Source organism: Bacillus sp. RAR_M1_44, from assembly GCF_020165935.1.
Classification (GTDB): domain Bacteria; phylum Bacillota; class Bacilli; order Bacillales; family Bacillaceae; genus Bacillus; species Bacillus altitudinis.
Map to the genome: position 1 here is coordinate 1,199,959 of NZ_JAIUKX010000001.1, position 57,671 is coordinate 1,257,629.

General features: G+C 41.9%; 53 protein-coding genes and 1 riboswitch (1 of these 54 running past the window's edge). Of the genes, 13 read left to right on the forward strand and 40 right to left on the reverse strand.

Going from position 1 to position 57,671, the window contains the following annotated elements; genetic code table 11:
* Positions 1-296: 296 nt before the first annotated feature.
* Entirely contained in the window at positions 297-971 is a 675-nt protein-coding gene (locus tag LCD34_RS06615) for a response regulator transcription factor (RefSeq protein WP_017359278.1), read from the forward strand.
* A complete protein-coding gene (locus tag LCD34_RS06620) occupies positions 968-2,299 on the forward strand; it encodes a sensor histidine kinase (RefSeq protein ID WP_007500323.1) in 1,332 nt (443 codons plus the stop codon). Before LCD34_RS06615 ends, LCD34_RS06620 begins: the two co-directional genes overlap by 4 nt.
* Positions 2,300-2,320: 21 nt before the next feature.
* Here LCD34_RS06620 and spxO read toward each other — a convergent pair whose 3' ends face one another.
* Positions 2,321-2,485: an anti-adapter protein SpxO gene (gene spxO, locus LCD34_RS06625; RefSeq protein WP_008347070.1), complete on the reverse strand. Its 165-nt coding sequence runs from the start codon at positions 2,483-2,485 to the stop codon at positions 2,321-2,323.
* A 192-nt stretch (positions 2,486-2,677) separates the two neighbouring features.
* Between spxO and LCD34_RS06630 the strand changes: the two genes are divergently transcribed.
* Entirely contained in the window at positions 2,678-3,556 is an 879-nt protein-coding gene (locus LCD34_RS06630) for a TetR/AcrR family transcriptional regulator (RefSeq protein WP_224558691.1), read from the forward strand.
* 111 nt (positions 3,557-3,667) lie between these two features.
* On the opposite strand, the gene fumC is transcribed toward LCD34_RS06630, so the two are convergent.
* The gene (fumC, locus tag LCD34_RS06635; protein WP_008347076.1) at positions 3,668-5,062 is read right to left on the reverse strand and encodes a class II fumarate hydratase; all 1,395 of its coding nucleotides are present in this window, start codon (positions 5,060-5,062) and stop codon (positions 3,668-3,670) included.
* Between the two features lie 87 nt (positions 5,063-5,149).
* Positions 5,150-5,317, reverse strand: coding sequence for a YvzF family protein (locus LCD34_RS06640; protein WP_017359274.1), 168 nt, complete (start codon positions 5,315-5,317; stop codon positions 5,150-5,152).
* Positions 5,318-5,430: 113 nt separating this feature from the next.
* Between LCD34_RS06640 and LCD34_RS06645 the strand changes: the two genes are divergently transcribed.
* Genes LCD34_RS06645 through LCD34_RS06660 form a run of 4 tightly spaced genes read left to right on the forward strand, consistent with a single transcriptional unit; the run spans position 5,431 to position 9,460 of the window.
* The gene (locus LCD34_RS06645; protein WP_224558692.1) at positions 5,431-6,855 is read left to right on the forward strand and encodes a spore germination protein; all 1,425 of its coding nucleotides are present in this window, start codon (positions 5,431-5,433) and stop codon (positions 6,853-6,855) included.
* Entirely contained in the window at positions 6,842-7,936 is a 1,095-nt protein-coding gene (locus tag LCD34_RS06650) for an endospore germination permease (RefSeq protein ID WP_008347081.1), read from the forward strand. Before LCD34_RS06645 ends, LCD34_RS06650 begins: the two co-directional genes overlap by 14 nt.
* Positions 7,933-9,054 (forward strand): Ger(x)C family spore germination protein, encoded by a 1,122-nt coding sequence (locus tag LCD34_RS06655; RefSeq protein WP_146270499.1) that lies wholly within the window; start codon positions 7,933-7,935, stop codon positions 9,052-9,054. The genes LCD34_RS06650 and LCD34_RS06655 overlap by 4 nt, the downstream gene beginning before the upstream one ends.
* Positions 9,055-9,091: 37 nt before the next feature.
* Positions 9,092-9,460, forward strand: a complete 369-nt coding sequence (locus LCD34_RS06660; protein WP_007500307.1) for a hypothetical protein — start codon at positions 9,092-9,094, stop codon at positions 9,458-9,460.
* A gap of 42 nt (positions 9,461-9,502) precedes the next feature.
* Here LCD34_RS06660 and LCD34_RS06665 read toward each other — a convergent pair whose 3' ends face one another.
* The 7 genes from LCD34_RS06665 to LCD34_RS06695 all read right to left on the reverse strand — a co-directional run bounded on the left by LCD34_RS06665 (position 9,503) and on the right by LCD34_RS06695 (position 14,983).
* Positions 9,503-10,138, reverse strand: coding sequence for a response regulator (locus tag LCD34_RS06665; protein WP_041115722.1), 636 nt, complete (start codon positions 10,136-10,138; stop codon positions 9,503-9,505).
* Positions 10,135-11,199 carry a two-component system sensor histidine kinase LiaS gene (liaS, locus tag LCD34_RS06670; protein WP_007500303.1) on the reverse strand — a complete coding sequence of 355 codons (1,065 nt, stop codon included), beginning with the start codon at positions 11,197-11,199 and terminating at the stop codon, positions 10,135-10,137. Before liaS ends, LCD34_RS06665 begins: the two co-directional genes overlap by 4 nt.
* Positions 11,196-11,960, reverse strand: coding sequence for a cell wall-active antibiotics response protein LiaF (gene liaF, locus LCD34_RS06675; RefSeq protein ID WP_224559410.1), 765 nt, complete (start codon positions 11,958-11,960; stop codon positions 11,196-11,198). The genes liaS and liaF overlap by 4 nt, the downstream gene beginning before the upstream one ends.
* Before the next feature lie 30 nt (positions 11,961-11,990).
* Positions 11,991-12,860, reverse strand: a complete 870-nt coding sequence (locus LCD34_RS06680; RefSeq protein ID WP_039168176.1) for a DUF4097 domain-containing protein — start codon at positions 12,858-12,860, stop codon at positions 11,991-11,993.
* Between the two features lie 111 nt (positions 12,861-12,971).
* A complete protein-coding gene (liaH, locus tag LCD34_RS06685; RefSeq protein ID WP_039168185.1) occupies positions 12,972-13,637 on the reverse strand; it encodes a stress responsive protein LiaH in 666 nt (221 codons plus the stop codon).
* A 15-nt stretch (positions 13,638-13,652) separates the two neighbouring features.
* The gene (locus LCD34_RS06690; RefSeq protein WP_024719792.1) at positions 13,653-14,048 is read right to left on the reverse strand and encodes a hypothetical protein; all 396 of its coding nucleotides are present in this window, start codon (positions 14,046-14,048) and stop codon (positions 13,653-13,655) included.
* A gap of 365 nt (positions 14,049-14,413) precedes the next feature.
* Positions 14,414-14,983: a cob(I)yrinic acid a,c-diamide adenosyltransferase gene (locus tag LCD34_RS06695; RefSeq protein WP_224558693.1), complete on the reverse strand. Its 570-nt coding sequence runs from the start codon at positions 14,981-14,983 to the stop codon at positions 14,414-14,416.
* A 189-nt stretch (positions 14,984-15,172) separates the two neighbouring features.
* On the opposite strand from LCD34_RS06695, the gene LCD34_RS06700 reads away from it, so the two are divergent.
* Positions 15,173-15,919, forward strand: coding sequence for an SDR family NAD(P)-dependent oxidoreductase (locus LCD34_RS06700; RefSeq protein WP_048002142.1), 747 nt, complete (start codon positions 15,173-15,175; stop codon positions 15,917-15,919).
* A gap of 36 nt (positions 15,920-15,955) precedes the next feature.
* Here the strand turns inward: LCD34_RS06700 and pdxA are convergent, their stop codons facing one another.
* The 20 genes from pdxA to LCD34_RS06800 all read right to left on the reverse strand — a co-directional run bounded on the left by pdxA (position 15,956) and on the right by LCD34_RS06800 (position 41,212).
* Positions 15,956-16,960 carry a 4-hydroxythreonine-4-phosphate dehydrogenase PdxA gene (gene pdxA / locus LCD34_RS06705; protein WP_060832639.1) on the reverse strand — a complete coding sequence of 335 codons (1,005 nt, stop codon included), beginning with the start codon at positions 16,958-16,960 and terminating at the stop codon, positions 15,956-15,958.
* Positions 16,936-18,282: a four-carbon acid sugar kinase family protein gene (locus LCD34_RS06710; RefSeq protein WP_008347097.1), complete on the reverse strand. Its 1,347-nt coding sequence runs from the start codon at positions 18,280-18,282 to the stop codon at positions 16,936-16,938. Before LCD34_RS06710 ends, pdxA begins: the two co-directional genes overlap by 25 nt.
* 25 nt (positions 18,283-18,307) lie before the next feature.
* Positions 18,308-20,092: a sigma-54-dependent Fis family transcriptional regulator gene (locus LCD34_RS06715; RefSeq protein ID WP_224558694.1), complete on the reverse strand. Its 1,785-nt coding sequence runs from the start codon at positions 20,090-20,092 to the stop codon at positions 18,308-18,310.
* A gap of 146 nt (positions 20,093-20,238) precedes the next feature.
* Positions 20,239-21,414: a sialidase family protein gene (locus LCD34_RS06720; protein ID WP_224558695.1), complete on the reverse strand. Its 1,176-nt coding sequence runs from the start codon at positions 21,412-21,414 to the stop codon at positions 20,239-20,241.
* Positions 21,414-22,817, reverse strand: coding sequence for a sodium:solute symporter family protein (locus tag LCD34_RS06725; protein ID WP_025207958.1), 1,404 nt, complete (start codon positions 22,815-22,817; stop codon positions 21,414-21,416). The genes LCD34_RS06720 and LCD34_RS06725 overlap by 1 nt, the downstream gene beginning before the upstream one ends.
* A 71-nt stretch (positions 22,818-22,888) precedes the next feature.
* Positions 22,889-24,061, reverse strand: coding sequence for an iron-containing alcohol dehydrogenase (locus LCD34_RS06730; RefSeq protein WP_224558696.1), 1,173 nt, complete (start codon positions 24,059-24,061; stop codon positions 22,889-22,891).
* A 4-nt stretch (positions 24,062-24,065) separates the two neighbouring features.
* Positions 24,066-24,968, reverse strand: coding sequence for a 4-hydroxy-tetrahydrodipicolinate synthase (gene dapA, locus LCD34_RS06735; RefSeq protein WP_035701352.1), 903 nt, complete (start codon positions 24,966-24,968; stop codon positions 24,066-24,068).
* A gap of 179 nt (positions 24,969-25,147) precedes the next feature.
* Positions 25,148-26,434 carry a heme ABC transporter ATP-binding protein gene (locus tag LCD34_RS06740; protein ID WP_224558697.1) on the reverse strand — a complete coding sequence of 429 codons (1,287 nt, stop codon included), beginning with the start codon at positions 26,432-26,434 and terminating at the stop codon, positions 25,148-25,150.
* Positions 26,431-27,489 carry a FecCD family ABC transporter permease gene (locus LCD34_RS06745; protein WP_224558698.1) on the reverse strand — a complete coding sequence of 353 codons (1,059 nt, stop codon included), beginning with the start codon at positions 27,487-27,489 and terminating at the stop codon, positions 26,431-26,433. The genes LCD34_RS06740 and LCD34_RS06745 overlap by 4 nt, the downstream gene beginning before the upstream one ends.
* Complete coding sequence (locus LCD34_RS06750; protein ID WP_108610969.1) at positions 27,455-28,405, reverse strand: ABC transporter substrate-binding protein; 951 nt, start codon at positions 28,403-28,405, stop codon at positions 27,455-27,457. The genes LCD34_RS06745 and LCD34_RS06750 overlap by 35 nt, the downstream gene beginning before the upstream one ends.
* 171 nt (positions 28,406-28,576) lie before the next feature.
* The gene (locus LCD34_RS06755; RefSeq protein WP_224558699.1) at positions 28,577-29,968 is read right to left on the reverse strand and encodes a glycoside hydrolase family 28 protein; all 1,392 of its coding nucleotides are present in this window, start codon (positions 29,966-29,968) and stop codon (positions 28,577-28,579) included.
* 20 nt (positions 29,969-29,988) lie between these two features.
* Positions 29,989-31,482 carry a UxaA family hydrolase gene (locus tag LCD34_RS06760; RefSeq protein WP_224558700.1) on the reverse strand — a complete coding sequence of 498 codons (1,494 nt, stop codon included), beginning with the start codon at positions 31,480-31,482 and terminating at the stop codon, positions 29,989-29,991.
* Positions 31,479-32,930 (reverse strand): tagaturonate reductase, encoded by a 1,452-nt coding sequence (locus LCD34_RS06765; protein ID WP_224558701.1) that lies wholly within the window; start codon positions 32,928-32,930, stop codon positions 31,479-31,481. The genes LCD34_RS06760 and LCD34_RS06765 overlap by 4 nt, the downstream gene beginning before the upstream one ends.
* Before the next feature lie 59 nt (positions 32,931-32,989).
* A complete protein-coding gene (locus LCD34_RS06770; RefSeq protein ID WP_046344464.1) occupies positions 32,990-34,000 on the reverse strand; it encodes a LacI family DNA-binding transcriptional regulator in 1,011 nt (336 codons plus the stop codon).
* A 67-nt stretch (positions 34,001-34,067) separates the two neighbouring features.
* Positions 34,068-35,504 carry a glucuronate isomerase gene (gene uxaC, locus LCD34_RS06775; protein ID WP_224558702.1) on the reverse strand — a complete coding sequence of 479 codons (1,437 nt, stop codon included), beginning with the start codon at positions 35,502-35,504 and terminating at the stop codon, positions 34,068-34,070.
* A gap of 136 nt (positions 35,505-35,640) precedes the next feature.
* Positions 35,641-37,395, reverse strand: coding sequence for a sensor histidine kinase (locus LCD34_RS06780; RefSeq protein ID WP_017359251.1), 1,755 nt, complete (start codon positions 37,393-37,395; stop codon positions 35,641-35,643).
* Positions 37,396-37,398: 3 nt separating this feature from the next.
* Positions 37,399-38,121: a response regulator transcription factor gene (locus tag LCD34_RS06785; protein ID WP_048002131.1), complete on the reverse strand. Its 723-nt coding sequence runs from the start codon at positions 38,119-38,121 to the stop codon at positions 37,399-37,401.
* A 178-nt stretch (positions 38,122-38,299) separates the two neighbouring features.
* Entirely contained in the window at positions 38,300-39,115 is an 816-nt protein-coding gene (locus LCD34_RS06790) for an ABC transporter ATP-binding protein (protein ID WP_007500265.1), read from the reverse strand.
* Positions 39,116-39,136: 21 nt separating this feature from the next.
* A complete protein-coding gene (locus tag LCD34_RS06795) occupies positions 39,137-40,159 on the reverse strand; it encodes a FecCD family ABC transporter permease (RefSeq protein WP_007500263.1) in 1,023 nt (340 codons plus the stop codon).
* The gene (locus LCD34_RS06800; protein ID WP_224558703.1) at positions 40,160-41,212 is read right to left on the reverse strand and encodes a FecCD family ABC transporter permease; all 1,053 of its coding nucleotides are present in this window, start codon (positions 41,210-41,212) and stop codon (positions 40,160-40,162) included.
* Between the two features lie 259 nt (positions 41,213-41,471).
* On the opposite strand from LCD34_RS06800, the gene LCD34_RS06805 reads away from it, so the two are divergent.
* A complete protein-coding gene (locus LCD34_RS06805; protein WP_025207967.1) occupies positions 41,472-42,410 on the forward strand; it encodes an ABC transporter substrate-binding protein in 939 nt (312 codons plus the stop codon).
* Positions 42,411-42,447: 37 nt separating this feature from the next.
* Here LCD34_RS06805 and LCD34_RS06810 read toward each other — a convergent pair whose 3' ends face one another.
* From LCD34_RS06810 to LCD34_RS06820, 3 genes are all read right to left on the reverse strand, one after another.
* Entirely contained in the window at positions 42,448-43,857 is a 1,410-nt protein-coding gene (locus LCD34_RS06810; RefSeq protein ID WP_224558704.1) for an amino acid permease, read from the reverse strand.
* 192 nt (positions 43,858-44,049) lie between these two features.
* A riboswitch (Lysine riboswitch) is annotated at positions 44,050-44,228 on the reverse strand.
* Between the two features lie 122 nt (positions 44,229-44,350).
* Complete coding sequence (gene sspJ / locus LCD34_RS06815) at positions 44,351-44,494, reverse strand: small acid-soluble spore protein SspJ (protein ID WP_008347117.1); 144 nt, start codon at positions 44,492-44,494, stop codon at positions 44,351-44,353.
* Positions 44,495-44,577: 83 nt separating this feature from the next.
* On the reverse strand, positions 44,578-45,006 hold the full coding sequence (locus tag LCD34_RS06820) for a MarR family winged helix-turn-helix transcriptional regulator (protein WP_007500254.1): 429 nt from the start codon (positions 45,004-45,006) through the stop codon (positions 44,578-44,580).
* 171 nt (positions 45,007-45,177) lie between these two features.
* Between LCD34_RS06820 and LCD34_RS06825 the strand changes: the two genes are divergently transcribed.
* The 4 genes from LCD34_RS06825 to modB all read left to right on the forward strand — a co-directional run bounded on the left by LCD34_RS06825 (position 45,178) and on the right by modB (position 49,200).
* Entirely contained in the window at positions 45,178-45,669 is a 492-nt protein-coding gene (locus LCD34_RS06825) for a metal-dependent hydrolase (RefSeq protein ID WP_025207969.1), read from the forward strand.
* Positions 45,670-45,792: 123 nt separating this feature from the next.
* Positions 45,793-47,643, forward strand: coding sequence for an LTA synthase family protein (locus LCD34_RS06830; RefSeq protein ID WP_224558705.1), 1,851 nt, complete (start codon positions 45,793-45,795; stop codon positions 47,641-47,643).
* Positions 47,644-47,758: 115 nt separating this feature from the next.
* Positions 47,759-48,535, forward strand: a complete 777-nt coding sequence (gene modA, locus LCD34_RS06835) for a molybdate ABC transporter substrate-binding protein (protein ID WP_224558706.1) — start codon at positions 47,759-47,761, stop codon at positions 48,533-48,535.
* Positions 48,535-49,200: a molybdate ABC transporter permease subunit gene (gene modB / locus LCD34_RS06840; RefSeq protein ID WP_216895180.1), complete on the forward strand. Its 666-nt coding sequence runs from the start codon at positions 48,535-48,537 to the stop codon at positions 49,198-49,200. The genes modA and modB overlap by 1 nt, the downstream gene beginning before the upstream one ends.
* Before the next feature lie 181 nt (positions 49,201-49,381).
* Here modB and LCD34_RS06845 read toward each other — a convergent pair whose 3' ends face one another.
* The 7 genes from LCD34_RS06845 to LCD34_RS06875 all read right to left on the reverse strand — a co-directional run.
* Positions 49,382-50,227, reverse strand: a complete 846-nt coding sequence (locus tag LCD34_RS06845; protein WP_008347122.1) for an aldo/keto reductase — start codon at positions 50,225-50,227, stop codon at positions 49,382-49,384.
* 68 nt (positions 50,228-50,295) lie between these two features.
* On the reverse strand, positions 50,296-51,165 hold the full coding sequence (locus tag LCD34_RS06850; RefSeq protein ID WP_076821115.1) for an ROK family protein: 870 nt from the start codon (positions 51,163-51,165) through the stop codon (positions 50,296-50,298).
* 63 nt (positions 51,166-51,228) lie between these two features.
* Complete coding sequence (locus tag LCD34_RS06855) at positions 51,229-53,244, reverse strand: Na+/H+ antiporter (RefSeq protein ID WP_224558707.1); 2,016 nt, start codon at positions 53,242-53,244, stop codon at positions 51,229-51,231.
* 322 nt (positions 53,245-53,566) lie between these two features.
* Positions 53,567-54,178, reverse strand: a complete 612-nt coding sequence (locus tag LCD34_RS06860) for a trimeric intracellular cation channel family protein (RefSeq protein ID WP_041507768.1) — start codon at positions 54,176-54,178, stop codon at positions 53,567-53,569.
* Positions 54,179-54,523: 345 nt separating this feature from the next.
* On the reverse strand, positions 54,524-54,937 hold the full coding sequence (locus LCD34_RS06865; protein ID WP_007500241.1) for a disulfide oxidoreductase: 414 nt from the start codon (positions 54,935-54,937) through the stop codon (positions 54,524-54,526).
* The gene (locus LCD34_RS06870) at positions 54,934-55,620 is read right to left on the reverse strand and encodes a DsbA family protein (RefSeq protein ID WP_017359241.1); all 687 of its coding nucleotides are present in this window, start codon (positions 55,618-55,620) and stop codon (positions 54,934-54,936) included. Before LCD34_RS06870 ends, LCD34_RS06865 begins: the two co-directional genes overlap by 4 nt.
* A 146-nt stretch (positions 55,621-55,766) precedes the next feature.
* Positions 55,767-57,671 carry the 3' portion of a heavy metal translocating P-type ATPase gene (locus LCD34_RS06875; RefSeq protein ID WP_060781415.1) on the reverse strand. Its footprint extends 195 nt past the window's final position, so the window shows 1,905 of its 2,100 coding nt (coding positions 196-2,100); its start codon lies beyond the right edge, outside the window; the stop codon is at positions 55,767-55,769.

The window sequence follows — 57,671 nt, forward strand, 5'->3', positions numbered from 1 at the left end:
CATATGTCTAGACAGGACTCATGTCCCCTTAATGGCAATATCATTGAAAAATTCTTTATGACAATATGTCAAATTATATAATACTTATTCATAGAAAAAAAGCAAGGTGTGCACATTGGTGAAAAGCACCTATTGATTAGCCTTTTGTCTATGCCCTTTTTTCCCTTGAGCTTATCATAAACAAACATTATGGGATAATGATGAGAAGAATATGTGAAATTGTGAAAAAAGCGTGTGATTGTTGACATGCCGCCTTTGTAACCCGTTATAATGACGTTGAGAGGATGTGGAAGACTTTGTCGTACACCATTTATTTAGTTGAAGATGAGCAGAATTTAAATGAACTGTTAACCAAATATTTAGAGAGTGAAAATTGGAATGTGTCCTCTTTTTTAACCGGAGAAGCGGCACGCGAAGCAATGAACAAGCCCCCGCATCTATGGATTTTAGATATTATGCTGCCTGATACGGACGGCTACACACTCATTAAAGAAATCAAAGCAGCCTCGCCTGACGTACCGGTCATTTTTATTTCGGCACGTGATGCAGATATTGATCGTGTGCTTGGCTTAGAACTCGGGAGCAGTGATTATATTGCGAAACCCTTTCTTCCGCGCGAGCTGATCATCCGCGTGCAAAAGCTGCTGGAGCTTGTATATAAAAACAGTGACACACCTCAGCAAAGCGTCACACCCGTTTCTTCCTATATCATTCATGAGGACGTAAGAGAGGTGTATGAAGGAGATCAGCTGATTAATTTAACGTCTAAGGAATTTGATTTGCTGCTCTTATTTACCCATCATCAAGGACATGCCTTTTCCCGGGAAGATATCCTCGTCAAGATCTGGGGGCACGATTACTTCGGGACAGATCGTGTGGTCGATGATCTTGTCAGACGGCTGCGAAAAAAAATGCCTGACTTAAAAGTCGAGACCATTTATGGATTTGGCTATAGGATGCTAAAGGGATGAAGAACAAACCACTCGCTTTTCAAATTTGGGTTGTCATCTCTGGCATTTTACTCACCATCTCGATTGTCCTGATCATTTTATTTTCAAATACATTACGCAGCTTTTTTACGAATGAAATTTATAAAAACATCGAAAACGAGCAGCAAGTGTTAACAGAATACCCTCTGAATCGAGACGGCTCACCAAAGTCGACACCAGAAAACCGATCGGTTCAGCACATTCTGATTCCGTCAGATGAATTAAATCAAATGGCTCAGTTTTTCCCGCATGCCTTTATTGAAAAAGTGCAGTCCTTTGTTAAAAAACAAAAAAGCGCAACAAAACGCTATTCTGAAGAAGTGAATGGTCAGCATATCTTTTTTGTGATCAAAAAAGTCTCAACAGGCAATACACAATATATTCTCTTGTCATATGCACCCGATTCTTATCGAGATGACTTGTCCTTTACACTGTTTAAACAGCTGATTTTCATCTTAGGAACGGTTATTTTACTAAGCTGGATTCCATCGATTTGGCTCGCCCGCTACTTATCACGTCCAATCGTCGCGTTTGAAAAGCACGTCAAGCGCATTGCACAAGAAGACTGGGACGATCCTGTGATGGTTGACCGGCAAGATGAAATTGGCAAACTGGGGCATACGATTGAAGAAATGAGACAAAAGCTCATTCAAAAGGATGAAACAGAACGAACGCTTTTGCAAAATATATCACACGACTTAAAAACACCTGTGATGGTCATCCGCGGTTATACGCAGTCTATTAAAGATGGAATTTTCCCTAAAGGAGATCTTGAACAAACGGTGGAAGTGATTGAAGGCGAAGCGGAAAAGCTTGAGAAGAAAATCAAAGATTTGCTGTATTTAACAAAGCTTGATTATTTATCAAAACAACATCCGGCGCATTCTCCCTTCCTTGTGAGTAATACAATGCTGGAAGTGGTTGACCGTTTACGCTGGTCGAAAAATGAATTGCAGTGGAACGTGGACTTAGATGATGAGGCTGCACTTGAAGGCGATCCAGAACAATGGAGCAAATTATTTGAAAATGTATTAGAAAATCAACTTCGCTACGCAAAAAATAAAATTGATATTCATATGAAGCAGGAAGAGGATCAAATTCGCATCGTCATTCGTAATGATGGCCCTCCAATTGAAGAACACATGCTATCCAGCCTATACGAACCTTTTAGTAAGGGAAAAAAGGGCGAATTCGGCATTGGATTAAGCATTGTCAAACGAATTCTTTCAATGCATCAAGCGTCCATATCAATTGAAAATGATGAACTAGGTGTACGCTATACGATCACTGTTCCAAAGAAGAGGCTGTAGGTTTTACACCGCAGTCTTTTTTTAGATGAATGAATACCCATTGAAATCACGGTATGTGGCTTTGATCTTCTTGCCAGCTTGATACATCCATTTCTTTTCAATGGTTGTCTCTTTCGGCATTTTGACTTTTTCTACTTGAATTCCTTTTGCTTTCAAGCGTCTAATCATATCATCAATTTCTCTCATGGAACATCATCCTTTCACATTTTTTGACCGGTTGGTCACCTTACTTTATAATATAAAGAATTACACTGTAAAAAACAAGTTACAATCTGATTAATTTTTGAAAAGTTTTGTCGTTTATGACCGATAAGTCACATCTCTTTGCGCACGTTTCCTAAGACATTTGTCTCTCGGTAAGAAAGGATGACATTCATATTGAAAAAGAAAGAAAAAATGATTATTGAGGCTGGTATGAAGTTATTTGCCAGCAAAGGCTATAATACAACGTCTGTTCAGGAAATTGCAGATGAATGCCACATGTCAAAGGGTGCGTTTTACCTTTATTTCAAATCGAAAGAAGCACTACTTATTTCGATCTTGCATTACTATTACGATAAGGTATTTACCCGGATTCATGAGGTTCAAACAGAGGGCGGCACACCAAAAGAGGCCTACCGGAAACAGCTCACTGTCTATTACGATAATATTTTGCAGCAAAAGGATTTTATTAAAATGCAGCTAAGCGACAGGGCGCTCCCATTGAACGAAGAAACGCAGCAGCTCGCAAAGCAAATTCGACTTGCGACGATTCAGTTGCACATTGATAACATTAAGCAAGTGTATGGAGATGCGGCCATTCCTTATATGGCTGATCTATGTTTAACGATCGAGGGCATGAGTCACGTTTACTTTGAGCTTGCCATTTTATATGATTTTCAGCTCGAAGCAGAGGAGCTTGCCGCAACAATGATTCACCGTATCGATGATCTAATGGGCGGTATGATGAAGCGCAATGACCCTCCACTCATTTCTGTGGACCAAGCAAGCGACTGGTTCGGCCCGATTTATGAACGATCATTTGACCCGCTCACAGAATCTCTATTAAAAGAATTAAGAGAGCTGGCAGAAGCACATTATGAAGTGAAAGACGAGCCAGATTTATTTGAAGCGCTTGGCATTTTAGAAAACGAGTTAAACAAACAAAAACCAAGACAAGTCATCGTCAAAGGCATGCTTTACCAATTGAAATTATACACACCACTTCAGCCAGTCTCAGGCTCCTTATTACGCATTCTAAAAGAAGATCATTTATAAAACCCAGGGCTTGCTTGCCCTGGGTTTTATTGTGACAAACAATCAAACTTCTTTTCTGTGATTTCAGGAAGTTTCCATTAAAAAACCAGAGGCACAGAGGCCTCTGGTGTCTTATTTTGCTTTCGGTGTCACCATTTCTTCTGGTTTCACAAACTCTTCAAACTGCTCTTCTGTTAATAGTTCTAATTGAAGGGCAGCTTCTTTTAGCGTTAATCCTTCTTTGTGCGCAAGCTTCGCAATTTTCGCTGCATTTTCATATCCGATGTGCGGGTTGAGTGCCGTCACAAGCATCAATGAATTGTTTAGGTTTTTCTCGATTGTTTCTAGGTTTGGTTCAATTCCAATGGCACACTTGTCATGGAATGAGTTCATACCGTCAGCTAGCAATTCAACTGACTGCAAGAAGTTATAGATGATGACCGGCTTAAATACGTTCAGCTCGAAGTTTCCTTGGCTTGCGGCAAAACCGATTGTTGCATCATTCCCCATGATTTGTGCGGCAATCATTGTTAAAGCTTCACTTTGAGTTGGGTTGACTTTTCCTGGCATAATGGAGCTGCCTGGCTCGTTTTCAGGAATGATCAATTCACCAATTCCGCAGCGAGGACCACTTGCAAGCCATCTCACATCATTGGCAATTTTCATTAAGTCAGCTGCAAGAGCTTTAAGCGCTCCGTGTGCATATGTGATTTCATCATGGCTTGTCAGCGCATGGAATTTGTTTGGTGAAGAATTGAACGTTTGACCTGTTAACTGGCTGATTTCTTCTGCCACGTATTTACCAAACTCAGGATGTGCGTTAATTCCCGTACCAACAGCTGTTCCGCCAATGGCAAGTTCTCTCATTTTTTCAGTAGATTCTAAAATCATTTCTTTTGAACGATCAAGCATGTACACCCAGCCGCTAATCTCTTGGCCCACTGTAAGAGGTGTTGCATCTTGCAAATGCGTACGGCCAATTTTCACGATCTCTTGGTATGCTTTTGCTTTCTCATCAAGCGTCGCTCTTAACTGGTCAATCGCAGGCAATAGCTTTTTGTACACAGCTAAAACAGCTGCCACGTGCATAGCCGTTGGGAATGTATCATTTGAACTTTGGCTACGGTTCACATCATCATTCGGGTGAATGCTGAATTCACTATTTTTATCTTTCAAGTAAGCAGTTGCTCTATTTGCAACGACTTCGTTCATGTTCATATTACTTTGTGTTCCACTTCCTGTTTGCCATACAACAAGCGGGAAATGCTCGTCATACTTTCCACTGATGATGTCATCACATACAGCAGCAATCGCTTCAGCTTTTTCACTTTCTAAGTTGCCAAGACGTTCGTTCGCAATCGCTGTGCTACGTTTCAAAATTGCAAACGCATTCACAACTTCCTTTGGCATTTTCTCAGAACCGATTTTGAAATTTTCTTTGCTTCGTTGTGTTTGTGCACCCCAGAACTTGTCCTGTGGCACCTTGATTTCGCCCATTGTATCTTTTTCGATTCTAAATTCTGTCATTATGTATCCCTCCATAGCTTCATCACTCAACTCTATTCTATACAAAAAACGAAAATCCTTTAAGCGTTTTCAATTAAAATTTTATCTTTATTTTAATTTTAGTTCAATATAAACACGAACATCTTTGGAATATTTGTATTTTGGATTTGTTTTTCCGTAATCTTTTGACGTATAAGTCACCTCATAATGCTTGTCAAACGACTGTAGAATAAGGTCGATCTCCTCTTTTGTTCCTGCTAAACGAATTTGCGCCATCTTCTTTCCTCCAACACCGTGATTCTTTCATATACCACAAAATAATGTAACACAGAATATTGTTTTTTCAAGCAGGTAATGCTAAGAAAAAGAAATTGAGGCGGGTGATCCATTTGAATCAAACTCCATTGAAAGAGCACTTATACGATAATCTCTCTGTCATTCTCCCTCAGTTAAAGGACATGGATGATTTGATCCATGAGAAAAAAACATTGCCTCATGGACAGGTTGTCTACTATTTATACATTAAAGAAATGAACGAAGCGATGCAGATTCAAACCTTCTTAAAACTGCTATTGCAAGATCATGCCTCTCTGACAAAAGAGAAGCTAGAATCCAATTTATCGATGATGACTACCCGTACGGTGAAAACCTCTGAAGAACTAGTAGATGCTATTTTCCAAGGACATTGTGTCGTACTGATTAATGGATTTCAGCATGCTTATATTTTAGAAACACACGGAACGAAGAAACGTAATTTAGGAGATGCTACATCTGAAACCGTCGTAAGAGGACCAAAAATTGGTTTCATTGAAGATATCAACACGAACTTAGCTCTCGTCAGACAGCGTTTGAAAAACCCTGATCTCAAAACAGTAGATATGAAAATCGGCGAAAAGAAATACACCCAAGTATCGATCATGTTCATTGATGGTATCGTTGAGCCCTCTGTTTTAAAAGAGGTAAAAAAGCGTCTCAAACAAGTCACCATAGATGATATTCAAGACTCAGGCGTTCTTGAGGAGCTGATTGAAGACAATGTGTATTCTCCTTTTCCGCAAATTCAAAACACAGAACGGCCTGATAAAGTGGCGTCTGCTTTAAACAATGGACGCGTCGCCATCTTTGTTGATCATTCGCCTTTTATCTTAATTGTGCCTGCTTCTCTCGCGACGATTATGCAATCACCTGATGATTATTATGAAAGATGGATCGCTGCCTCTCTGATTCGTTTGCTGCGTTTTACGTCCATCTTTCTCACATTGTTTTTATCAGCCATTTATATTGCCCTTGTGTCCTTCCATCAAGGTCTTTTGCCCACAACTTTAGCTATTTCCATCTCAAGCACACGAGAGAATGTCCCCTTTCCTCCTATTGTGGAAGCACTCATCATGGAAATGACCATTGAGCTGCTGCGAGAGGCTGGGTTAAGGCTTCCTAATCCACTTGGACAAACAATCGGACTTGTGGGCGGTGTTGTCATTGGGCAGGCGGCCGTACAAGCCCATATCGTCAGCTCCATTATGGTCATTATTGTCAGCGTCATTGCACTTGCATCCTTTACCTTTCCTCAATATGGAATGGGGATATCATTTCGTGTCCTTCGCTTTGTATCCATGTTTACTGCAGCTGCATTCGGTTTATATGGACTTGTCCTGTTTATGCTCGTCTTACTCACTCATTTGACAAGACAAAAAAGCTTTGGCACCCCATATTTTTCACCAGATTTTGTGTTCAGTTATAAAAATGAGGACAATTCCATCATCAGATTGCCTCTGAAAAATCAAAAGAAAGGGGAACGACATGGTCAATCATAAAGAGTCGATCACAAGCTATCAGGCAAGTGCCATTATCGCCAATACCACACTAGGCGCAAGTATGATGATTCTGCCAAGATCAATGGCTCAAGCTGCGCCTACACCTGACGGCTGGATTGCACTCTTACTCATGAGTGTGATATACATTGTGTTTATTTTTGTCAATGTGCTCATGATGAAAAAGGTCTCCTTTTCTTCCTACTATGACTATACAAAAGAAGGACTTGGGAAATGGATTGGCTCACTTGCCAACCTGTTGATTATTATTTACTTTCTCGGCGTTGCCAGCTATGAAGTACGAGCCATGTCTGAGATGGTGAAATTCTTTCTACTTCAAAACACACCTGTAGCCGTGACGATGATCAGCTTTATTTTGGTTGGTTTTTACCTTGTGATTGGGGGGATTGGTGATTTTGCCCGGCTGTGCCCTTTTTTTCTGATTGTCACACTCATCATCTTATTTGTAGCCTACGGACTTAGTGTACAAGAGTTTAAGCTCGATAACCTACGGCCAGTTTTAGGAGAGGGCATTTCCCCTGTTTTCAATTCCTTGAATGCTTCGGCCATTTCGTTTGTCGGCATTGAAATGATGCTTTTCATGCCTGCCTATATGAATACGCAAAAACACACTTTTGCATATGGCTCCATCGGCTTTTTGATTCCTGCGATCATCTATATTTTCACCTATATTCTTGTGGTTGGTGCGCTCACGGTGAAAGAAACGGCGACTCTGACGTGGCCGACCATTGCCTTATTTCAATCATTTGATATTCAGGGGATTTTTATTGAACGGATTGAATCCTTTTTGCTGATTGTTTGGCTTGTCCAGCTTTATACGAGCTTTGTAGGATATACGTTTTTTGCTACGATAGGAGTCATCAAATTGACTAAATTCCCTAAAAAAATCGCGCTCGCCTTGATGGGCATTGTGATCTTCTTTGCCGCTCTTTTCCCAAAAGATGTTGATACGGTCCGAGACTATTTAACCTACGTTAACAACTTGTTCTTTCTTCTATTTGGTATACTCCCGTTTCTGTTATTTATCATCGTATTTTTCAAAAGGAGGCGGAAAACAGCATGAAAAAGAAAGCGGTTCTTGCGCTCTTCTCACTGATTCTATTATGCGGGTGCTGGGATAGTACAAATATCGAGGAGCTCAACATGGCAATTGGATTTGCTGTAGATAAAGGAGATGGCGGACATAAATTGAAGCTGTCTATGCAGGTGCTCGTTCCGCAAAAAATTGAGCAAGAATCAAGCGTGAAAGATCCGACGAAGATTATTGAAACAAGCGGTGATTCCATACACCAAATTTTTCGTACGACGGCCCTAAAAACACACCGCATTTTTGCTCAGCAGCTGAGGGTTTATTTGTTTTCTCAAGACCTTATCAATGAAAATAATTTCGATTTGGTCATCAATCAATTCATTCGGGACAATGAAACACGAAGAGGAAGCCTTGTCTTTATGGCTTCTGAGAAGCCTGGAGATATGCTGAAAATCAATGACGACGGGCAGCCTGCCGCTTCCACCTTATACGATATTTCTTCGAATACAAAAACGACCATTCGTATGTTCAAGCCCGTTTCCTTAGGAGATATTTCTTCTGCTATGCAAAACAACGTATCCTTTGCCATTCCGAAAGTCAGTGTCAGTCAGGGCAAATTAATGCTGGATGGTGCCTCGATTATTCAGAACAAACGATTTCTCACCAACATCTCTCCTTTAGCGGTGCAGTCCTACAACCTGCTGACTGGAGATGCAACAGGCGGAGTGATTGAATTCCAATATGAACATAGCATTTATTCTTTTGAGATCTTTAAAATCAAACACAACATTGACACCCATAAAACAGCCAGTGGCAAATATGAATTTGATGTGTCAGTGGAGCTTGATGGCAGAATGTCTGAGGATTGGAATGAACGGGAAAATTCATTTAATGAAAAATACCTCCAAGAAATTGAGAAAGTTGTGGCACATCGACTGGAGGAGAATGTGAAAGATTTTATCGGGGAATTACAGCATGAAATCAAAGCAGATATTTGTGGGTTTTATCAAAAAGCAAGCATTGCATATCCGAAAGACTATCGAAAAGAAGCAAAACATTGGGATGACATTTTTAGTGAATCGGATATTCGTTACAAGGTAAATGTGAAAATCCGTGACTTCGGGACTAAGGGCGCAACACAATCCTTATAGAGTATGTTAAAATGGTAAGAAAAAAAGGGTGTCAATCATGAAACGAGCTTTACTTTCGGCCGGCATTCTATTTTTGATTCTAGGAATACTTCTATTAGTCGTGGTATTCATGCAATCAAAAGAAGATTTCTTCATTGAAGCCGACAGCTTTTCAAGCACATTTTTGATCGTGATTTATTATGGACAAACCCCTGCGCTCCTTCTGATTGGAGGCGGTTTATTTGTTGGACTTTCACAGATCATTGATTTGCAAGAGAAAAAAGCGGCAGTGGCAAAGGAAAGCGTCAAGCTGCTTTCCGAGATGAAGAAAACCCTGGAAGACAAATCGGCCGAGGAGCAGGAGGCTTTTCCAGTTCCTGAGCTCCATCAACTATCCGAACGTCCAATCACAGGACAGAAGGACTAATTTTGCGCATGTTCCAGCAGCTTTCATTTGAAAGCTGTTTTTTTATTGAATCAGCTTATGGCGATGTGCATACACGGCTGCTTGTGTGCGGTCTTCTACATCAAGCTTGGAAAGAATGTTGGTAATATGCGTCTTGACTGTTTTGATGGTAATAAACAATTCCTCAGCAATGACCTTATTCGATTTTCCATCGGCAATCAGCTTTAATATTTCCATTTCTCTTGCGGTTAACGAATCGTGCAGAATGGACCCATTTGATGAATGGCGGAGTTTGTTCATGACCTTCCCAGCTACTTTTGATTCAAGTCTTGGTTCGCCGATACTCGCAGACCTGATGGCATCAGCGATTTCTCCTGCTTTCGATGTTTTTAAAAGATAACTTAAAGCACCAGCCTCAATCACTGGATACACTTTATCATCATCAATAAAGCTCGTCAGTACAATAATCCGGGCATCCTCTATTTCCTGACAAATTCTTTTCGTTGCTTCGATGCCATCCATGCCTTCCATAACAAGGTCCATTAAAATCACGTCTGGCCTTAATTCAACCGCTAGCTCTACACCTTTTTGTCCATCTGACGCTTCACCGATGACTTCAATATCCGCCTGTGCCTCTAAAAAAGCAGCAAGACCCATTCTCACCATTTCGTGATCGTCAATTAAAAGCACTCGAATCATCGAACGTTCTCTCCTTTTCCTTCATCAAAAATGGGAACCTTCACATCAATTTGTGTGCCTTTTCCCTCAAATGACATAATCTCTGCGACACCACCTACTTCACTTGTTCTTTCTCGTATCGATTCAAGTCCGTAGGAAGCAGTCTTCACATGATCTGTTTGAAAACCAATCCCGTTGTCGATAATTTTTAACTGAACTTGACGGTTCCGAATAAGCAGACGTACTGTCACCTTTGTCGCCTTTGCATGCCTAAACACATTGGAAAGGGCTTCTTGCACAATTCGGAACAGATGGTCCTCCACCCCTTTAGACAGCGGAGCATCATCTTCTATTTCCCAATCAATATCAATTGGTTGCTTTGCCTGAAATTCATTGAGCAGCTCAATCAAGCCTTTTTTCAAGTCTTTTCCTTCAAGGGTGATCGGTCTTAAATGCAGAAGGAGTGCACGCATCTCATTTTGTGCATCGCCAGCCATTCGTTCCACAAGACGCATTTGCTTTAAAATCTTTTCATCCTTTTCCTTCATCCCTTCAAGAATCGCAGACGTCATCATTGAAATGGCGAATAGCTGCTGGCTGACTGCATCATGCAGCTCACGCGCTAGACGCTGACGCTCTTCTGAGACAACCGATTTTTTCATTTGAACCTGCCATTCAGCTCGCTCATTTGAGAGCTTTTGTAAGGAGGCTACTTGCCCTTCCACTCGTTTCGCCATTTCATTTAATTGATCTGCCGCCAAACCAATTTCATCATCACCTAGAGAAGGCAGTCTATAGGCAAAATTCCCATTTTCAAACTTCAAAATCGACTCTACAAGCTGATCCAGCCGCTTCTTATGCTGATAGCCAAACACATGCCCCGCTGATACACCAATGGCGAGACTAATAATGAGCAAAATACAAAAAAACGGGATGCCGAACCACCGCGTAGACAGCAAAATCATGGGATCAAGCTGGTAATAAAAAAACATCGGGAGTGTCGTCATGATGACAACACCAAGCGAGATACCGACTGCAAGACGAACAGATTGCCACTGGATGCCTAAATGCAGTTTCCTCATAAGTACCTCACATCCACATCCCCAATCAGGAGAGAAATGGAGATTTTCACTTTTCGCTTGCTCTCATCATAATCATTTGTCATGACATACACTTTACTGCCGAACCCGCTTCTTTTTTCATCAATGATTTTCATATCACCAATTGCAGCCGAAGCACTCACACATACTTCAATATCCTGAGGTACGTAAATATCGACATCTCCGATGAGCCCACTAATGACGATCGTGCTCTCTTCCTCAGCAATAATCGCCTTTGATAAGTCGATTTTGACATCGCCAATAAAACCTGAAATGGTCAAATCGCTTAATTGAAATGGTTTTTTCATCAGCCTGACTTCACCGATGAAGAAATCATGTTCTTTGCGCGGCTTTGTCTGGCTTTTTGTTTTCTTCTGATCGCCCTCTTTTTCAAGATTGACTTTCAGTGAAGGCTTTCCATCGTCTGATGATTCCTTTTTATCGACATCAAAAACAGGTTTGTTTTTCAATAAACGATAGCCCGCATAGATCAAAAAGGCAGCAAATAAATACCCAGTCAAACTAAACGTGATATTTAGTAGAAATTTCAAGAAGAGAAAGCCTGCAAAAATATAGGAAACCGAACCGAGCCAACGTTTAGATCGAGAGTGCAGCCAATAACCAAATAGAGCAAAAAACACTGGCCAAAATAAGTCTGCCCCAATCCCAATAATTTTGAGAAAAAGATTTATACCGAAAATCACCACAATGATGCCTAAAATTTGATTTCTAGAAAAACGCAGTTGACTCGCCTCCTTCCTTTTTACGTTTGTTTACCGCAATTTTAAGCTTCCGCTTGTCATCTCAATATCGACTAAGTGTGTCCCTTTCCCATGCGTGCCTGTAAAACCTCGGCCTTCACTGTCCGCTTGGTCAAAATCATACGAATGATCAATACGTCCACTCGTTTTTTTCACTTGGACTTTGAAATCTCCCTCATCTGGCAAGTTAAATTTCGCACTGCCTGATGTCATGTGAAAGTCGACTGGTGAATCAATTGTATCAAAGCTTGCTGTCAGCCTGCCGCTTGTCATGCCTAATTGCAGCTTTCCTTTTACATCTTGAATATCAGCACGACCAGAAGTGGCACCAATATCACTTTCCTTCGCATCAATATGAGACACTGAAAGTCTGCCAGAAGTCGCTTTGATTTCCACACGATTTGCTGAGAAGTTCTCAGCTGTGAGGTTTCCGCTCGTTGATTTGAGCGTCACATCTTGAAGAGACAGCTTTCCTTCGCCATTTACTTCGCTCACGCCGATTCCACCTGTTATTTTCACATCTTTATGATAATCTGTTGGAATTTTGACTAAGAGTTCTCCTTTTTCAAATGCAGAGAAAAACAAAAATCCTTTATTTTCAGCACGGACTTTGAATGTTCCGCCTGTTTGTTCCGCATACATTTTCCCTTTTCCATTCACAACCATCACAGAAATATCCGAACGATCTTCCGGCTTCACCTTGATGCGAAATCCAGAAAGAGAGATATCTAATTGTTCAACCTCATCCTTTTTCGCTGAAGCTGTTGTGACCGCTTTATCACGAGAAAAGCTCAAATGAAAGAGATCTCCATTTTTGAAAAGCATCCCAATCATCAAAAAAACACCAACAAGTATACAAATTAGACCAATGAACCGTTTCATTTATATCATCCCTTTATCCTTTGACCTTTTTATTATAAGGAAAAGCGAAACAGAAAGAAATCAAATAACGGAAGAAAAATCCTGTTTTTCTTCCGTTTTGACACATTTCCATTAGTTTGCCGGCTGTTTCTCAAGCTGCTTTGATCGCTTAAGCTTTTGCCATTCCTTTTCAACCTCATCAGCGTAATCAAGATGAGCATAAGCACCCTGATCGGCAAATTGTGCATAACTACCCGCTTTTGTCTCCATTTCCTCTATACGGTTCTCCATGCGTAGAAATTCTTTATAAGCACTTTCACTATCAACCTTATTCATAGATTCATTCATATGCTGCTTTGCCTGTGCGGCATTGGCTCTTGCAATCAGCGCTTGCTTCTTGTCTTTAACATCACGCAGCTTTGTTTCTAGATGCTGCAACTGTTCTTTCAGCTCTTTCAGCTGTTTAACAGATTGCTGATAGGCTTCTTGATATTCGTTGTGCTTTTCTTCAAAATACTTCATTTCAGTCAGTGCTTTCCGTGCAAGTTCTTCTTCTCCTGCATGAAACGCCAGCTCCGCCTGTTTCTTTCGCTTATCAGCAAATTCTTCTGTTTCTTCTGCTTTTCTCAAGAAACCTTGCTGAATGGTTTGCTGTTTAATGATCGCATGCTTCGCTTTGGCAATATCGTCCTCCATATCACGAACATATTGATTCAGCATGACACGCGGATTCTCCAATTTATCTAAGCCTTCATTGACTGTTGCAACAAACATATCACGTACTCTTCTTAATACCATTTCATATTCCTCCCTTTATTTTTTCTTTAAAAAGTCTTCCCATTCTTGATCAAATGACGTGTGCATAGATTCTTCCATGTTCGGTGCCGTGTTTGGCTCCATATATGTTGTTCTGCCGGATGATTCCTTTGCAGATTCACCATTGATCATCTTCCAGCCAAAGTAGAGAAGTACTCCAGCAAATGCGATTCCGAGTAAAAATGGCAGTGACTGTGCGACGAGCAATACACCGATAATAGAGAGTATGACCCCTGTTGTTTTACTGCCTTTATCATATTTTTTGACACCTACATAAATGAGCCACGCCCCAATCAAAGTCGGGATCAGCCCGCCCAATGAACCACCAAAGAAGATGGATAAACCGATAAACATCAGGATTGAACCGATGATGGTTTTACTTGTGATTTTCATCTTCATGCCTCCTTTCTTGCTCCTTGCTTTCACTATAGTCAAAAAAGGAAGCTGGCAAAACGTGTCGTAGATTGATCTTTGATTGCGACCAGAGTCGTAACATGGCTCAGACTGAGCGGTTGAATCTATAGAAAAAGCACTCTTCGACTAGAAGAGTGCTCAGATTATTGACAAAGCGCTAAAATGAACTTGATTTTAGCCCTTTGTCTTCTTTTCAGTGTAATAGAAGACCTTTGCAGTCTAGGAAGAACAGTTACTTTTGCGGAGCGAATTGGACATTCGTGAGCACCGGCACGCAGGACTGACAAAGAATGCGAGGGTTTGTCTACACGCTGAACACTCTTCGACTAGAAGAGTGCTTTTCCTCATTTAGAACGAAACACATCTGCACTTCGTTCATATTCAACATCTGCTTCACCGAGCCGATAATTCACAATACGGGCGGCAGCAAATAAATAGTCGGATAGACGGTTCACATATGTGAGCGTAACTGCTGGAATTTCCTCCTGCTTTGCGAGTGTCACAATATGCCGCTCGGCTCTCCTGACGACTGTTCGCGCTACATGTAAGAGGGCAGCACCTTCCTGGCCCCCAGGTAAAATAAATTTAGTCAGCGGCGCGGCTTCTTCTACATACACGTCCATTCGCTTTTCAAGGACTGTGACAGATTCTTCTTTTAACTTGCCTTCTTTCGGTGGTTTCACCGCTGCCAAATCACCGCCGCAGTCAAACAGTTCATGCTGAATGACCATCAGCTCAGATAGAATATCTTGAAACAATTCGCCATGCTGCCTTAAGTTTGCATGGGCTAGTCCAATCAAACTATTCGCCTCATCTAATGTACCGTACGCTTCTACCCTTGCATCATCTTTATCAGCCCGCCCGCCAATCAAGCCTGTTTGACCTTGATCTCCGGTTTTTGTATAAAGTTTCATTGAGGTTCCCCCTTATCCATTGCTTGTTCCTTTTAGTATACCCTGAAGTGGAAAAGATGTATTTGTTTTATTATGAAACACTTTTATTCAAAACCTCTTCATTTCCACTTTATTTGTTGAATGATGAAACATCACATTTTATAATAAATGAAAGCGCTTTTTAATTATGACAGATGGGTGGGATGATAGATGACTTTACAAAACAAAGTAGCAATCATTACAGGTGCAAGCAGAGGGATTGGCCGCGCCATTGCGGAGGCATTTGTCTCTGAAGGAGCTAAAGTGGTGCTGAACGGAACGAATGAAGTGCTATTGCAAGACGTTTGCTCCTCTCTGAATAAAGAAGAGACACGCGCTGTTTCTGTCGTTGGTGATGCTAGTTTACCAGCGACAGCTGCCTCCCTCGTTGAGAAGGCAAAAAACCATTTCGGACAGATTGATATATTGGTCAACAATGCTGGAATCAATTTGCGGAAATCAACAGTCGATACATCTGTTGATGAATGGAAAAGACTAATTGATATTAATTTGACGGGTACGTTTCTCATGTGTCAAGCAGTCATTCCTGACATGATCAAACAGCAAGGCGGGAAGATTGTCAACATGAGTTCAACTACTGGCAAAACCCCTCATCACAATGCATCACCTGCTTACGGCGTTTCAAAGGCAGGTATCAATTACTTAACGATGCATCTTGCCAAAGAATTAGCAGCACATCACATTCATGTAAATGCTGTCTGTCCTGGGCCAATTGAGACAGACATGAGCAAACAGTGGAGTGATGAATACCGTAGATCTGTTTTAGAAAGAATTCCTCTGAAAACAATTGGAACACCGCAGCAAGTCGCAAACGCCGTCACCTTTTTAGCCTCTGATCAGTCAGATTTCATCACAGGGGAAACCATCAATATGAATGGCGGAACGTATATGAACTAAAGAAAGAGCCTCCATTGGAAGGCTCTTTCACTTTTACTATCGGTTCTCTCTCGTACCAGAAAGCATGATTGCCTGCCGAATGGCTTCTTCCATACTCGCAGAATCAGCCTTTCCTGTTCCTGCGATATCAAATGCCGTCCCATGATCGACACTTGTACGGATTATAGGCAATCCAACTGTAATGTTCACGCCTGATTCTAAGCCAAGCACCTTGATTGGTCCATGCCCTTGATCATGATACATCGCCACAACGATATCAAAGTCGCCTCTTGTCGCCCTAAAGAACAGTGTATCAGCTGGTAGCGGGCCAAATACTTGAACCCCTTCATCCTGTGCTCGTTCTACCGCTGGAATGATCTTCTCCTCTTCTTCTCCGTTTCCAAACAGACCATTCTCCCCGGCATGCGGATTAATCCCGCACACAGCAATTCTAGGTGCAGGGATACCAGATCGAACGAGGGTATCATGAGCCAGTTTAATCGTTGTGTATACACGCTCAGGATTGATTTTTAAGATGGCATCCATTAATCCGATATGTGTCGTCACATGCACCACTTTTAAATTAGGAGCTGCCAGCATCATGGCATAATCGTTCGTACCTGTCAGGTCAGCTAAAATTTCTGTATGCCCTGGATACATATGACCAGCCTTATGAAGTGCTTCCTTGTTTAACGGTGCTGTACAAATGCCGTCAATTCTACGGTCATTCGCAAGTGTAATGGCTTTTTCAAGATATCGAAAAGCGGCATTCCCTGCTTCTTTTGAAATCTCTCCTACTGGAATATCGCTTGTTAATAGATGAAGATCAAGACAAGGAACGGCACCAGCTTTTACTTGTTCCGCTTCCTCCGGTTCTTTAATACTGACAATCTCCACATCTGTATTCACAAAATCTTTCGCCCTATTTAATATATGGGTGTCTCCAATGACAAATAGTACGGCTTCTTCATGTAAACGGCTTTGCTGGAAGGCTTTTAAAATAATTTCAGGACCAACCCCAGAAGCATCTCCCATCGTTACAGCAATGATTGGTTTTGCCATTCGTCTACCCCCTCTATGTTTTTCAACACTTCAACCGCATGAAGCACAGAATCTTTTTGACCATATGCCCCTGCTTTTGTGACCGCATATACACTCGTATCAACGAGCCGCCCAAGCGGGATGCCGGGTTCAATTTCTTTCAACAGCTGAATCCCGCCTGCTCCAAGCTCATGGCATATCGCACGCGCCGTATCTCCACCAGTTAAAAAAAGGCGTTTCACCCCTGTTAATTCAACAATGTCTTTTGTGATCTTACCAAGACAGACAGATAAGGTACTTCCTACTTCTTGTCTTGTCATGCCATTCGCTTCACCGTATGCCAACATCTGTTCAACCATTTCTGGCCTTGCGTCTGTATAAAGGAGAATATCTTCATCCTGACGCATGAGCAGCTGATCCATGACTGATTTCCTTTCCCATGCTTCACGGCCGTTTAATACATTCAACGGGTTCACTTTCACCTCGAGACAATCGTGCTTTTCTCTTAAAAAAGCAAACTGCTCATTTGTTTTTTGAGAAGCACTTCCTGAAACGATGAGAACAGATTCATGCTTTTTTGCATGAGAAAGATTGCGGTGTTTCGCAACATAGGATGATAATGCGCCAGCGAGTCCAGCTGACCCGACCCAAAGCACTCTTTGATTGATCTTCATAAACAAATCAACGATCTGTGTTAAATCATGGTTCGTTTCTGCATCACACACAAACCATTGATGACCATGTTTTAATAAAGATGAAACGTCATGACTCGTTTCGTTTAGCTCTGAATAGACCGCCTGCTGCGAAAGATGTTTTGGCTTGATGTTTGTCTGCTCTTCAATTAAGTCTGAAATACTGGATGTCAGGACAGGCGTTTTTGGGTCCTTCGCTGCTTCTGATAGATGAACAGGCACACCCTCCACATAATGAATGCCATAGGCCGTAGATCTATTCGCATCGGGGTAAGCGGGGGCAATGACTGCCGCATCAAACCGGCCAAGATCCATTAGTGCCTGAAGCTCTATTCCTATATTTCCTCTTAACGTTGAATCTATTTTTTTAAAGAAAAGGTGTGAATCTCCTTGTAGAAACGGCTGAACCATTTGACTGACCTCATTATACGCTCTTTCAGAAGACATACTTCGCGAGTCTGTATCGACAATCAGTACATCTTCCTCCTTGTACCGGCTCATATCCTCAAATGACGGCTGGAACAGCACAGAGGCTTTTAAACCGGCCTTCACAAATTGAACACCTGTATCACTTGCGCCTGTTAAATCATCAGCCACAATGATCACCTTTTGCTCTAAGTTCGCTCCTTTTTTTAATAGATCGTTTGTCATTTAGACACCTCGGTCTCATTGCATATTATTCCTTTAACTTTCTCCACAGCGTCGTGCGGTTAATATTCAGCCGCTTTGCTGCTTTTGATTGATTCATATTTTCTTCTTCCAGTACCGTCCGAATGATTCGTCTTTCAATCTCGTCAAGCGTGCCATGTAAATAGCTGGACAGCTGTTTTTCTTCATTCTCAGAAGCAAGTTGCTCAATTGCCGGCTTTGCTTTACTCAACGTGATATATCCACTTTTTGTTGTCAGCACCAGTTCCTCCATAATCCGCTTGAACTGCCGGACATTTTCTCTAAATCGCTCGTTTTGAAAGGCGGCAATCACATCTGCTGACAGCCCAACAACCTGCGTCCCATAAAGAGAATTTAATTCAGCTATAAATAACCGGCTCATGTCCTCAATATCTTCTGCCCGTTCAGATAACGGCGGGACATGAATGACGAGCTCCTGCAAACACGTATATAGGTCTTCATGAAACGCCCCAGATTGCATCAATTTGAACAAATCAACTGTAGATGCAGCCATCCAGCGAATGTTCTGCTGATGATGAATAAGCTGCTCGGCCATAATGGGCTGCATAGCCATTGGGACACGATCAATATCCTTCAAAAAGATCGTCCCTTTTTGATGCACCGGAATTATGTTTACATCATCTAATTCAGTCAAACGGCTGCAATGCACCGTCATAAAGCTCTCATTTTTCCTCTCGCTCATTTGGTGAATAGCAAAAGCAAGGCTTGATTTACCAGTTCCTTGTTCACCATAGAGACAAATCGATCGATCTGTTTGGCTGAACGCCTTTGCCCTTTTAATCACATCTTTCATATTTGAACTCTGCTCAGTAAAAAGAGCAAATGGATGTGCTGAATGAACAGGTGCAGCCAGCGTCCATATACGCTGCCCCTCCCTATTAATCACAGCAGAAGGCTTCTCAATCGTCAAAAGTAGCTCACCTTTAGATAATAAGCTTCCTTTGACATGCCACACTTGCTGCTGAAAGGAGATTTGAGAATATCCATTTTGTTTTCCTTCTCGAACTGCTTTTACTGCTGGTTCAAGCGCCGGGCACCAATCCATCACATCAACATGAGACGTAAACGGTGCAAATAACCCTTTTTCTGTCCATTCTTTCATTTGCTGATTGATAAAATAAAGCTGATTGTGCTGATCAATGATCAGCATCCCTTTTGACTCTTGGTCAATCATTTCACGAAAGAGGCGCTGCTCAGCTGTCGCCTCTTTATATAAACGGTACATTTGTTTTGCTTGATGAAACGCTTCTTTGACAGATTCACGTCCTGAGGTAATGAGCATGCTTTGCATCCCCAACTGCTTGGCCGCTTTATCTGTAACCACATCACCCAGTACAACCTGTGTCCCTTGCTCCTGTAACTGCTGTAAAAGATCCCACACTTCTTCCTCTTGCTGTATTGTATAAATATCAATTTTGATCCCGTATAACTCTCCGATGGTGCGTACACCTTGTGTAATATTTTCAAATCCAACTACTGCTTTTTTCCCTTGGTAATCTTTAATCAGCGTCAGGGCACGAAGCAAGTCGTAGCCTGACACAGGGATATCCACCACTGGAATGTTGACGTGTTTTTGAATAAGCGCAGCTGTCCCCCCGCGGCTCATAATAATATCCATTCCTTGAGCCTCGGCCTGTTCTGCCAGTGCAACACCAGACCTAAGATCTCCGACTTCAAGCTGGAATGTGATGCTTTTTTCGTCTTTGGCAAGGTCGATTAATACATCGCCTAATCCTTTATACGGCGCAATACCTAATACTTTTATATTCATGAAAAGGACCCCCATTTTTTATCTCTTCATCGTGAGACATACGTTGAGGGAGTCCAAATGTTAGCAAATTGAGACAACCCTCCAAACATCAATTATAAATGAAGAAAATGAGGGTTACAATTCACGGAAACACTGATCCCTTGCGGTTAAGACGTGTGATGAGTCCATTCTTCTTTCACACACACATACTTGATGGCCTGCCGGTAAAAAGTAAACGCAATGTGCAGACTACCATCTTTTCCTTCTGTGATGGATGGATAAGAATACTCTCGATTCAATTTGTCCTTTGAGTTGTTTGTCATGGCATATCCATCGCCAATTTCAAGGTTACGTCTGACGGGCCATGTCGCACCGTCATCCGTCGAGATGGCAAGTGTCATTGGCGCACGCGGTGTTCCCCAAAAGGCTGGACGCGCCTCTGTATCAACAGCCGTTCGTGTATCGCCTTCATCCTCAATTTCATCATACAAGGACGCTCTTCTTTCTGTTTGATCATCCGCATTGATATGGTTATACACGAGGGCAAGATGACCATTATGGAGCACCGTAAATTGAATGGATGAGTTATTGTTTGGCAGCTCTGTTGCTCTTGGCTCAGACCATGTCCGTCCATGATCCACTGAACGGCTCATATAAATCGAATCAGCAAACCGGCTTCTAAAGAGGGCAAGCAGGGAACCATCCGTACATTTTCCGATATTCATATGAACACAGCCAGTACTGTTGGGCACAGTGACCTCTTCCCAGGTCTTCCCTTGATCTGAGGAAATCTTCACAGCACTGACATCACGGTTTCCTGTCCATTTTACGCCAGGAATCGTTTTACAATAGAACACCGGAAGGAGCCAATCATCATTATCCAATACAACAATAGGCTGTCGTATAAACGTCCCCGGCTGATCAAATAAAGTACCAATCTCTCCCCAAGTCTCTCCTCTATCCTCCGATAAACGATATCTCACAAGAGCTGTATCTTGATTGCCAGAAAGTTGTGCTGTATAAAGCAGCCACAGCCTGCCATCTTTCTCTTGAAAAAGAACTGGATTTTGTTCAGATCTTGTAGAATCATCAGACAGCTTCACAGTTTTCGTCCATTGATTACTTCCTTGTTTGAGCCTTGACATATAGATAGAGATATCAGGAATTCCTTCTTGCGTACCGCCAAACCATACACACAGCAAATCTCCATTATCCAGTTCGATGAGATTAGCTGCATGGTTTTGCACGCAATCTGTTGGTAAAAAGGCTTCTTTTCTAGCTGCGTCTTGTTCATTTTGTCGCAATTTTCCATCTATTTTGATCATGATGTCTTCATTTGTCATCATAATTCTCCTTTCAGTGATTGATCCTTTTTAGCTGGCGGGCTGATCCATCGATCCATCACCAGAACTAGGAAAGGAATGATAATGGCCACATACATATTATCGATTCCAAATGGATTATCGAGTAAATACCACACCGTCGTGGCGATGCCTGAAGCGGCAAGACCAATGGTTGCTCCTCTATTTGAATTAAAGTATGGCAAGTAAAAGCCCATTGCTGCTACAACTGCAATCGATGTTCGAAGTGCTCGTGTAAAAAAGGAAAGTGACAGCAACTCTGGTGCAAGTGCGACCCCCACAAGCGGCACAATCCCAACCATGACAGCTACATACCGAGTCACCTTCATACGCTGCTCTGGTGATGGTTTCTTTTTCGGTACATAAAAGTCATCAATAATCAACGTGGTTGTAGCAAGTGCAACCGTCGAGACACCAACAAAAATGGATGCGACAAGCGATGTTGCCACAATAGCGCTCAAAATCGGATTCATATGCTGTAAAAAGACAGGGAAAGCATAAATAGGGTCAATGTCTGGATACAAATAACGGGCTGCGACACCGATGATCCCGATCGCAATGGCAAGCGGCAAACAAAGGAGTGCTGCATACAGGGTCGATTTTTTCGCTTCTCGCTCACTTTTCGACGAGGTGATCGCTTGAATGATAAACTGCGTCGCAAAAATGGCCCCCATGTTTCCTATAAACCAAGCTCCAATCGTTCCCCAACCGATGGTCCCATCCCATGTAAAGAAATGGTCGGGTAATGTTTGTTTCATTGGCTCAAAGCCTTTTGTTAAATAAAGGGCTACCCCTAGTGTAATCAAAATCCCCGCATACTTCACAATTGAATGAAGGATCGTGACCCATGCAACCCCCTTCATTCCTCCGAAAGTAAAATAAAATGTACTCACAACCGCCGTGATGATGGCACAGGTCATTAAAGGAAGACCAAGAATGGATGCAATGGCAGCTGAACCACTTAAATAGTTTCCTAGATTCACCAAGAGCAGGGCTGCAATCATAATGACAGAGACAACAAGCTTTGTTGATTTCCCAAATTTTTGATCAATAATACCTGAAATCGTGTATTGTCCTGTTCGATAAAACTTTCCCACTAAGAAAAAGGAAAAAATAAAAAAGGCAATAGCAACTGTGATAACAGACCATGAAGCGGAAAGCCCGTGTGTAAAAGCAGATTCAGCTGTTCCGACAGTTGACTTCGTCCCAATGAATTCACTCATTAACAAAATACCGACCACAATAGCTGGAAGTGACTTAGCGGCATTGTTAAATTCTGAGTTAGACTTACTACGGAAACGCATCGTCAGCCAGGTCGTAAACAGAATATAGAGAATAATGACGATTAAAATAAATGTGATGACAGAACTACTTAAGACATTCACTTAAAATCCCCCTTTGTGTGCAAGCCGTATGAAGCAACTTCTCATGTCCCATCCCAGTGACGTATGAAGTGTTAAACGTGGAGCAGTTTCATGTAGACCTGTTCAATATCAGAGACAGACATCGGCTTCGGGTTGTTATCCATTAATCTCTTCACCTCTGAAGCAGCTTCAGCAAGTGCCGGCACATCTTCTTTTGACACGCCGAAGGCTTTGAGTTGTTGAGGAATGTGTAAATCCGCTGTCCACTCTTCAACTTGACGAATCACTTGCTCTGCAAGCGTATGCTTTGAGCCTTTCTCTTCGATCCCTATCACTCTAGCAATATCTTCAAGACGATCTTTGATATGGTCTGCATTAAACGCCGTGACATGAGGAAGCAGCATGGAATTAGCGACACCGTGTGAAATTTTGAATTTCCCCCCTAACGGATAAGCCATTGCATGAACAGCAGCGGTTCCGGCACTTGTGAGCGCCATCCCGCCATACATGGCACCAACCAGCATATCTTCCCTTGCTGTCATATTATCCCCGTGATGATAGGCCTCCTGAATACTTCCTGAAATGAGCCTCATCGATTCGAGTGCAAACATATCACTAAATGGATTGGCTTTATTTGAAATATACGATTCAAGCGCATGCGTAAACGCATCCATCCCTGTAGCTGCGGTAATGGCTTTTGGCAATTTGAGTGTCAGTGCGGGATCTAAGATCACAAGATCAGGCAAAAGGTATGGGCTGACCATGCCAATTTTTAATTCTTTTTCCGGAAAGGTAACAATCGCGTTTGGTGTCACTTCTGATCCCGTACCTGAGGTTGTTGGAATGAGAATCGTTGGAACTCCTCTTTTTTTAACAAGGTTCGTGCCAACGAGATCAGAAATTGGCTGATCATTCGTCTTTAGAACAGCTAATATTTTGGCCGCATCCAGCACACTCCCGCCACCAATCCCAATAATGGCTTCATGCTCCCCTTTTAAAAATGTCTGGAATACGTCCTCGATATTTTCTTCCGTTGGTTCAGGCTTAATCTCTGTGCTGATCTCACTCGCAATCCCTTTTTTCGCAAGTTCTGTTTTGATTTGATCTCCGTAACCAAGAGATACGATGGATGGCTGCGTTAAAATAAAAATCGATCTCAATTTGCTAAGTCCTAATAGCTCTAGTTTCTCCCCAAGGAGCTCTAGAGAGTGGGCGCCAGAAACAATGTGTGATGCCGTTTGAAAGTGATAATGTGATATTGTCATCTCTTCACGACTCCTTTGCTGCTTTTGCTTGTATCCGATAATTCTCCATCATGTTCATCACAGCTTCTAAAGCCTCGCCGGATAATGCTTTGACCGGGCTTTTTGGCGGACCTACAGGAATCCCTGAAAGTTCAGCTGCTTTTTTCAAAGGTGCTGGTAACGTTCCTAATGTGAATGTCGCTCTTAACGGCTGCAGCTGCTGCTGACATTGCTCACTTTGGTCAAGATTTCCTTGCTGAAACGATTCATAAATGCCAACGACGGTTTTGGGAAGCACATTTGCCGTTGCCGCCACTGCACCTGTTCCGCCTAGCTTCAATGTCTCTAAAATGAGGGAATCCGTTCCTGCAAGCACGACAAACTCTTCATCCTTTGTGACATCGAGATACGCTTTGATATTGGCAATATCTCCACTACTGTCTTTAATACCTAACACATTCGGTAGGACGCTGAGCCTTGCAACCGTCTCTGGCGCAAGTGACACACCTGTTCTTGATGGAATGTTATAAAGTAAAATGGGGATGGTCACATTCTCTGAAATATGACGAAAATGCTCATACAGCTCCTCTTGTGATGGCGCAACAAAATAAGGGGTGATAACAGACAAGACATCTACGCCTAAATCTGCGAACTTGTTTGACAGCTTAATGGTTGCCTTAGTGCTATTCTCACCTGCTCCCATGTATACAGGCACCCTGCCGCCCGCAGCCTTTACAACAGTTTCAGCAATTTGAAGCTTTTCTTCCTCTGAAAACAAATGAAATTCGCCGTTTGTCCCTAAAGCAAAGATGCCGTGCACACCTGAGTCGATTAAATGATCAATAAGTTGCTTTGTCACTTCTGGATGAAAATGCTCTTCTTCTGTAAGCGGTGTCAAAATAGCTGGAATGATTCCTTGAATGTTCAAATGATCCTCCCCTTCCGGTTGTTGCATTTTTAAACAATTAATTATTAAAACGCTTTCATGATTCTTATTATAAAAGCAATATGATTTATTTAGCAACATATTTTTCGTTTTTTTCAAATATTCAGTGGATGACATAAGTAGATGTTGATGTTTTCAACAAAAAAAGTGAACCAGCCGGTTCACTTTTTCATAGCATTCAATGTATGAAGAAGATGCTTCACTTTCAGTCTGACTCTTTCATGTAAATGAGCAGTATGCTCCTTTTCTTCTGCATTGGCAGCAGCGATACAAAGATGATGTACCTGGATACTTGTCTCTTGTTTAATGAAGTGCGTCAGCTCGCCCATCAGCTGGACAGACGCACCATCTGATATCGTTCCTTTCAGCACAAGCCAAACGGACAGCTCTCCTTCTTGATGCATCCCATAAAGAAGGACATCTTCATCATCATCTTCAGCGGCGTATTGCTTCGGCCCATCAGATTGACCAAGAAATAAGTACCCTTCCTCATCATCCAGCATGTCATGGAGTGCTTCAGTTCCCGTTCCAAGGGACCGTGTCCAAAAGAAACCCCCGCTTTTCTCATGTGATGAAAGGATGCGCAATGGCTGATGAGTAGAAAATGTCATTCCGTTTGCGCCATATGTTTTCCACCCATTCGCTAAGTTCAGCCTTGAATGTTCAGAGATGGACGCAGGTTCAATTACCAGCTGAGGGTTGGCCCGCAGTGGATGTTGGAGAGGTGTTACATTTGTTTCATACACCCGGTTCACCCGTTCGGTGGTCAACACATGATGCGGTTCTCCCAGCATGTCCGTCTTTCCTTCATTCAGCAAAAGCAGACTGTCACAATACAAACTGGCAATGTTCACATCATGAAACACACCGATCACCGTTAAGTTAGAGGAAACCGTCTCTTGTTTAATCAAATCGAGTAACTCTTTTTGATAAGCTAAATCAAGAAAACTCGTTGGTTCATCCAGCAATAAATAGTCAGGGCACTGAGCCAGCGCTTGAGCTAAGTAAACCCGCTGCTGTTCTCCACCGCTTAACTCATGAATGGATTGATCTTTAAATTGAGCAATATCTGTTTGGTCCATCACCTTGCTGACAATCTCGATATCTGCTTTCGTAACAGATTGCAGCCACCCTTTCTGATAAGGATAACGCCCAAACTGGACCGTTTCTTCCACTGTAAATGAAAAGGCTTGATCGGTCTTCTGGGGAAGAACCGCCAATTTTTGCGCAAGTGCCTTTGGCCGGTAGGATTGAACTGGATGGCCATCTAGTGTTACTTGGCCGCTCTCAGGTGCTAAAATACCTGCGATCATTTTAAGCAGTGTCGTCTTACCGCTCCCATTTGGACCAAGGATGCCGAGGAATTCCCCTCGCTCCACTTCAAAACTCACGCCGTGAATGACCTCTTTTTCTCCATATCCTCCTCTAACTTCCTTCACTTGAATCATAGATGCGTCCCTCCTCTATATCTGCGAATGAGGATGATGCCAAAGACAGGTGCACCAATTAACGCTGTAATGATGCCAATAGGCAATTCAGTCGGTTCAATGATCGTACGGGAGAGCACATCTGCTAAAACGAGAAAGGAAGCACCATTCAGCATCGACAAAGGCAGCAAATGACGATGATCCGTAATGGATAAAAGACGGATAAAATGCGGAATCACCAGTCCTACAAATCCGATCGTTCCTGACACAGCCACCGCACTTCCAGTCAGAATCGAACCAGCAAGCAACACCACATATTTGCTCCGTTTCACATGAACCCCTAACAGTTTTGCCTTTTCTTCGCCATATGTCATCACATTTAAATCTCTTCCCATCAAGATCAATGCAAATGTACCAATGAGGAAAAAAGGAAGGAAAAGAGCAATATATCGCCAGCCTCTCATAGACACACTGCCTAGAAGCCAATGAATAATCTCTTTTAAATCATCACCTGTTAACGCAATCATTAATGAAATGAGGGCTCCTAAAAAAGAGCTAAAGATGACCCCCGTCAAAATTAAAGAAGAAATGCTCATTCCTCGGTGAACCATACGGGCAAAAAAGAGGACGAGACATAGTGTGGCAAGCGCTGTTGTCATACTCAAAAAAGGCAGTGTAAAACTGCCAAGCAAAGGAAACTGCAAACTGAAAAACAATGTGGCTACAGCCCCCACAGATGCCCCTTGAGATACCCCAAGTGTATAAGGGTCAGCGAGAGGATTTTTTAATAAACCTTGAAAGGCTGCACCAGATAACGCCAGAGCTGCTCCGACTAACGCCGCTAATATCACTCTCGGCAGCCGGATATTCATCATAATATTGCGGTCAATTGCATCAATGGTTCCGGCCTGAATTCCAAATACTTCATGAACAAAGATCCGAAGTATAGAAGGAATGGGAATCCCTAAACTGCCAAATGAGATTCCCATTCCAATGCTCACGACAAGAAGTAAAGCACTTGCTGTGTATGCAACGATGATTTTATTTGAACGTGTCAGGATAGATGCTTTTCGCAAGAGCCTCCACTCCTTCAACCAATCGCGGTCCCGGTCGTGATGCCAGATCCGTATTCAATTGAAAGACTTGTTTTTCTTTGACTGCTTTGATCGCCTTCCAGCCGTCTCTTTTTTTCAGATCAGCTAAGCTTGCACCATCAATCGTAACGATGGCATCAGGATTTCGTTTAATAATTGATTCTTCCGTCATTTGCACCCAGCCTGTTTGGTCGCCAGCAGCATTTTTTGCATGAATGACAGACAACATTTCGTCCATAAACGTTTGTTTACCTGTTGTATAAATTTCAGGCGCACCCGATACTTCGACAAAAACTGTTTTTTGTTTGTCTTTGGAGATGGATTCTGCTTGTTTTTTGATGTCATTCAGTTTTGATTTCATCTCATCTACAAGCTTCGTTGATGCCTCTTTTACGCCAGCTGCTTCACCAATCATATTAATAGACTTATACACATCTTTGAAAGAGGCTGCATCATTAACAGTCAGCACTTGAATACCTGCATCTTCAAGCTGTTTAAATCCGTCTTTTGAACTCATTTGTGATGCATGTGCTAAGACAAGATCAGGCTTTAAGGAAATGACCTTCTCTACATTGAAATCAAGACCGCCAATCTTCTCCACCTTTTCTACTTCCTTTGGATAGTTGTCAAAGTCTGATCTACCAACGATTTTATTTCCAAGGCCAAGGGCATAGGCAACCTCTGTATTACTTGGAATTAACGAAACAATTCGTTTAGGCTGTTCTTTGATTTCAACGGTTTTACCAGCTGCATCTTTGATGGATACAGGAAATGCCGCAGCCGCTGTCTCTTTAGGCTTTGAACTGTTTGTTTTTTGATCCGTTTCCGCACCTGCACACCCTGCTAAAACACCGATCACAAGTAACAATGATAGCCAAATACCAGTTAACTTCTTCATCAATAAACCCCCTGCTTTATGTACTGCTTGACGTCATCTCTTTCGTCAATTCTTTTCTAATTTCGGGAATATTATACTACAGTGCAGATAGGTTGTATATGTGATTCCGAATACGTCTTGTCTGTCCTTATAAAAGAAAAACAGCCTTTGACGTGGCTGTTTTCACTTCCGCTATTGGTTGATATGTTCACCATTAATGACAACTTTCTGAAATGAAGGAGATACTGCATGTTCCAATGAAAGAGGGTACGTGACATCGTCAATGACACAGTCTTTCATTTTAAAGTGTGTGACCGGGGAATGTGAGTATGCGGCGATCTTCACGCCATATCGCCCTCCGCTACTTTTTAACCCTTCTACTTCAATATGACGGACTACAGGTCTATGCGGACCGGCATCCCCTTCCTCATACATCATGTCGATACAGACCACCTCATGCTTTAAGCTTTTCACTAGATTGTTTTTAAAATAGATGTGTTCAATGGTACCGCCCCTGACAGAGTTGGTCTTAATGCGCAATGCCCTGTCGAGGTTCGGACTGTCCATGACATTATCCTCTGCATATACATACTTGACGCCTCCAGAGATTTCACTCCCGATCGTTACTCCGCCATGACCATCACGCATCGTATTTCTACGAATGACGATGTTTTCAGATGGAGCACCGATTCTCCGGCCGTCCTCATTTCTGCCCGATTTAATGGCAATACAATCATCGCCATTATCAAAATAACAATCTTCAATGAGCACATGTCGGCACGACTCTGGATTCACACCATCTGTATTTGGGCCATGACCGATGATATTCACCCCACGGACGATGACGTTTTCACTTAACACCGGATGGACTTGCCACATCGGTGAATCCTTTACTGTTACTCCTTCAATGAGAATGTTTTGGCAATTGTATGGCTGGATAAAGCTTGATCTTAAATAATGTCCTTCGCCAAACACCCTTTCTTCCACTGGTATTCTTTTTTCAGCCATTTCAAAAAGAAGCTGTCGATCCCGATCTTGAGAGGGTTGACCATTTGTTCCATACTTCCAAGGCCACCAGTGGTGTTCATCCCCTCTCCCGTCCAGCGTGCCTGCTCCTGTAATCGCGATGTTTTCTGCATGATGGGCATAAATAAGTGGTGAATAATTATAAAGCTCAATTCCTTCATATCTTGTTAGAACAAGCGGAAGATAATCACGTGTATCTTGGCTGAAGGCCACATAGGCGTTTTCATGAAGATGAAGCTCTACATTGCTTTTCAATTCTAGAGCGCCTGTCAAAAATGTCCCTTCAGGAATCAGCACACGCCCTCCTTTCAAACGATGTGCATCATCGATGGCAGACTGAATAGCATTTGTCGAAAGCTCTATCCCTTTGTTATCTGCACCATAATGAATGACATTGAATTCACGATCTGGGAACTTTGGCGCTTTTATCTGCTTTAACACATGATCTATGCCATTTGTTTCTTTGTCTTTTTTCCCTTGCTTTGCTAAACGTGCGAGTCCAATTCCTGTTAGTACTGTTCCTGCTGTCACATACATCAAATTTCGTTTTTTAGACATTTCATCATCCCCCAGACGCCTTAAAGTGTCACACCTGTTTTAAAAATAGCCAACTCTCTAAAATTGTTTTTTTCATGATTTAACAGCTTTCCACTCGCCACATCAATCACCGTGGCAATGAATTTCTCTAGCACCACATCTTCTGGTACATCCTCAAGCAATTCCCCCGCATTAAAGTCAATCCAATGTTTTTTTGTTTCGTATAACGCGGTATTGGTCGATACCTTCATCGTTGGAACAAATGTGCCAAACGGTGTGCCTCTGCCTGTTGTAAAGAGGACGAGCTGACAGCCAGATGCTGCGAGAGCAGATGAAGCAACCAAATCATTCCCAGGCGCACTTAATAAATTCAATCCTTTTCGTTTTAGCAGCTCCCCGTATGTTAAAACATCCTTTATAACGGAAGTACCCGCTTTTTGTGTGCAGCCGAGAGATTTATCTTCTAATGTCGAAATTCCTCCTGCTTTATTTCCCGGGGAAGGATTTTCATATACTGGCTGTCGATGATCCATAAAGTATTGTTTAAAATCATTGATCATCTGCACAATATTGTCGAATGTCGCTTTTGATTCCGCTCTCTCCATTAAGATCGTTTCAGCCCCGAACATTTCCGGTACTTCTGTTAAGACGGTGGTTCCGCCTTGAGCCACAATAAAATCGGACAGTCTGCCTAAAAGTGGATTTGCGGTAATGCCTGAAAACCCATCTGATCCTCCGCATTTCAAGCCAATTTTCAGCTCAGATAACGGAATGTCTTCACGCTGATCTTCTTTCGCTGCGTCATAAATTTCCTTGAGCAAAGCGACACCTGTCTCAATCTCATCCCCTACTTCTTGGCTTCTTAAAAATTTCACCCTCGTCTGGTCATACTCCCCTAATGTTGCCTGAAAATCCTCAATATCATTGTTTTCACAGCCAAGCCCTAGAACGAGAACCCCTCCAGCATTTGGGTGCTTTACGGCATTTTGAAGAATGTTTTTTGTGTTTTCATGATCATCCCCAAGCTGTGAGCACCCATAATTGTGCTTTAATACGAGAGCCGTTTCAAAAGGAAGGATGTCTCCACCCATTTCAGCGGTAAATATTTGAATGATTTGATCAGCAATGCCATTGACACACCCAACTGTTGGGACAATCCAAAGCTCATTTCGTATACCACTTGCGCCATTTTTTCGTTTATACCCTTTGAATGTCAGATTCGTTTTTTCATAGGGGTTTTCTGTTAAAGAAGGGCGGTATTCGTAATCGAGCTTACCTGATAGATTCGTTTTGATATTGTGCGTATGCACCCATTCTCCAGCAGAGATCTTAGTGGCTGCATGACCAATGGGGTAGCCATATTTGATGATATTCTCTTTTTCTTTGATCTCAGCCAATGCAAATTTATGACCTTTAGGAACGGTTTCTTTTAAAATGATTGTATGACCTTGGTGCTGAAGCTCTTCGCCTTGCTCAAGCACTTTTAAAGCGATACCAACATTATCTGAAGGATGAATCACAACAAAGTCTCTCATGCCTTCTCCCCCTGACTTTCATATTGAAGAATTTGGTGAACAGCAGCTCTCATGCCATTTTCATGTATGAAGGTGAGCTGCTCGGCTACTGCATCCCTCAGCCCTGCGATCCTCGTCAAATCCATCCCCCATAAAACTTCGTTTGAAAGAAGTTGATCGACCATTAATTCATAGGAATGGTCCACTTCCTCCCATGCTTCCTTCATGACTGTCATCACAGACTCATCATCCTTTATCTGATCTGCATGGACTTGATAAAAATAAATCAAACTGCTCAATGAGAACATAAGCTTCGTAGGCAACTGTTTTTTTAGCTCTATATAATCTAGAAGAGACGGGAGAATACGCGCCCGAAATTTAGATACACCATTTAAGGCAATATCGAGTAATTGATGTTTAACAAAAGGGTTGCAGAATCGATCCCACACGGATTGTGTATAAAGAAGAAGCTCTTCTTCAGGAAGTGGCAAACCTGGCAGCACTTCCTCCTCAAGCATGCGGCGAATGAACACACCAACATGCTCATCATCCACCGCTTTTTTGACAGTATCCAAGCCACATGAATATGCAATCGGCACCATCGCTGTATGCGCACCGTTTAAAATGCGAACCTTGCTCATACGATAGGGAGCGATATCTTCCACAAAATGTACGTTTAACCCTGCTTCTTGAAAAGGAAGCTCTTTTTGAACAAACGCAGGTGCTTCAATGACAAACAGGTGATAATATTCTGCTGTGACAAGCAATTCATCGATATACCCCTCTTCTTTTTGAACAGTCTCCGCTGCTTCCTGAGAAAATCCTGGGACAATTCGATCAACTAACGTATTACAGAACGTGTTGGCTTCCTTGACCCAAGCCACAAAATCAGGCGGAAGATTCCACTCAGCTGCCATTGTGATCACATATTCTCTTAATCGATCACCGTTTTGTTCAATCAATTCACAAGGTAAAATGATCAAGCCCTTTTTCTCATCTCCAGAAAAAGCTTTGAAGCGGTGATACAAGAAGGCTGTCAGCTTTCCTGGAAAACTTGCTTGCGGTCGATCTTCTAATCGGTCCTCTTTTCTTAACACAAGTCCTGCCTCTGTTGTATTAGAAAAGACAAAGCGCACATCAGGACTTTCCGCTACATGTAAAAAGGCATCATAATCTGTATATGTGCTGATTCCCCTGCTGATGGATTGAATGACGATCCGTTCGTTCATTTCTTTTTGGTCATGAAATCCTTGAATAAATAAAGTGTACAAACCATCTTGTTCATTTAGAGCGGTCACTGATCCTTTTCGAGGAGGAACAACCACTGCTCTTCCTTTAAAATTTGTACAGTCGTTTAGCTTCTGGATCTGCCAATTCATAAATCCCCGCATAAAGTTTCCTTCGCCAATTTGTAGAATGGTTTCAGGATATTCAGCCACTGGGTACACATCTTTGGATAATCGTCTCAAACGCTTTTCCTCCCCCACATTTTTTGCACACGTGAACATTTTCATTTAAAAGATGCTGATTACTGCATCTTTTTGACTGAATCTCTAATCATCAGCTCTGTGTGGACATACACTTTTTCCAGATGATCGTCTTCTTGCTTTTCACCGTTGATGACTGAAAGGATCGCTTCTGCTCCAAGCGCACACATTTTTTCAATTGGCTTTTTGACTGTTGTGAGGGCAGGCGTTGTATAAGATGAAAATGAAATATCATCAAATCCGATAATAGAGAGATCATCAGGACACCTTTTACCTTTTGCAAACAATGCATTCATCGCACCAATCGCCATGTCATCGTTTGAGCAAAAAAGGGCAGTTGGCGGATCATCAAGAGTGAGTAAGGCTTCCATTGATTCATAGCCGCTCTTCATATGATAGTCGCCTGTGATCATGTATTCTTTCTTCATGGGTACATGATGGTCAATGAGTGCTTGCAAAAAACCAGCTTTTCTTTCCTGTGTGGATTTAAACCCTTCTTTCCCTTCAATAATGGCAATTTGTTTATGCCCCTGCTGAATGAAATAGTGTGCAGCTTGATATGCCCCTTCACCATCATCCGCTAATATATTCATCACTTGATTACTTTCTACACGACGATTCAGTACAATAATGGGAATTCCCTGTTTTTTCACATGATGGATAAACGCTTCATCATGCTCGCTCTGGCTCATGAGCAAAATACCATCATACCGCTGTTTATGAATGGTTGTGTAATCGTGAAAATCGTCAATTCCTCTTACAACCAAATGATAGTTTTCTGTTATCACACTGTTGACGCCTTTTAATGCATCAACAAAGAAACTTGAGGATGTGCCTTCTGTTAAACTCGTAAAAAACAGACCAATTGTAAATGATTTTTGCGAGACAAGGCCTCTGGCATGGACATTCGGTGAGTAATTCAGCTGTTTTGCAATCGACAATATGTTTTGTTTTGTTTTCTCTTTAATAAAAGGACTGTTATTCAAAGCCCTTGATACTGTGGTATGAGAAACGTTTGCCAATTTTGCTATATCTTTGATTGTGACTGTCATGCTATTCCGCCTTTTATGATTTTTTATCATCTTATCATAAAAACGCTTTCATATTCTTGCTTTTTGTTCATATCATCTTGCTTTTATGCGGTAGCTCATTTGCCCGTTCAAATTGAAAATACTGCTTTGCATTTTCATAGCTGATTCCTTTTACCATTCCCCCTAGCAAATTGAGATCATTAGGCGCTTCTCCTTTTTCCACCCAATCTCCAATGATGTCACATAGCAGTCTACGGAAATATTCATGTCTTGTGTAAGACAGGAAGCTTCGTGAATCTGTCAGCATCCCAATAAATCGGCTGATCAGTCCGATACTGGAGAGTGCCATCATCTGCTCTGTCATTCCCTGCTTTGTATCATTAAACCACCAGGCTGTTCCATGCTGCATTTTCCCAGGAGTCTTTCCATCTTGAAAACTTCCAGCTATCGTTGAAATCACCACATTGTCCCTTGGATTCAAGGAATAGAGGATGGTTTTTGGCAATGCATGTGCTTGTTCTAACCGATCTAATACGCAGCAAAGAGGTTTTGCAATGTCTTCATCATTCATTGCATCATATCCGGTATCTGGTCCAAGCCGCTCAAACATTTTCGAATTGTTGTTTCTGAGCGCATTGATATGAAGCTGCATCGCCCATCCCCGCTGACCATATGCCTGACCTAGTTCAATGAATGTGTGCGTTTTAAATTGAACCTTCTCCTTTTCCGTCAATGGATGCCCTGACATCCTTTTATGAAAAATGATCGCAGCTTCTTCTTCCGTCGTGTCTTCGTACGTCATTTCATTGATGGCATGATCTGAAATCAAACAGCCCTGTTCATGAAAGAAATCGATTCGCATATGAAGTGCTTTTATGAAGTCTTGATAGGATTCGATCTGGATAGATGAAACCTTCGCCAGCTGATGAACATACTCGATAAACAAGTCATTTGTGATATCTAATGCCTTATCTGGTCGAAACCCTGGCAGCACTTGCACAGAAAAGCCTTCTTCCCGCAGTTGTTGGTGATAAATCAGCGAATCAACCGGATCGTCTGTCGTCACAATCGTTTCAACATTTGATTTCACAATGAAATCTCTCGCACCAAATCCGTCTCCTTGCAACTTTTCATTTACTTTTTTCCAGATGATGTCTGCGCTTTCTTCATTCAAAAGTTCTTCGACATCAAAATATCGTCTTAGCTCTAGATGGGTCCAGTGATAGAGAGGATTTCCAATCGTCATCGGAACAGTTTTCGCCCATGCTAAAAATTTCTCATCATCTGAGGCATCTCCTGTGATATGTGTTTCAGGTATCCCATTTGCTCTCATGGCTCGCCATTTGTAATGATCTCCGTAAAGCCATGCTTCGGTTATATTTTGGAACGTTTTATTTTCATAGATTTCTTTTGGACTTAAATGACAATGGTAATCAATAATCGGAAGGTTCTTTGCAAACTCATGGTATAGTTTTTCTGCCGTTTGACTGTTTAATAAAAACTGTTCATCTAAAAAGGCTTTCATCAAACTCCCCCATCTCTTATAATGATGAAAATCAATTTGTTCACGTTAACAATTTTATTGTAATCGTTTACAAAGTCGATTTCAATCCTAAAACAAGAAAAAACGATCTCCTTTAGAAAAGAAAATCGTTTTTTGGTTATTTTACAGATGGTGTTTTCTTTAGGATAATCGCAATAGTTGTTCCTTGACCTAATTCACTTTCTACTTGAATATCACCATCGTGCAGCAAGACAAGCTCTTTTGCAATCGCCAGTCCTAATCCTGTTCCATTTGTTGGATCATTCGTATTTGTCCCTCTATAGTAACGATTAAATAAATGATCCACCGTTTCTTGCGCCATTCCGCGTCCGTTATCTTTCATTTCGATCCGAACTTCATCATTTGTTTCAGATAGAACAGCTTGAATAAGAGTACCTTTCTGGTTATGCTTCACTGCGTTTGCCAGCAGGTTCTCAATGACTCGTCTAAACCAGGCTTTATCGATCTCAAACATGACACCCTCTGTTTGATCTTCAAAGGATGACAAATAATCTTCTGAAAGCGTGCTTCTTGAAAACTCGTCCATAATGGAGGCTAAAAATTCACCAAGTTCAACAGGTTTTCGATTAATAGGCAATGCACCATTTTTCAATCGATACGTGAGGTTTAAATCCTCAATCAAGGTCGACATGTATTCTGATTTCTCACGAATGACTTGTCCCATTTCCATGACTTCTTCCTTGGACCATTGGTATTGATCTGATTCTAGCATTAATCCATAGCCGTAAATCGTGCTAAGAGGCGTTTTTAGATCATGAGACAGCCCTGCGATCCATTCTTCCCTTGTGGTTTGAATTTTTCTTCGGTTTGCTTCATTCTCTTTTAACGTATTGGTGAGCTGATCCATTGTTTTGAGGATATCCTCAAACAGCCGGTACTCCCGCTTAATACGGCCCTTTTTATTTTTACTTACTGGAATACCTTTTCTATTTGTTGGCTCCTGCAATTTATTTCTTGATAAGAAAATCAGCCAGCGGATAATGTGATAGATCGGTAGCCCATAGCGATACGAGTACCATAATGTCATAACGATAATAATCGTAAGCGCAAGACCTGCAATCAAAAGCGTTGTATATTGGTTTAAAGCCTCTGTCTCTTTATCATAAAGCTCGTCTGGGCTGTATACTTTGTTTGGCACCGAAACAATCATATACAAATCCTTATTCACTTTGATATACGACAGGTCACTTCTAAACTCCCAAGGCTTTGATTGATACTTGAGCAGTTCAACATCCGTTACGTTATTTTTCAAATTATTTTTGGCTCGGATACCTTTTAAGTATTTTCCTTCTTCATTAAACAGATGCACCGATCCATTCATTCTTTTCAAAAATTCTTTTGTTTCAACTGAATATTGAGACAATGCAGCCAGGTTTTTTTCATGCTGCTTGAGATAATTGGCTACCTTTGTGCTGTTCGTTTTAAATCCATATAAGACGATAAAGCTTTCTTGATCAATCTCAATTGGCCAGAAGTACATCTTGTAATCTTTAAATTGTCTTTTTTCAAAGATCTTGATCATTTCATCCTTTTGATAGGATGTTGGAATGTTTTTAGGGAGTTGATAGCTATAGACGTTGCGTTTTTTGGAATCAATCACTTGTAGCCAGCCATCACGTTTTTCCACTGCTTGTTTGAGCTGATCATCGGCTTCCATTTTTCCATCCTCGTTAAAATAAAGCCAGCTCATGAGTGTATCTCCATCTGCCTTCGTTAAACCAGTTTCAGTCATATTCTCATAGCGTTTTTGAAAATAAAGATTTTCAGAGAATGTTTGCCCGATCGTTAGAATGACGATGACAATAAACATTTGTCCGACAAAGTGAAAGAAAAGTTTTGTTCGTAAATTCATAAACTATTGAAGAACCTTCACAGGTTGCGGAATGAACTTATAGCCCATACCACGGATCGTCACAATATATTCAGGCTGACTTGGATCTAACTCTATTTTTTCTCTCAGCTTTCGGATATGAACCATGACGGTGTTGTTGTCACCATATGATGGAACACCCCATACTTTCTCATAGATCTGATCTTTTGAAAGTACCACATTCGGATGGTCACAAAAATACTTCAGCAAGGACAAAAGCTGAGCTGAGCAAGCCGTCACCTTTCCCCTTACTTTCAACTCGGCTGCATGAGGATGGTACGAGAAATGAGTATATTCATATTGACTGTGCGCTTCTTCCTGCTCCTCCTGTAAGGAGACATAAGTTCGGTTTAAGTGCGCCTTAATTCTAGCTACTAGCTCTAACGGATTAAATGGCTTTGTGATGTAATCGTCTGCACCTTGTGCAAATCCAGTCAATTTGTCTACATCAGACGTTCTTGCTGTTAAATAGAAAATCGGTGCCTTCGTCATTTTCCTGATGTCAGGCAGAACATCAAAGCCTGACTTACCGGGCATCATCACATCTAGAAGTAAGAGGTGGATGTCCTCGTTTTTGACAATATCTAATGCTTCATCTGCATGATAGGCTTTATAAATATGTTGAAACCCTTCTTTTTTTAATACGCGTTCAACCATTTTTACAATTGCTTCTTCGTCATCTGCAATCAATATTTTTGCTGTTTCCACGCATCTCTTTCCTTTCTAGCTATGATCTCTAACCGTATATTACCATTGTCCAAAGTAAAAAAGTACCTCTTTTCTGCATAAAAGCGAAAAAAGATCAACTGGAGAAAATGGCATAACAAGGTAATACCAGAAGATGCAAAAAAACTCGGTCATACATACCGAGTTTTTTGTCCATCTATTATCCGTTCACAGCTTCAAGCTTTCTTTCATGATTCATTAAGTCATATGTTAAACAGATCGGCTTATTCGTTCTCGGATCAAGCACAATTTCTGCATCGATGTGGAACACCTGACTGAGCACCTCTTTTGTCATGACCTCATGAGGCGTACCCTCTTTAATGACTTTCCCTTGATTGAGGGCAATCATGTAATGTGAAAAGCGTGCAGCATGATTCAGGTCATGAATCACCATCAGCACCGTTCTGCCCTGCTCTCTGTTTAAGCGTTCTAACAGCTGAAGGATCTCCAGCTGATGAGCAAGATCTAAATACGTCGTTGGTTCGTCTAATAAAAGCAGCTCTGTTTCCTGAGCGAGTGCCATCGCAATCCATACCCGCTGACGCTGTCCACCGGAGAGTGCTTCAATTGGCCGGTCATGAAATGCAATCATTCCCGTCTCCTCAAGTGCCCATCTGATGATTCGTTTGTCCTCATTTGATAAACGGCCAAATCCATTTTGATGCGGGAAACGTCCATATGACACAAGCTCATAAACGGTCAGACCACTTGGTGCCTCAGGCGTCTGCGGTAAAATGGCCATTTGTTTTGAAATTTCTTTTGTTGGTGTTTGATGGATCGCCTGGCCATTTAAATAAACAGCACCTTGATGGGACTTCATAATACGAGACATTGTTTTTAAAATCGTTGACTTCCCGCACCCATTCGGTCCAATTAATGTCGTCACCTTGCCTTTTGGGATGCTGATATTTAAATCGTCTACAATCAAACGGTCATGATAGCCAATACAAAGCTTTTCTGTTTCTAGTGAATTCATCTGTTATACTCTCCTTCCTCATTAGTTCGTTTTCATCAATAAGTAAATGAAGTAAGGTGCGCCTAAAGCAGAAACGACAAGTCCAACGGGCACCTCTGATGGAGCAAGTATGACACGCCCAAGTGTATCTGCAAGTAATAACAGCAGTGCACCAATCATAGCGGACGCTGGTATCATTCCTTGATGTTTCGGTCCAACAAGCTTTCTTGCGAGGTGTGGTGCCGCTAACCCTAGGAACGATATACTCCCTGCAACAGCGACACTTGCACCGGCTAATGCAACTGCAATCAGCATGAGAAAACTTCTTTCTTTATGAACTGAAATCCCTAAGCCATAAGATATCTGATCACCCAAATTCATGATATTTAAGTAGCGTGCCCTCACCATCGCTAATACAAGAAAAATCAGCATCCACGGCACGACTGATAAGACATATGTCCAACTTGAGCCCCAAATACTTCCTGACAGCCACACAATGGCTTGGTTAAAATCATTTGGGCTCATCTTTAATTGAATAACCACAATCGCTGCCGAAAATGCAGCATTGATCCCAATACCAGTTAAAATCAATCGAACAGGCGTAATGCCCTTTTTCCACGCTAGCACATAAATGAGAAATGCAGCAAAGGCTGCCCCTGCGAAAGCGAAAAGCGGCAGTACAAATATCGTAAAATCACCTAAGTTCGACATCGAACCCTGAAAGGCAAAGATAAACAAAACAACCGCAAAACCTGCACCCGCATTTACACCTAGAATGCCGGGATCAGCTAAACCATTTTGAGAAACACCTTGCCAAATGGCACCTGATACAGCGATAGAAGCGCCAACAAGTAAAGCGATGACCATCCTCGGAAGTCTGAACTCGAATAATACAAGTTCATCCATTTCACTTCCGAGTCCAAAAAATGTTTTGAATGTATCCATCGGAGAAATCCGTATCTCTCCGGTATTTAAACTAATCAGGAACACAGCCACGATCGCTAAAAAGATCATGACCATCGTTCGTTTGTATTTCTTTTTCTTTGCCTGCTGCACCATTTCCATTTAAATTCCGCTCCTTTCACGTCTCGCTAAATATAAGAAGAAAGGAACGCCTATAATGGCTGTAATGGCACCAACTGGCGTTTCAAACGGCGCATTGACAAGCCTTGCCGCAATGTCTGCATAAATGAGCAAAATAGCCCCTAAAATAGCTGAGCAAGGGATAATCCAGCGATAGTCAACGCCGACCAAGAAACGCGTAACATGAGGAATCACAAGCCCGATAAAGCCAATAGAACCTGCAACTGACACGGCTGCACCTGTTAAAAGGATCACGACCAATATGCCAAGTACCTTGACTGTTCGTGTATATTGTCCAAGCCCTTTTGCTAATTCATCACCTAAGCTTAAAACCGTGATGGAGCGGGCAAGAATCATTGCGATGATCAGTCCTACAGCCGCAACTGGAATGATGATCTTAATATTGCTCCAATTCACACCAGCCACGCCGCCTGCGTACCAAAAACTCATATCTTGCGCAACGTCAAATCGAATGGCAATCGCTGAGGAAATTGAGCTTAAAAGTGCACCAACAGCCGTACCGGCTAATGCGAGCTTCACAGGAGTAAGTCCTCCTTTTGAAAGGGTTCCAACCCCAAATACAATAGAGGCGCCAAGTGCTGCACCCAAAAATGACCAAAGAATTAATGTAAAAGAAGATTGGCCTGGGAAAAAAGCAAACGCAATGGCAATCGCAAATGCAGAGCCATTTGTCACACCCATGATTTCAGGAGACGCAAGCGCATTTCTTGTCATGCCTTGCATGATGGCACCCGATACTGCTAAAAAGGCACCGACAAGTGCGGCACCAACTGTACGCGGTAGCCTTAGTTCCCTAATGATTTGATGTGAGGTTTGTTGTGAATCAAAATGAAAGACGGCTTCCCATACCGTGTGTAAATGAATGTTTGCCGCTCCTAGCGATACTGATAAAAAAAGACCAAATGCTAAAGCAATGATTCCTATGATGACAACAGCTGCTGTACCAAAAGGCTTTGTCACAATATCTATCGCATCACCTTTAGCTGACAGCTGTTTATTCGATTGTGAGCCCAAAACCAGTCTCTTCCTTTCCGTTCATATCTATTCGTTATTAGTGATAATGATTATCAATCTCGGAGTCTAGTATATCACTTTCTTCACGTTTTGAAATCCTTGTTCTGATAAATTTCTTTATTTTCATCAAAAAACCGGGAGAATTTCACCATTTTCATTTTGGTCATAAAATAGCCGATGCATTTTTTCTTCTATCATGTTAAGATATAATCGCGAATGAGAATCATTATCATAAACAATTGAATAGGAGCGAACTTTTGTGAAAAAACGAACTGGACTTCTTTTGATTTCCTTCATGACCCTTATGATTTTTACTGCTGCTTGCGGCAGCACTTCCAATAAAGAATCGGGAGCCAAAAAAAATGACACGATCACCTATCAAGATGTAAAGGGTGAAGTGAAACTGCCTCAAAACCCACAACGAATTGTGCTTCTGGCGGAAAGCTATTACGGGGATCTCGTCACACTCGGCAAAACCCCAATTGCTGCCACTGCGCCCATCTTTAAAAACCCTTTCTATAAAGGAAAAACAGATGGAGTGAAGAATATTGGAAAATCTCCCTCTGTTGAGAAAGTAGCCTCTTTGAAGCCAGATATGATCATTGCTTGGGGAGAAGATGAGAAATTTGATCAATACAAAAAAATTGCACCTACAGTTGCCATTCAATACAATCAATATTCGTTTAAAGACCAGCTAAAAGAATTCGGTAAAATGACAGGCACATCAAAAAAAGCAACGGATTGGATCACAAAATGGGATGCCAAAATTGCTGAAGTGAAACCAAAAGTAACAAAAGCTGTAGGAAACAAAACCGTTTCGATCGTATCACCATTCGATAAGGGCATTTACATTTTCGGTAACACTTTTGCACGCGGTGGTGAAATCATTTATGACGAGCTGAAATTAAAAGCCCCGAAGGCCGTCCAAAAAGAAGCCATCGACAGTGGTGTCGGTTATGCAAACATTTCTCTTGAAAAGCTTCCAGAATTTGCAGGTGATTATATTTTCACAAGCCCATGGAGCGGTTCAAAAAGTAATGGCGATCAAGTGTATAAAAGCAGCATCTGGGCATCACTTCCTGCTGTCCAAAACAAACGCGTATTTGAAACAGATACAGTCGGTTACTTCTTTAATGACCCTGTGTCACTAGAAGGTCAGCTCGAATTTATTGTGGATCGATTAACATCTGCCTCATAAAAAAATACGTTTCTCCAGCATTGGAGAAACGTATTTCTTAGACTGTACCTTTGGCAAATTTTTTGGACATGAATGGGTATAGTAAAATGCCAACTAAGAACAATCCAATACCAAGACCAAATGTTTTTAAATCAGCTGTGCCTGAAATAATGACCCAAGCGGAATACCCCATGGCCACAAGCGCAATGATCCCGTCTCTTGTCCGATTTCCTTTTTGGAGCTCATATGTGTCACCTTGCATGATGACCTTAAAGCTGTAGATCGACGACACGATATACGGAATGAGATACGCAAGTGTCGCTGATGTTGTTAAGAAAGTAAAGGCTTCATTAATCGTACGTGACATGACTGAGAAAATAAACAGCTGTGACATGATATTTGTGACAGTCAAAGCAAAAACAGGACTGCCTTTTTTGTTTGTTTTTGCAAACACTGCTGGGAAATCGCCAGCCTTTGCTGCTTGATAAGGGACTTCAGAACCAAGCAAAATCCAGCCAAGCATCGAACCAAATAAACAAATGATCGCAAGAAGTGCCATGACAATTCCGCCAGCCGGTCCGATAATGAGCTGAAGCACGTCTACGAATGGTTTATCAGAACCTTGCAATTGATCATGCGGCAGAACGCCCATTGTAATCAAGGTAATAATCATATAAATAGACAGTGCAATTAAAAGTCCTGTAATCGTCGCACGTTTGACATCACGCTGCGAGGAAGCTCTTCCTGATAAAATGACAGCAGATTCGATGCCGATAAATGCCCATAGTGTGGAAATGGCCGCATGATGAATTTGGCCTCCAAGTCCGAGCACTCCTTCACCACTTGCTGCTTCAACAGGGAAGTAATAATGTTCAAATAATGCGGTTTGGAATGCAAATAAGCCTGCGACAATAAAAAGGACGAATCCAAGCACCTTTGAAAAGGTCGTAATAAAGTTCAGCTTACTTGCTGCGCTTAAGCTTGTAATTAAAATCGTATGAGTCCCCCATAGAAGGAGTGTACATACGATAAACGTTGTGAGCTGACCAAGTGTGATCGCTTCTTTTCCAAAAGTAAAGACCTCCGTTTTCACGGTTAAAATTGGGAAAAAGGTTGTTAAATAACCAGCTAGGCTTGTGATAATGGCGACATTACTAATCCAGCTTGCCACCCAATATCCCCAAACCATTGTAAAACCGGCTGCTTTTCCTTTTTTCGGATCTTTAAAAAGCGCTCTTGCATAGCTTTGTGGTCCAGCTGTTAGCTGCGGTTTATGAATGGACAAATGTCCAAACACAAAGGCAATCATCAGTACGCCGCCACCTGTGACAAGCCATGCCATCGTCACACCTAAAGGACTTGCATGCTGGGCAAGTGTACTAGGCAGCATAAAGATGCCTGAACCTACCATATTTCCGACGACAAAAGCCGTCAATAACCAAAAACCCCATTTTTTTGTCTGTTCCATTTTCGTACCTCCGTTATATTCACTTTGGACCAGACCCGGCAGTATCTTCATTGATATATTTGTGAAGCAATGACTTGCATTCTTTATGTTCATGTTGGGTCACTTTCTTACCAGCATACCCTTTTCTTAGACAATCAGAACATAAAAAAAAGCCTGAACAAAAGTCCATGCTTTTCAAAACATACACCTTGATCTCCGGATAGCCCTCCACGCTTCAAAGACGTGGCAGTCCTGCATTTGTTCAATGCAGACCCAGCATAAAGAAAGTTGGAGCTCTCTCTACACTTCGGCGCTGATGCCTTTTTTCTCATGATCAACGATTCCATCTCTCCCATGAGTGACTCATCATCCGCGCAACCTCTACCTCACTGAGACATAGCGTGAGGATTTCTATTCATTTTTACTACACGAAGGTTATCAAACATTCTCATATCTGTCAAAGGGTAAAACATAGAAAAAAGGCAGAGAAATGATTCTCCGCCTTTATGTCAGCTTATTGATGGTTGTTTTTCTTCTTTTGGACAGCTTCTTGAAGCGGATCGCCTGCTAGTTCTTTACTTGCTTCTTCTAACAGCTGATCGACCTGCTGATGGTCTTTCTCGCTTTTCGCCTTTTTATCCTTTTGGAAAAATGACATCGCTATTTCCCTCCCTTTTCATAAAATGCCTTTGCCTGTTTAATTTGTGCTACAGCGCTCAGCATTATACAAAGAGCAGCGGTTCATTCATCGTGAAAGGTCTGTCTCATTTTTTGCAAATACGTTAGAAAGGTCTTTAAGTCTTCCTCTGTGAAGTCTGACATCATATGCTGAATCACCTTTCCAAAAAGACGTGTATGCTTTTCGTAAATAGCCAGCCCTTTTTCCGTGGCTTCTAGCCGGACAAGGGAATGATCGTCCTTGTCCCTTTCTCTCTGAATGTAGCCTTGCTCACATAATTTATTGAGGGCAATGGAAGCGGCACCTGGGTTGAGAGAGAGTCTTTGTTTGAGCTCTTCAGCATGTGATACTTTTCCTTGTATCAATATAGAAAGAGCATATATCTGTGGAGGCGTGATGTCTTTTTCTAACTCAAGTAACTTGCGGTTTAATTTACGGCTGACTTCATAATGTACAAGAACAATTTCTTTTAAAATGTCTGCATTACTCATCCGAATCGCATCCTTATCGTTAGTGTCAACATGACTTCCTTCTTATTATAGAATGTTTTTCCAAACAGCCAACTATTTTATCCCATTTTTCTTTAGAAATAAGCCTTGCTGAATGGATTCACCCTTGATATAGTGAGTACTTGAACAAAAAACAGAACAGGAGTACGCATCATGACAGGAAAAACACATATTATGGGCGGAATTGCCGCCTCCACAGCCGTCGCCTATTATTACGGATTCGAACCAGTGACGATGGCTGCTGCTGGATCAGTAGGTGCCCTCATCCCAGATCTATGTCATACGAAAAGCAAAATCGGCAGGAAATTCCCGCTCCTTTCCACACTGATCAGTAGTGTGTTCGGGCACCGCACCTTTACACATAGTTTATTATTTCTGCTGATCATTTATTTTATTGCGACAACATACATTCCAAATGACAGCCTCAGTACCGGGTTACTAGTTGGGATGGCAAGCCACCTCATCCTTGATGCAGGCACAGTGAACGGTATTAAACTTTTGTTCCCTGCAACCATGAAAGTACGTCTCCCCTTTTATGTCAAAACAGGCAGCACAGGAGAACAAGTCGTACTAGCTGCTCTGACCATTGTCACCTGCTATTACATGGCTGTCATTTGCGGAATATCCATCCCTTTGCCGTTTTAGAAAAAGAAAAAAGAGTTTTGCAAAAAAGCAGGATATGAATTGATCATTCCTCATTTTTTTAGTAGTTTTAAGATAAGTGTTTTTGCCTTGCAGCTGAATACAGAATGGTGAGGAGTTACATAAATGAAAGCGTTTTTCAAAAATCACTGGTTTTTAGTGTACTCCATCCTCTTTATGTGGATGAAAACATACATCATTTATCAATTCGGATTTCATATACGAACGGCCAATCTGTTTCACGAATGGCTGCTTTTGATCAATCCACTTAGCTTTTTGCTCCCTTTGTTTGGGATTGCTCTTTTCTTAAATGAAACGAAACAAAAGGTCTTTTTATTGACCACAAATTTTATTTTGACAGCCATTTTGATATCCAATACGATCTTTTACGGTTTTTATATTGATTTCATTACCATTCCTGTCTTATTTCAAGCAAAGAACATGGGAGATATGGGTAGCAGTATGACTGAATTGTTTCATCCGCTATTTATACTCATGCTGATTGATTTTGTAGTGCTGGCATGGCTCTTAAAACGAAAACCGCTATCACCAAAAGCGTCTTTTAAGACGATCAAAACATACTATGTGGTTTGCTGCAGCTTGCTATTGTTCCATGTCAGCTCATCTTTGATGGACCACCCTCGATTTTTGACAAGCTCATATGATCGAGAAGTCATTGTACGAAACCTTGGGCTGTTTCAATTCCATTTGTACGACGGTGCCGCTCAAACAGCACGAATTGGACAAAAAGCCTTTGCTGACGAAGATACACTTTCAACAGTGGCAAACTACACAAAAGCTGATTACAGTGCTCCAAATGAAGACTACTTTGGACTTGCTAAAGGCAAAAATGTCGTGTTCATTTCACTTGAATCAACGCAGCAATTTGTCATGAATCAAAAGGTGAATGGACAATATATCACACCATTTTTAAATCAACTTGCCAAAAAAAGCTTCTATTTTGATGAATTTTATCAGCAGACAGAGCAAGGCAAAACGTCGGACTCAGAGTTTATCGTCGCAAACTCCCTCTATCCATCTAGCAGTGGCGCTGTCTTTTTCACAGCGAGTGACAACGAATATGACACACTGTACAAGCAATTGAAAAAAGAGAATTATCAATCCGTCCAATTTCATGCGAATAATAAAACGTTCTGGAATCGTGATGTGATGTATGAATCTCTTGGGATTGACCGCTTTTATGATGTCGATTCATTTGATGTCAATGAACAGAATTCGACTGGCTGGGGCTTAAAGGATATCGACTTTTTTGACCAATCCATTGATTATTTAAAAAAGCTGAAGGCGCCTTATTACAGCACGTTTATTACCTTAACCAATCACTTCCCATTTGAAATTGATCCAAAGGATCAGTTCATTGATGAATACGATTCGACTAGCACCATTTTAAACCGCTATGTGACCACCGTCCGCTATCAAGATGAAGCCATCAAAAGGTTCTTTGAACGAATGAAAGAAGAAGGACTATATGAAAATACAATGTTTGTCCTGATGGGAGACCACTATGGCATTTCAGAAGCACATCATGAGGCAATGGCAGAGCTGCTGAAGCAGGATGAAATCACACCGTTTGATGCGGTTAAACTGCAGCGGGTCCCTTTTTTGATTTATATTCCTGGGGTGACAGACGAGGCCCCTCAAACCATTTCTGAAACAGCCGGTCAAATGGATGTCAAACCGACACTTCTTCATTTACTCGGCATTGAATCAAAAGATGCCATTCAATTTGGAAATGACCTTTTCTCCAATGAGCGGACACCGTTCGCTGTGCTGAGAAATGGAAACTTTATTACAGATGATTATCTTTATACAAAGAACACGTGCTATGATCAAAAAACAAAACAACCTGTTGAAGAAGATGAAGTATGCCAGCCCTATATAGAAAAAGCCAATAAAGAGCTATCTCTATCAGATAAAGTGATCAACGGGAACTTACTACGTTTTTATCAGCATTAAAAGCTGCCCTCTGGCGGCTTTTTCTTTTCTCTTTTCCTGAAAGCCTATGAATGGTCAAATAAGTTTGATTATAATAAAGGATACACATGATGTTGAATGATAAAGAGGTGTGATCATGAAATATTTATTCTTAACCTTCGTCGCCATCTGTTTGCTCCTGACTGGATGTCAAACGGAGTCGACGTCACCAGATCAAAGCAAAAAGACAGAACTTGTGATTTCAGCGGCGGCAAGCCTGCAGGATGCTTTGAAAGAGATTGAATCTGCCTATGAAGATGATCATCCAAGCGTGACACTCACGAATAATTTCGGATCATCCGGCGCATTGAAACAGCAAATCGCTCAAGGAGCAAAAGCGGATCTCTTCTTCTCAGCAGCTGAAGAGCCTTTTGATGATCTTGTTCAATCTGGCGACATCGATCAGGACCATACAAAGGATGCCATACAAAATGAGCTTGTCCTCATCGTGCCAAAAGATGGTTCCTCTTCTATCAAAACCTTTCGCGATGTTGATCACATAAAAGGAAAGTTAGCGCTTGGCACACCTGAATCTGTTCCTGCTGGTACATATGCAAAAGAGATTTTCACAAAACTGAATATATGGGACCAAGTGAAACAGAACGCTGTCTATGGCAAGGATGTTCGTCAAGTATTAAACTATGTCGAAACAGGAAATGTGGAAGCTGGTGTCGTGTATAAGACGGATGCGCTCGTTTCTCGCAAAGTAAAGATAGTAGATGAGGCAAATCAAGACATGCATTCCCCCATCATTTATCCTGTTGGCATTGTAAAACAGACCGATCACATGAAAGAGGCGAAAGCATTTTTTCAATATCTCCAATCAGATCCAGCCGCAGCGATTTTTAAAAAGTACGGCTTTCAAGTGAAATAATGCCGATGCTGACCGAAGATTTTCTTTCACCTATCTGGCTGTCCGTACAAGTGGCTGCTTTCAGCGGATTATTGGCTGTCGTTTTAGGAACGTCCATTGGTTTTTGGATGGCGCGTACATCTTTCAAAGGGAAAATGATCGTGGAAACGCTCCTCATGATGCCGCTTGTCCTTCCGCCAACGGTCGTAGGATTTCTGCTGCTCGTTGCGTTCGGGAAGAACAGTGTGATTGGACAAGCGATTGAATGGATCTTCCATCAGCCTGTCATCTTCACTTATTGGGCAGCAGTCATTGCATCGACAGTTGTCGCATTCCCGCTCATGTATCAATCAGCGAAAGCTGGTTTTTCTACGATTGAGTCAGACATTGAAGGTGCTGCAAAAGTTGATGGTGCGCATTCTTTCCAGGTCTTTGCCTATATTACCGTCCCACTCGCACTGCCATCTCTTCTCTCTGGTGCGGTTCTAAGTTTTGCAAGGGCGTTAGGAGAATTTGGAGCGACTTTAATGTTCGCTGGCAACATTCCTGGGAAAACGCAAACCCTCCCAACAGCCATCTATGTGGCGATTGATTCTGGACGAATGGAACTTGCATGGGCTTGGACCATTTGTATTGTGATCCTGTCTTTCCTCATGCTGTTGGCTGTGCGCCGAAGCATGAATTAAAAAATCCCCTTCTCAAAGAGAGAAAGGGGATTCAGATTGTTGACAAAGGGCTAAAATGAACTTGATTTTAGCCCTTTGTCTTCTTTTCAGCGTGATAGAAAACCTTTGCTAGTCTAGGAAGCACCAGTACTCACTGACAAAATATGCGAGGGTTTGTCTACACGCAAAGGGGATTTTATATTTATTCAAACCCAACCGTCATCGTTTCTGGATTAGACCCGACACGTTCGTTATTATTAAGTGCATTGATTTTTTCCATGTCTTCTTGTGAAAGCTCGAAGTCAAAAATGTCGGCATTTTGTTTAATGCGATCTTCATTGATTGATTTTGGAATAGTGACAACGCCGCTTTGCAGATCCCAACGCAAGATCACTTGAGCCACAGATTTGTTGTATTGTGCTGCAATTTCCTTTAATACGTCATGATCCAAAAGCTTTCCTTGCATCAGCGGAGACCATGCTTCAATTTGAATGCCTTTTTCTTTCGCATATTGTCGTAATTCGACAAGTGTCAGTTTTGGATGAAACTCTACTTGGTTCACCGCTGGAACAACCTCTGCATCTTTTAACAGCTCTTCTAAATGCTGCACGTAGAAGTTGCTGACACCAATCGCTCTTACTTTTCCATCTTTATAAAGCTTCTCAAGCGCACGCCATGTCTCTTTAAATGTATCTGCATTTGGTCCAGGCCAATGAATCAAATAGAGGTCTAAGTAATCAAGACCGAGCCGGTTTAAGCTTGCATCGAATGCAGCGAGTGCTTTGTCATATCCTTGATCTGTGTTCCATACTTTTGACGTAATGAACAATTCTTCTCTTTTGACGCCAGATTCTTTAATGGCTTTCCCTACGCCTGTCTCGTTTTTATAAACGGCAGCCGTATCAATGCTGCGATAACCGTTTCGTATGGCTGCTTTGACGGCATCAACCACTTGGTTGCCGTCCTCCACTTTGAATACACCTAAACCAAACCATGGCATTTCTACTCCGTTATTTAGTGTTACGGTATCATTCAAGCTTTTGACCATGTTAACAACCACCTTTTCATAGATTCCATCTTTTTCATTATCTCATGTTGCGTTTGAAAACTCTATTATCAGGCGTTTCTCTTCGCTTCAATCGCTAACAGCAAAGCACCTGTCATACCTGCCTTGTCCTCAAGTCCAGGAGAGACAATGTATGTATCAAGCGGCGGCATGTCGACATAATCATTGACATACGCAGCCAGCTTCTCTCGAATGAGCGGAAATAGCTGTTTTTGCTTCATGACGCCTCCACCCATTATAATGCGTTCTGGGCTTAATATCAGCGTGTATTGCATTAATGCCTGTGCTAAATAATCTGCTTCAAGAGACCAAACTGCTTCTTCTTCGGTAAGCTCTTTAGCCGGCTTTCCCCACCTTGCCTCAATAGCTGGACCTGCCGCCAGTCCTTCTAAGCAAGTACCATGCGCTGGGCAGACACCTGCGAACTGATCTGATTCATGCTGCCTGACCAGGATGTGTCCCATTTCTGGATGTGAGTGACCGTGGAGAAGTTCATTTTTCACAACAGCCCCGGCACCAATCCCCGTACCGACCGTGATATACAGACAGCTGCTTAGCCCTTTGGCGGCCCCTTTTGTCAGTTCACCTAATGCTGCGGCATTGACATCTGTCGTAAAGGACACCGGTACGCCTAATTGTTTCTCCAGCTCAGGTATCAACGGGTAATGCTTCCATTCCACTTTCGGCGTATTCATGATGTAACCGTAAGAAGGATCGTCTTTCTGAACACAAATCGGTCCAAAGGAACCGACCCCTAATGCTGCTATTTCATGTTGCTGAAAAAATGGAATAAGTGATTGGATGGTTTTTTCCGGGTGCTCTGTTGGAATGGTCAATTCCTCTATGATATCACCATGTTCATTGCCAATGGCACAACAGAACTTTGTTCCCCCAGCTTCAATCGCTCCGTAATATGTCATCCTGGCTCTCCCCCTGCTCGTCTCTTTTTTTCATCATAAAACATAGGGGAGAAGATGACAACATCATGTATTGGTCAGTAAGACTGCTTCCATGTCGTTGATATATTCTCTTAAATGATGGGCAATATCACGATTGATTTCGCCATTTTCATATAAAGTTTGGATTTCATTACGAATCGTCTGTACGGCTTGGAAGTTAAGCTCTTTCTTCTTCCGGTCAAACGTACGATCCTTTTGCTGGAAGAAAGAAGGACCATGTTCACAGCGGAATATCACTTGATTGTAAAACCCAATGACTTGATGACACGTTTGTTGATTGTCTTCGGTCATATGGTGCTTAATAGAATCCACCGCAGCTTCAGCCGTTTTCTTACGGATTTGTTTATACGATTCCTCGTTTTCTAATATGCCGCTTGAAATACGCTGATGCGGACGCCATAGTTGAAGCCATTGTAGTAAGCGCAGAAACTTCACTTTTGAGAAACGAATTTTAAAGGAGTTGGAATAGAGCATTTCCAGCTCATGAAATCTCTCTTGCAGCTCATATGCTTCTTCTTTGTCGATTTTCTCTTCCTCAATCAACTGCTGAAGTTTCATCTGTTCTGCTTTAATGCCGTGCAGTCTGATTTTTCTCTCTTGTTTTCTCATCCCAAACTGGTACGGTTCCCGCTGAATATTTCGTAGCTTCATTCGGTAATCATTGATGAGTGCAAGGGAGACTTCTCGATTGTCTTCATTCATTCCTTCTTTTAGGGTTTTAATGGCACTTCTCAGCAGCTTCCGTTTTGCGTGCTGAATCTTTGTATCTAAGTCCACATCCACTTGCTTATCTTTTTTCTCCGATAAAATAGGCAGCAAGACACTCGCTAAAATGAGTGTACATAAAATGACGCCTGCTGCGAGGAAAATAATTAAATGGCGCTCAGGAAAAGGTGATCCGTCTGCAAGCGTAAATGGGATGGAGAAAGCACCTGCTAATGTAACAGCACCACGAACACCAGAGAATGTCATCAGCATAGAAGCACGCAGCTTCGGTTTTTTCGCGCTCTTCTTTTTCGATACACTCCAGTTTCCTGCCCAGAACAGCCATACCCATAGGAATCTGAGAATCATCAGACAGAATGTAATGATTAAAATGTAACTGATGACCTGCATATTATTAAAGGCTTCATCTTGGAAAATGACAGTCGATACATCAGGAATTTGTAACCCAAGTAAAACGAAAACAAGGCCATTTAAAATAAATAAAATAATATTCCAAGTGTTTGAAGAAGCAATTTGCAGTTTTGCTAAATTCGCTTCCATTCGGTCTTGCTCGATGGCATGTGTCACACCACCGGCAACAACGGCTAAAATGCCGGATACGCCAATTTCTTCCGCTGCTAAATAAATCACAAACGGCGTGAGGATTTGCAGGATGATGTGCATTGTGACATCGTCCATGCCTAAACGGCGGAGAAAATAGCGGAAACGAATGATAAAAAACGACAGAATAAATCCGGTCAATAATCCGCCAGCAGCAATAAGAACAAAACTAAAGGATGCCTCTGCAATGGAAAATGCCCCTGTAACCGTTGCAGCAATAGCAAATTTAAAGGCAACAAGTCCTGACGCATCGTTCATCAGGCCTTCGCCTTCCAGCAGTCTCATGATCCCCTTCGGCATATTCACACGGCTGGAAAGGGCACTTACAGCAACGACATCTGTCGGTGATAAAATCGCTGCAAGCGCAAATGCAGCTGGAAGTGGTATGCTTGGAATCATCCAATGGATGGTATATCCTGCGACAATAACTGTCGCAAATACGAGCCCTAAAGCTAATAGAAGAATGGGTGCTCTTAATTTCCACAGCTCGTCCCTTGGGGTACGCTTCCCATCATTAAATAACAGCGGTGCAATGAATAAAACGAAGAATAGCTCAGGATTTAAAGAAATATGTAAACCTGAAGGAAAAGCTGCGACCAATATCCCTAAACCCACTTGGATTAATGGAACTGGAATAAAGGGCAGAAAACGATTGATAATATTAGATGATGCAATGAGTGCTAGTAGTACGAGCACTGCCAAAAATATCTCCACTAGTACATGTCCCTCCCATTTCATTTTTTCCGTCATGTTTTGCTTACATGCAAAGATGTGTTCATTTCTTTCTGATCCATCCGTTCGGTCATGAGCGTTTCTTTAGTATCCCGCAAAAAGCGAAACCAACACATAACAATCCATCTAGGCAAAAAAAGACTGAATCTACATATTCAGTCAAATGACAACATTTTCATCTCATGTATTGTTCCAATGATGAATAAAGAACCTACTTTTATTTTACACGAAAACAGCTTGACCTGCTGACATCAAGCTCGAATAACACATAAAAAAAAGAGCGACCCATCGCCCTCTTTTCGTTTTACCCTTTATTTAAAAAATAAGACCTAGCGGGAAGCCGCCATTTGAATAAGTAGGAACAAACCCTGCATATAACGAGGATGACAAACAGCAGATATAAAGCAAACTCTCCTTGCGCTAAGCCGAGTCCCACGAGTAAGCCTCCAAGGGCTGCCCATACTGCGTAAATCTCTGCTTTTAGCACAAGTGGCTTTCGTCCTGCTAATAAATCACGCACAATGCCGCCGCCGCTTCCAGTCAAAATGGCTGCCACAATGACCGCACTGAGCGGGAGCTCTCTTTGTACAGCAAATAATGCACCTTGAATCGCAAACGCTGCTAAACCGATCGCATCCGAGAAATTCCCCCACGTGCTCCAGTGCTTGAGCAAAAGCTTTGGAAATAGAAACACGATCGTAATGGATACAAGGGCAATGGTAAACATTTTGCCCTGCGACCATAAAGCAGACACCGGAAGACCAATTAATAGATTCCGAATCGCTCCACCGCCAAATGCTGTGACAATCCCTAAAATGTACACACCAAGAATATCGTACTCTTCTTCCATTGCGACAATCGCACCACTAATGGCGAATGCCACAATGCCAATAATACTTAACACTTCCCATGCCATTTTCCGCTTATCTCCTTACCATTGTCTGATCATCTAACACTCTCCCCTTAATGTATATCTGACACAAATGAAAAGCAATACAAATTTTCTTTAAATTTTACCTTTTTGCAAAAATAAAAAATAGCCTGCTTAAAAGCAGGCTCAGATTGTTGACAAAGGGCTAAAATGAACTTGATTTTAGCCCTTTGTCTTCTTTTCAGCGTGATAGAAAACCTTTGCAGTCTAGGAAGAACGAGTACTGGCGCGGAGCGAATTTGACATTCGTGAGCACCAGCACGCAGGACTGACAAAGAATGCGAGGGTTTGTCTACACGCTGATAGCCTGCTTAAAAGCAGGCTATCTCCTCAATCTTCTTTTGCATTTAAAAGCAGCATACTAATGATGATCAGAATAAATGCAATGAGAGCTAAGAGTGGAATGGTGATAAAACCAAACCAGTTCAGATAATCAACGGAACAAGGAATACCGCTTAGACAAGGACGAATCGATGCAAAGCCTGGAATCTTTTGTTCCATATAATGATAGATGGAAAAGCAAGCACCAATCCCGGCCAAAGGGAGAACGTAGTACTTCACTTTGACATCGCCACGGAATGTAGCAATTCCAAGTAAAAGCACAAGCGGATACATGAAAATGCGCTGAAACCAGCACATATCACATGGAATAAACTTCTTTACTTCACTTAAATACAGGCTGCTCATCGTTGCCACAATCGAGACGATCCAAGCGCTGTATAAGTAAATCAGTTTATTCTTCATGATTTTTTCCCTTTCAGCTCTTGATCAATTAATTCTTTGATTTCATCATAGTCATAAAAGTTTTGGACTTGTTTATTGTTAATGAAAATAGTTGGTGTTGCATTTACTTTGTATTGATTCACCAGCTGATCATCTGTGTTCAACTGTGGCTGATATGTTTTCTTTGATAGGTTATCTTTCAGCTTGTCCGTATCAATTTTCGTTGTCTTCTTCGCCAATTCGGTGAGCTTTGCTGGCGTTACCCATTCTGCTTCACTATCTGGTTGTGCGTTGTAGACCGCTTCATGAAATGCCCAGAAGTTTTTCGGATCTTCTTTCCACACTTCTTCAGAAGCCAGTGCTGCTAATACCGCACCGTCCCCATGAACAGGCAGTGGTAAGTTAATAAATGAGAAGGATACATCGCCATTATCTATGTAGTCTGCTTTCAATTTTGGGAAAATGTCTGTCTCAAATGATTTACATGATGGACATTTGTAGTCCCCAAACTCGACAACTTGCACTTTTGCCTTTTGATCTCCCATGACAGGCTGTCCTTTAATAGACGGCTTACTGTCGACTGTTTGTGCTTCTTGGCTGTTGTTGTTACCGATCACAACGAAAATACCGATGAGAAGAGCTGCAATGATGGTTAATATAACTGCAAACTTGATGGATGAAGATTGATTATTTTTTTTACTCACAAAAGCACCTACCTTATCTTTTTCATTCATTCCTTCACAAAGAAAAAGGATAACAGCTCAAGAAAATGCCATTATCCAACTTCTTCTATTTTAACAAGAGGGGGTCTATTATGAAAGACGCTATTCATGAATTTTTCCTTACAATTTTATTTCATGACCCTCATCGCATTTAAAACAGCCAGAACAGTAACACCAACATCCGAGAAGACGGCTTCCCACATCGTTGCAATACCGAATGCACCAAGTATGAGGAAGACGGCCTTCACCCCAAGAGCAAACGCAATATTCTGCCATACGATGGCTCTCGTTCTTTTAGCGACAGCAATAGCTTCCGCTACCTTCGATGGCTGATCTGTCATAATCACAATATCAGCCGCTTCAACTGCTGCATCTGAACCAAGTCCACCCATGGCAATACCTATATCCGCTCTTGCCAAAACCGGCGTATCGTTTATGCCGTCACCAACAAACAATAATTTGTCTTGAGATGCTTTTTTCTCATACATGTCTTCGATTTTGGCGACTTTATCCTGTGGCAATAATTCAGTGTGAACTTCGTCAATGCCGATTTGCTGTGCGACTGCATTTCCTACTTGCGCAGCATCCCCTGTAAGCATCACGGTTTGAATGCCCGCAGCTTTTAGAGAAGATATCGCTTCAACTGCATCGTCTTTTACTTCATCTGCAATCAAGATCGATCCCGCAAACTCACCGTCTATTGCTAAATACACAACCGTTCCGCTTCGTTTTTCTTTTTCAAAAGCAATGCCCTCTCGTTCCATCAGGCGATGGTTACCTGCCAATACATGAGCTCCGCGAATTGTCGCTTTGATCCCATGACCCGCAATATCCTCGTAAGATTCGATCTGGCTCTCATCAAGAGACGCCCCGTAAGCCGCCTTAATCGATTCCGCAATCGGATGCGAAGAATGCGCTTCTGCCAGTGCCGCAAAAGAAAGCAATTCCTCTTCTGACCATTTCTCATTCGCTGCTTCGATATGAGTGACTGTAAAGTTCCCTTTTGTCAAAGTACCTGTTTTATCAAACACCGCATAGCGCACAGAGTTCAAGGCTTCTAAGTAGTTACTGCCTTTCACTAAAATACCTCGTTTTGATGCGGCACCAATCCCGCCAAAGAAACCTAATGGAATGGATACAACGAGAGCACATGGACACGAAATGACAAGGAAGACAAGTGCCCGGTACACCCAATCAGACAATTGAGCTGATGGGATGAGAAGCGGTGGTACAAAGGCTAGCAATAAAGCTAGCACGACCACAGCAGGTGTATAATATTTAGCGAACTTTGTGATAAAGTTTTCTGTCTGCGCTTTACGGCTGCTTGCATTTTCGACTAAATCCAAAATCTTCGTAACCGCTGACTCACTGAGCTCTTTTTGCACTTCAATTTCAAGAATGCCGTTTTGGTTCACAAATCCAGCAAGCACTTCTTTTCCTGCTTCCACATCTCTTGGAACAGACTCCCCAGTTAGTGCAGAGGTATCCACAAGAGAATAACCGTCTATCACGCGTCCATCTAAAGGAATTTTTTCACCTGGTTTGACGACAATACGGTCACCCGCTTTGACTTCTTCCGGCTTTACCTTTTTTGTTTCTTGCCCCTTTTTGAGGTTTGCGTATTCTGGACGGATATTCATTAATTCGCTAATTGATTTTCTAGAGCGATTCACAGCTGCCCCTTGGAACAGTTCTCCAATTTGGTAAAACAGCATGACTGCCAGTGCCTCAGGATACTGCTGAATCACAAAAGCACCAACTGTGGCTATGGTCATTAAGAAGTTCTCATCAAATACTTGACCGCGCACAATATTTTTCAGTGCTTTCAAGACAACATCTCCGCCAACTAGTAAATACGCGGCGAAAAACATGATGAACTTCAGTAAGCCATTGTCAGGTATAAAATAAGCCGCTGTTCCAATGACTGCACCACCAATTAATTTCAGTACAATCGTTTTTAAATTCTTTGTTCCATGATCGTGATCGTGGTGATGTCCTTCTTCTTTTGGTGATACACTCACATGAGGTTCAAT

What these genes read in the sequence shown, in the direction of transcription:
- modB (WP_216895180.1), top strand. Translation starts at nt 48,535, where the DNA reads ATGCCGATGCTGACCGAAGATTTTCTTTCACCTATCTGGCTGTCCGTA.
- LCD34_RS06700 (WP_048002142.1), top strand. Translation starts at nt 15,173, where the DNA reads ATGACTTTACAAAACAAAGTAGCAATCATTACAGGTGCAAGCAGAGGG.
- liaH (WP_039168185.1), bottom strand. Translation starts at nt 13,637, where the DNA reads ATGGTATTAAGAAGAGTACGTGATATGTTTGTTGCAACAGTCAATGAA.
- spxO (WP_008347070.1), bottom strand. Translation starts at nt 2,485, where the DNA reads ATGAGAGAAATTGATGATATGATTAGACGCTTGAAAGCAAAAGGAATT.
- LCD34_RS06795 (WP_007500263.1), bottom strand. Translation starts at nt 40,159, where the DNA reads ATGGAAATGGTGCAGCAGGCAAAGAAAAAGAAATACAAACGAACGATG.
- uxaC (WP_224558702.1), bottom strand. Translation starts at nt 35,504, where the DNA reads ATGAAAGCCTTTTTAGATGAACAGTTTTTATTAAACAGTCAAACGGCA.
- modA (WP_224558706.1), top strand. Translation starts at nt 47,759, where the DNA reads ATGAAATATTTATTCTTAACCTTCGTCGCCATCTGTTTGCTCCTGACT.
- pdxA (WP_060832639.1), bottom strand. Translation starts at nt 16,960, where the DNA reads ATGGCAAAACCAATCATTGCTGTAACGATGGGAGATGCTTCTGGGGTT.
- LCD34_RS06715 (WP_224558694.1), bottom strand. Translation starts at nt 20,092, where the DNA reads ATGAATATAAAAGTATTAGGTATTGCGCCGTATAAAGGATTAGGCGAT.
- LCD34_RS06620 (WP_007500323.1), top strand. Translation starts at nt 968, where the DNA reads ATGAAGAACAAACCACTCGCTTTTCAAATTTGGGTTGTCATCTCTGGC.
- LCD34_RS06825 (WP_025207969.1), top strand. Translation starts at nt 45,178, where the DNA reads ATGACAGGAAAAACACATATTATGGGCGGAATTGCCGCCTCCACAGCC.
- liaS (WP_007500303.1), bottom strand. Translation starts at nt 11,199, where the DNA reads ATGAGGAAACTGCATTTAGGCATCCAGTGGCAATCTGTTCGTCTTGCA.
- sspJ (WP_008347117.1), bottom strand. Translation starts at nt 44,494, where the DNA reads ATGTCATTTTTCCAAAAGGATAAAAAGGCGAAAAGCGAGAAAGACCAT.
- LCD34_RS06845 (WP_008347122.1), bottom strand. Translation starts at nt 50,227, where the DNA reads ATGGTCAAAAGCTTGAATGATACCGTAACACTAAATAACGGAGTAGAA.
- LCD34_RS06810 (WP_224558704.1), bottom strand. Translation starts at nt 43,857, where the DNA reads ATGGAACAGACAAAAAAATGGGGTTTTTGGTTATTGACGGCTTTTGTC.
- LCD34_RS06690 (WP_024719792.1), bottom strand. Translation starts at nt 14,048, where the DNA reads ATGAAAATCACAAGTAAAACCATCATCGGTTCAATCCTGATGTTTATC.
- LCD34_RS06830 (WP_224558705.1), top strand. Translation starts at nt 45,793, where the DNA reads ATGAAAGCGTTTTTCAAAAATCACTGGTTTTTAGTGTACTCCATCCTC.
- LCD34_RS06750 (WP_108610969.1), bottom strand. Translation starts at nt 28,405, where the DNA reads ATGAAGAAGTTAACTGGTATTTGGCTATCATTGTTACTTGTGATCGGT.
- LCD34_RS06780 (WP_017359251.1), bottom strand. Translation starts at nt 37,395, where the DNA reads ATGAATTTACGAACAAAACTTTTCTTTCACTTTGTCGGACAAATGTTT.
- LCD34_RS06660 (WP_007500307.1), top strand. Translation starts at nt 9,092, where the DNA reads ATGAAACGAGCTTTACTTTCGGCCGGCATTCTATTTTTGATTCTAGGA.
- LCD34_RS06820 (WP_007500254.1), bottom strand. Translation starts at nt 45,006, where the DNA reads ATGAGTAATGCAGACATTTTAAAAGAAATTGTTCTTGTACATTATGAA.
- LCD34_RS06790 (WP_007500265.1), bottom strand. Translation starts at nt 39,115, where the DNA reads ATGAATTCACTAGAAACAGAAAAGCTTTGTATTGGCTATCATGACCGT.
- LCD34_RS06760 (WP_224558700.1), bottom strand. Translation starts at nt 31,482, where the DNA reads ATGAGAGACTTTGTTGTGATTCATCCTTCAGATAATGTTGGTATCGCT.
- LCD34_RS06770 (WP_046344464.1), bottom strand. Translation starts at nt 34,000, where the DNA reads ATGACAGTCACAATCAAAGATATAGCAAAATTGGCAAACGTTTCTCAT.
- LCD34_RS06695 (WP_224558693.1), bottom strand. Translation starts at nt 14,983, where the DNA reads ATGAAACTTTATACAAAAACCGGAGATCAAGGTCAAACAGGCTTGATT.
- LCD34_RS06710 (WP_008347097.1), bottom strand. Translation starts at nt 18,282, where the DNA reads ATGACAAACGATCTATTAAAAAAAGGAGCGAACTTAGAGCAAAAGGTG.
- LCD34_RS06680 (WP_039168176.1), bottom strand. Translation starts at nt 12,860, where the DNA reads ATGAAACGGTTCATTGGTCTAATTTGTATACTTGTTGGTGTTTTTTTG.
- LCD34_RS06730 (WP_224558696.1), bottom strand. Translation starts at nt 24,061, where the DNA reads ATGACAATATCACATTATCACTTTCAAACGGCATCACACATTGTTTCT.
- LCD34_RS06650 (WP_008347081.1), top strand. Translation starts at nt 6,842, where the DNA reads ATGGTCAATCATAAAGAGTCGATCACAAGCTATCAGGCAAGTGCCATT.
- LCD34_RS06850 (WP_076821115.1), bottom strand. Translation starts at nt 51,165, where the DNA reads ATGACATATTACGGAGCGATTGAAGCTGGGGGAACAAAGTTCTGTTGT.
- LCD34_RS06755 (WP_224558699.1), bottom strand. Translation starts at nt 29,968, where the DNA reads ATGTCTAAAAAACGAAATTTGATGTATGTGACAGCAGGAACAGTACTA.
- fumC (WP_008347076.1), bottom strand. Translation starts at nt 5,062, where the DNA reads ATGACAGAATTTAGAATCGAAAAAGATACAATGGGCGAAATCAAGGTG.
- LCD34_RS06655 (WP_146270499.1), top strand. Translation starts at nt 7,933, where the DNA reads ATGAAAAAGAAAGCGGTTCTTGCGCTCTTCTCACTGATTCTATTATGC.
- LCD34_RS06740 (WP_224558697.1), bottom strand. Translation starts at nt 26,434, where the DNA reads ATGATTCAAGTGAAGGAAGTTAGAGGAGGATATGGAGAAAAAGAGGTC.
- LCD34_RS06665 (WP_041115722.1), bottom strand. Translation starts at nt 10,138, where the DNA reads ATGATTCGAGTGCTTTTAATTGACGATCACGAAATGGTGAGAATGGGT.
- LCD34_RS06640 (WP_017359274.1), bottom strand. Translation starts at nt 5,317, where the DNA reads ATGGCGCAAATTCGTTTAGCAGGAACAAAAGAGGAGATCGACCTTATT.
- LCD34_RS06720 (WP_224558695.1), bottom strand. Translation starts at nt 21,414, where the DNA reads ATGACAAATGAAGACATCATGATCAAAATAGATGGAAAATTGCGACAA.
- LCD34_RS06865 (WP_007500241.1), bottom strand. Translation starts at nt 54,937, where the DNA reads ATGAAGAATAAACTGATTTACTTATACAGCGCTTGGATCGTCTCGATT.
- LCD34_RS06860 (WP_041507768.1), bottom strand. Translation starts at nt 54,178, where the DNA reads ATGGCATGGGAAGTGTTAAGTATTATTGGCATTGTGGCATTCGCCATT.